This is a genomic window from Falsiroseomonas sp. E2-1-a20 (assembly GCF_051433195.1).
In the GTDB taxonomy this organism is placed as follows: domain Bacteria; phylum Pseudomonadota; class Alphaproteobacteria; order Acetobacterales; family Acetobacteraceae; genus Falsiroseomonas.
Genome location: NZ_JBHMFT010000004.1, coordinates 217,362 through 272,767 on the forward strand (window position 1 = coordinate 217,362; position 55,406 = coordinate 272,767).

At 71.7% G+C, this 55,406-nt stretch carries 51 protein-coding genes and 1 tRNA gene (2 of these 52 cut by a window edge); 20 read left to right on the plus strand and 32 right to left on the minus strand.

Annotated elements, in window-relative coordinates; genetic code table 11:
* Together ACFHPP_RS07595 and ACFHPP_RS07600 are read left to right on the plus strand one after the other, a co-directional pair.
* Positions 1-1,326: the 3' portion of a UdgX family uracil-DNA binding protein gene (locus ACFHPP_RS07595; protein ID WP_437162660.1), read on the plus strand. 153 nt of this gene lie to the left of the window's left edge; 1,326 of the gene's 1,479 nt are visible here — the last part of the coding sequence; the start codon falls outside the window, past its left edge; the stop codon is at positions 1,324-1,326.
* Positions 1,327-1,428: 102 nt separating this feature from the next.
* Entirely contained in the window at positions 1,429-1,830 is a 402-nt protein-coding gene (locus ACFHPP_RS07600; RefSeq protein ID WP_437162661.1) for a hypothetical protein, read from the plus strand.
* Positions 1,831-1,842: 12 nt separating this feature from the next.
* On the opposite strand, the gene ACFHPP_RS07605 is transcribed toward ACFHPP_RS07600, so the two are convergent.
* The 17 genes from ACFHPP_RS07605 to dnaK form a co-directional block, all read right to left on the minus strand.
* Positions 1,843-2,688, minus strand: coding sequence for a SirB1 family protein (locus ACFHPP_RS07605; protein WP_437162662.1), 846 nt, complete (start codon positions 2,686-2,688; stop codon positions 1,843-1,845).
* A gap of 3 nt (positions 2,689-2,691) precedes the next feature.
* A complete protein-coding gene (locus ACFHPP_RS07610; RefSeq protein WP_430668404.1) occupies positions 2,692-3,078 on the minus strand; it encodes a histidine triad nucleotide-binding protein in 387 nt (128 codons plus the stop codon).
* A gap of 82 nt (positions 3,079-3,160) precedes the next feature.
* A complete protein-coding gene (locus ACFHPP_RS07615) occupies positions 3,161-3,772 on the minus strand; it encodes a phosphoribosyl-ATP diphosphatase (protein WP_437162663.1) in 612 nt (203 codons plus the stop codon).
* Positions 3,773-4,543: an imidazole glycerol phosphate synthase subunit HisF gene (hisF, locus tag ACFHPP_RS07620; RefSeq protein ID WP_437162664.1), complete on the minus strand. Its 771-nt coding sequence runs from the start codon at positions 4,541-4,543 to the stop codon at positions 3,773-3,775. It lies immediately after the preceding gene.
* 59 nt (positions 4,544-4,602) lie between these two features.
* On the minus strand, positions 4,603-4,914 hold the full coding sequence (rpsO, locus tag ACFHPP_RS07625) for a 30S ribosomal protein S15 (protein WP_437162665.1): 312 nt from the start codon (positions 4,912-4,914) through the stop codon (positions 4,603-4,605).
* 22 nt (positions 4,915-4,936) lie between these two features.
* Positions 4,937-5,923 carry a tRNA pseudouridine(55) synthase TruB gene (gene truB, locus ACFHPP_RS07630; protein ID WP_437162666.1) on the minus strand — a complete coding sequence of 329 codons (987 nt, stop codon included), beginning with the start codon at positions 5,921-5,923 and terminating at the stop codon, positions 4,937-4,939.
* A complete protein-coding gene (rbfA, locus tag ACFHPP_RS07635) occupies positions 5,920-6,420 on the minus strand; it encodes a 30S ribosome-binding factor RbfA (protein WP_437162667.1) in 501 nt (166 codons plus the stop codon). The genes truB and rbfA overlap by 4 nt, the downstream gene beginning before the upstream one ends.
* 73 nt (positions 6,421-6,493) lie before the next feature.
* Entirely contained in the window at positions 6,494-9,451 is a 2,958-nt protein-coding gene (infB, locus tag ACFHPP_RS07640; protein WP_437162668.1) for a translation initiation factor IF-2, read from the minus strand.
* A 185-nt stretch (positions 9,452-9,636) separates the two neighbouring features.
* Positions 9,637-10,356: an RNA-binding protein gene (locus tag ACFHPP_RS07645; protein ID WP_437162669.1), complete on the minus strand. Its 720-nt coding sequence runs from the start codon at positions 10,354-10,356 to the stop codon at positions 9,637-9,639.
* The gene (gene nusA / locus ACFHPP_RS07650; RefSeq protein ID WP_437162738.1) at positions 10,301-11,992 is read right to left on the minus strand and encodes a transcription termination factor NusA; all 1,692 of its coding nucleotides are present in this window, start codon (positions 11,990-11,992) and stop codon (positions 10,301-10,303) included. Before nusA ends, ACFHPP_RS07645 begins: the two co-directional genes overlap by 56 nt.
* A 10-nt stretch (positions 11,993-12,002) precedes the next feature.
* Positions 12,003-12,638, minus strand: coding sequence for a ribosome maturation factor RimP (gene rimP, locus ACFHPP_RS07655; RefSeq protein WP_437162670.1), 636 nt, complete (start codon positions 12,636-12,638; stop codon positions 12,003-12,005).
* A 142-nt stretch (positions 12,639-12,780) separates the two neighbouring features.
* Complete coding sequence (gene trmB, locus ACFHPP_RS07660; RefSeq protein WP_437162671.1) at positions 12,781-13,491, minus strand: tRNA (guanine(46)-N(7))-methyltransferase TrmB; 711 nt, start codon at positions 13,489-13,491, stop codon at positions 12,781-12,783.
* Positions 13,492-13,563: 72 nt separating this feature from the next.
* Positions 13,564-14,751, minus strand: a complete 1,188-nt coding sequence (gene metK / locus ACFHPP_RS07665) for a methionine adenosyltransferase (protein ID WP_437162672.1) — start codon at positions 14,749-14,751, stop codon at positions 13,564-13,566.
* Between the two features lie 128 nt (positions 14,752-14,879).
* Entirely contained in the window at positions 14,880-15,497 is a 618-nt protein-coding gene (locus ACFHPP_RS07670) for a DUF7002 family protein (protein WP_437162673.1), read from the minus strand.
* Positions 15,497-16,270: a 4-hydroxy-tetrahydrodipicolinate reductase gene (gene dapB, locus ACFHPP_RS07675; protein WP_437162739.1), complete on the minus strand. Its 774-nt coding sequence runs from the start codon at positions 16,268-16,270 to the stop codon at positions 15,497-15,499. Before dapB ends, ACFHPP_RS07670 begins: the two co-directional genes overlap by 1 nt.
* A gap of 228 nt (positions 16,271-16,498) precedes the next feature.
* Positions 16,499-17,656: a molecular chaperone DnaJ gene (gene dnaJ / locus ACFHPP_RS07680; RefSeq protein ID WP_437162674.1), complete on the minus strand. Its 1,158-nt coding sequence runs from the start codon at positions 17,654-17,656 to the stop codon at positions 16,499-16,501.
* Positions 17,657-17,769: 113 nt separating this feature from the next.
* On the minus strand, positions 17,770-19,695 hold the full coding sequence (gene dnaK / locus ACFHPP_RS07685) for a molecular chaperone DnaK (RefSeq protein WP_437162675.1): 1,926 nt from the start codon (positions 19,693-19,695) through the stop codon (positions 17,770-17,772).
* 249 nt (positions 19,696-19,944) lie between these two features.
* On the opposite strand from dnaK, the gene ACFHPP_RS07690 reads away from it, so the two are divergent.
* Positions 19,945-21,225 carry a DUF3422 family protein gene (locus ACFHPP_RS07690; RefSeq protein ID WP_437162676.1) on the plus strand — a complete coding sequence of 427 codons (1,281 nt, stop codon included), beginning with the start codon at positions 19,945-19,947 and terminating at the stop codon, positions 21,223-21,225.
* A 4-nt stretch (positions 21,226-21,229) separates the two neighbouring features.
* On the opposite strand, the gene ACFHPP_RS07695 is transcribed toward ACFHPP_RS07690, so the two are convergent.
* Complete coding sequence (locus ACFHPP_RS07695) at positions 21,230-21,805, minus strand: nucleotide exchange factor GrpE (protein ID WP_437162677.1); 576 nt, start codon at positions 21,803-21,805, stop codon at positions 21,230-21,232.
* Between the two features lie 146 nt (positions 21,806-21,951).
* Between ACFHPP_RS07695 and murJ the strand changes: the two genes are divergently transcribed.
* Positions 21,952-23,493: a murein biosynthesis integral membrane protein MurJ gene (gene murJ, locus ACFHPP_RS07700; protein ID WP_437162678.1), complete on the plus strand. Its 1,542-nt coding sequence runs from the start codon at positions 21,952-21,954 to the stop codon at positions 23,491-23,493.
* Positions 23,494-23,627: 134 nt separating this feature from the next.
* Here murJ and ACFHPP_RS07705 read toward each other — a convergent pair whose 3' ends face one another.
* From ACFHPP_RS07705 to ACFHPP_RS07720, 4 genes are read right to left on the minus strand one after another with little or no spacing between them, the layout of a single operon-like run.
* Positions 23,628-25,265 (minus strand): FAD-dependent oxidoreductase, encoded by a 1,638-nt coding sequence (locus ACFHPP_RS07705; RefSeq protein ID WP_437162679.1) that lies wholly within the window; start codon positions 25,263-25,265, stop codon positions 23,628-23,630.
* A 51-nt stretch (positions 25,266-25,316) separates the two neighbouring features.
* Entirely contained in the window at positions 25,317-25,853 is a 537-nt protein-coding gene (locus ACFHPP_RS07710) for a demethoxyubiquinone hydroxylase family protein (protein WP_437162680.1), read from the minus strand.
* Positions 25,854-25,908: 55 nt separating this feature from the next.
* Positions 25,909-26,133 (minus strand): hypothetical protein, encoded by a 225-nt coding sequence (locus ACFHPP_RS07715; RefSeq protein WP_437162681.1) that lies wholly within the window; start codon positions 26,131-26,133, stop codon positions 25,909-25,911.
* A gap of 14 nt (positions 26,134-26,147) precedes the next feature.
* Positions 26,148-27,020, minus strand: a complete 873-nt coding sequence (locus tag ACFHPP_RS07720) for an SDR family oxidoreductase (RefSeq protein WP_437162682.1) — start codon at positions 27,018-27,020, stop codon at positions 26,148-26,150.
* Positions 27,021-27,212: 192 nt separating this feature from the next.
* Between ACFHPP_RS07720 and ACFHPP_RS07725 the strand changes: the two genes are divergently transcribed.
* The 7 genes from ACFHPP_RS07725 (at position 27,213) to ACFHPP_RS07755 (ending at position 35,642) form a co-directional block, all read left to right on the plus strand.
* On the plus strand, positions 27,213-27,710 hold the full coding sequence (locus tag ACFHPP_RS07725) for a ferritin-like domain-containing protein (RefSeq protein WP_437162683.1): 498 nt from the start codon (positions 27,213-27,215) through the stop codon (positions 27,708-27,710).
* 23 nt (positions 27,711-27,733) lie between these two features.
* Positions 27,734-28,627: a Ku protein gene (locus ACFHPP_RS07730; protein ID WP_437162684.1), complete on the plus strand. Its 894-nt coding sequence runs from the start codon at positions 27,734-27,736 to the stop codon at positions 28,625-28,627.
* Complete coding sequence (gene ligD, locus ACFHPP_RS07735) at positions 28,627-31,092, plus strand: DNA ligase D (protein WP_437162685.1); 2,466 nt, start codon at positions 28,627-28,629, stop codon at positions 31,090-31,092. Before ACFHPP_RS07730 ends, ligD begins: the two co-directional genes overlap by 1 nt.
* Positions 31,089-31,676, plus strand: a complete 588-nt coding sequence (locus ACFHPP_RS07740; protein WP_437162686.1) for a cytochrome c3 family protein — start codon at positions 31,089-31,091, stop codon at positions 31,674-31,676. The genes ligD and ACFHPP_RS07740 overlap by 4 nt, the downstream gene beginning before the upstream one ends.
* A 71-nt stretch (positions 31,677-31,747) precedes the next feature.
* Positions 31,748-32,728 carry a cytochrome c oxidase subunit II gene (coxB, locus tag ACFHPP_RS07745; RefSeq protein WP_437162687.1) on the plus strand — a complete coding sequence of 327 codons (981 nt, stop codon included), beginning with the start codon at positions 31,748-31,750 and terminating at the stop codon, positions 32,726-32,728.
* The gene (locus tag ACFHPP_RS07750; protein WP_437162688.1) at positions 32,728-35,271 is read left to right on the plus strand and encodes a cbb3-type cytochrome c oxidase subunit I; all 2,544 of its coding nucleotides are present in this window, start codon (positions 32,728-32,730) and stop codon (positions 35,269-35,271) included. Before coxB ends, ACFHPP_RS07750 begins: the two co-directional genes overlap by 1 nt.
* Positions 35,268-35,642 (plus strand): hypothetical protein, encoded by a 375-nt coding sequence (locus tag ACFHPP_RS07755; RefSeq protein ID WP_437162689.1) that lies wholly within the window; start codon positions 35,268-35,270, stop codon positions 35,640-35,642. Before ACFHPP_RS07750 ends, ACFHPP_RS07755 begins: the two co-directional genes overlap by 4 nt.
* Here ACFHPP_RS07755 and ACFHPP_RS07760 read toward each other — a convergent pair.
* Positions 35,636-36,106 (minus strand): c-type cytochrome, encoded by a 471-nt coding sequence (locus tag ACFHPP_RS07760; protein ID WP_437162690.1) that lies wholly within the window; start codon positions 36,104-36,106, stop codon positions 35,636-35,638. The two genes, ACFHPP_RS07755 and ACFHPP_RS07760, sit on opposite strands and share 7 nt — an antisense overlap.
* Positions 36,107-36,217: 111 nt before the next feature.
* Here ACFHPP_RS07760 and ACFHPP_RS07765 point away from each other — a divergent pair, with 111 nt between their 5' ends.
* Genes ACFHPP_RS07765 through ACFHPP_RS07785 form a run of 5 tightly spaced genes read left to right on the plus strand, consistent with a single transcriptional unit; the run spans position 36,218 to position 42,312 of the window.
* The gene (locus ACFHPP_RS07765) at positions 36,218-38,968 is read left to right on the plus strand and encodes a 4Fe-4S dicluster domain-containing protein (protein WP_437162691.1); all 2,751 of its coding nucleotides are present in this window, start codon (positions 36,218-36,220) and stop codon (positions 38,966-38,968) included.
* On the plus strand, positions 38,965-40,281 hold the full coding sequence (nrfD, locus tag ACFHPP_RS07770; protein ID WP_437162692.1) for an NrfD/PsrC family molybdoenzyme membrane anchor subunit: 1,317 nt from the start codon (positions 38,965-38,967) through the stop codon (positions 40,279-40,281). Before ACFHPP_RS07765 ends, nrfD (ACFHPP_RS07770) begins: the two co-directional genes overlap by 4 nt.
* The gene (locus ACFHPP_RS07775; protein WP_437162693.1) at positions 40,278-40,814 is read left to right on the plus strand and encodes a DUF3341 domain-containing protein; all 537 of its coding nucleotides are present in this window, start codon (positions 40,278-40,280) and stop codon (positions 40,812-40,814) included. Before nrfD (ACFHPP_RS07770) ends, ACFHPP_RS07775 begins: the two co-directional genes overlap by 4 nt.
* 38 nt (positions 40,815-40,852) lie before the next feature.
* A complete protein-coding gene (locus ACFHPP_RS07780) occupies positions 40,853-41,230 on the plus strand; it encodes a c-type cytochrome (protein WP_437162694.1) in 378 nt (125 codons plus the stop codon).
* Complete coding sequence (locus ACFHPP_RS07785) at positions 41,227-42,312, plus strand: hypothetical protein (protein WP_437162695.1); 1,086 nt, start codon at positions 41,227-41,229, stop codon at positions 42,310-42,312. The genes ACFHPP_RS07780 and ACFHPP_RS07785 overlap by 4 nt, the downstream gene beginning before the upstream one ends.
* 43 nt (positions 42,313-42,355) lie before the next feature.
* Here ACFHPP_RS07785 and ACFHPP_RS07790 read toward each other — a convergent pair whose 3' ends face one another.
* On the minus strand, positions 42,356-42,730 hold the full coding sequence (locus ACFHPP_RS07790) for a DUF1622 domain-containing protein (RefSeq protein ID WP_437162696.1): 375 nt from the start codon (positions 42,728-42,730) through the stop codon (positions 42,356-42,358).
* Between the two features lie 61 nt (positions 42,731-42,791).
* On the opposite strand from ACFHPP_RS07790, the gene selA reads away from it, so the two are divergent.
* From selA to ACFHPP_RS07810, 4 genes are all read left to right on the plus strand, one after another.
* A complete protein-coding gene (gene selA, locus ACFHPP_RS07795; protein WP_437162697.1) occupies positions 42,792-44,135 on the plus strand; it encodes an L-seryl-tRNA(Sec) selenium transferase in 1,344 nt (447 codons plus the stop codon).
* A complete protein-coding gene (gene selB / locus ACFHPP_RS07800) occupies positions 44,132-46,012 on the plus strand; it encodes a selenocysteine-specific translation elongation factor (RefSeq protein WP_437162698.1) in 1,881 nt (626 codons plus the stop codon). The genes selA and selB overlap by 4 nt, the downstream gene beginning before the upstream one ends.
* A gap of 6 nt (positions 46,013-46,018) precedes the next feature.
* Positions 46,019-46,112: transfer RNA gene (locus ACFHPP_RS07805), tRNA-Sec, on the plus strand.
* 75 nt (positions 46,113-46,187) lie between these two features.
* On the plus strand, positions 46,188-46,382 hold the full coding sequence (locus ACFHPP_RS07810) for a hypothetical protein (RefSeq protein ID WP_437162699.1): 195 nt from the start codon (positions 46,188-46,190) through the stop codon (positions 46,380-46,382).
* Positions 46,383-46,392: 10 nt separating this feature from the next.
* On the opposite strand, the gene ACFHPP_RS07815 is transcribed toward ACFHPP_RS07810, so the two are convergent.
* The 8 genes in view from ACFHPP_RS07815 to ACFHPP_RS07850 are tightly spaced (at most 48 nt apart) and all read right to left on the minus strand, a layout consistent with a single transcriptional unit that may run on beyond the window.
* The gene (locus tag ACFHPP_RS07815; RefSeq protein WP_437162700.1) at positions 46,393-47,199 is read right to left on the minus strand and encodes a formate/nitrite transporter family protein; all 807 of its coding nucleotides are present in this window, start codon (positions 47,197-47,199) and stop codon (positions 46,393-46,395) included.
* Complete coding sequence (locus ACFHPP_RS07820) at positions 47,196-47,495, minus strand: hypothetical protein (protein WP_437162701.1); 300 nt, start codon at positions 47,493-47,495, stop codon at positions 47,196-47,198. Before ACFHPP_RS07820 ends, ACFHPP_RS07815 begins: the two co-directional genes overlap by 4 nt.
* A complete protein-coding gene (gene nrfD, locus ACFHPP_RS07825) occupies positions 47,492-48,397 on the minus strand; it encodes an NrfD/PsrC family molybdoenzyme membrane anchor subunit (RefSeq protein ID WP_437162702.1) in 906 nt (301 codons plus the stop codon). The genes ACFHPP_RS07820 and nrfD (ACFHPP_RS07825) overlap by 4 nt, the downstream gene beginning before the upstream one ends.
* Positions 48,394-49,290, minus strand: coding sequence for a 4Fe-4S dicluster domain-containing protein (locus ACFHPP_RS07830; protein ID WP_437162703.1), 897 nt, complete (start codon positions 49,288-49,290; stop codon positions 48,394-48,396). The genes nrfD (ACFHPP_RS07825) and ACFHPP_RS07830 overlap by 4 nt, the downstream gene beginning before the upstream one ends.
* Positions 49,287-52,451: a formate dehydrogenase gene (fdh, locus tag ACFHPP_RS07835; protein ID WP_437162704.1), complete on the minus strand. Its 3,165-nt coding sequence runs from the start codon at positions 52,449-52,451 to the stop codon at positions 49,287-49,289. The genes ACFHPP_RS07830 and fdh overlap by 4 nt, the downstream gene beginning before the upstream one ends.
* Complete coding sequence (locus ACFHPP_RS07840) at positions 52,448-52,669, minus strand: hypothetical protein (protein WP_437162705.1); 222 nt, start codon at positions 52,667-52,669, stop codon at positions 52,448-52,450. Before ACFHPP_RS07840 ends, fdh begins: the two co-directional genes overlap by 4 nt.
* On the minus strand, positions 52,666-54,843 hold the full coding sequence (selD, locus tag ACFHPP_RS07845) for a selenide, water dikinase SelD (protein ID WP_437162706.1): 2,178 nt from the start codon (positions 54,841-54,843) through the stop codon (positions 52,666-52,668). The genes ACFHPP_RS07840 and selD overlap by 4 nt, the downstream gene beginning before the upstream one ends.
* A 48-nt stretch (positions 54,844-54,891) precedes the next feature.
* Positions 54,892-55,406: the 3' portion of a mandelate racemase/muconate lactonizing enzyme family protein gene (locus ACFHPP_RS07850; protein ID WP_437162707.1), read on the minus strand. The gene runs 682 nt beyond the window's last position; the window shows 515 of its 1,197 coding nt (coding positions 683-1,197); the start codon falls outside the window, past its right edge; the stop codon is at positions 54,892-54,894.

The window sequence follows — 55,406 nt, forward strand, 5'->3', positions numbered from 1 at the left end:
GTCTCCATGGCGCCGCTCGGCGTGCCGCGCGCCTTCGTGGAACAGGCCACCGTCGCCATCCGGCACAGCGATCGCGAACGCTTCGCGCTGTTGTATGGCCTGCTCTGGCGGCTTGTGCAGGGGGAGCGGCACCTGATGCAGATGGCGACCGACCCCGCCATCATCCGGCTTTCCACCCTGGTGAAGGCGGTGCGGCGCGACGCGCACAAGATGCATGCCTTCGTCCGCTTCCGGGAGGTGCAGGCCGAGGACGGCCCGCGCCACGTCGCCTGGTTCGAGCCCGACCACCACATCGAGGAAGCCGAGGCGGATTTCTTCGTCCGGCGCTTCGCCAGCCTGCGCTGGTCCATCGTCACGCCGCGCCGCAGCGTCGCCTGGGACGGGCAGGCGTTGGCCTTTGGCCCCGGTGGCCGCCGCGCCGACGTGCCGCCGGACGACGCCATGGAGCCGCTGTGGCGCGCCTACTACGTCTCCATCTTCAACCCGGCGCGCCTGAAGCCCGGCGCCATGCGGGCCGAGATGCCGCGCAAATACTGGCGCAACCTGCCGGAGGCGGCGGAGATCCCGCGCCTGATGGCGGAGGCCCCGCGCCGGGTGGCGGAGATGGTGGCGCGGGGTGCCTCCGCGCCGAACCCGCGGCCGCAGGACGCCCGGTACCTCGATGCGCATCTTTCGGCGCCGGCCCGCGTTCCGGCGGATATGAGCCTGTTCACCGCCCTCGACGCCCATCCGGACCCCGAGCGCGCCCTGGCCGATCTGCGCCAGGACCTGCTCTCCCGCCCCGACCTGCCGGACTTCGCCGCGCGCGCCACCCAGCCGGTGTTCGGCGAGGGTGCGGTCGGCGCGAAGCTGCTGTTCGTGGGGGAACAGCCTGGGGATGAGGAGGACATCGCCGGCCGTCCCTTCGTCGGCCCGGCCGGACGCCTGCTGGACCGCGCCCTGGAACAGGCCGGCGTGGCGCGGGCCGAGACCTACATGACCAATGCGGTGAAGCACTTCAAATACACGCCCACCGGCAAGCGCCGCCTGCACCAGTCGCCGGACGCCGGCGACATCACCTACTACCGGCCGTTCCTGGCCCGCGAGATCTCGGCGGTGGGGCCGCGCATGGTGGTCGCGCTGGGGGCTTCCGCGCTGCTCGCGGTGACGGGCAGGAAGCTGCCGGTGCTGAAGACGCGCGGGCAGGTGGTGACGGGGCTGACCGGGCATCCGGTGTTTGCCACCGTCCACCCCAGCTACCTGCTGCGGCTGCCCGACCCGGCCCTGCAGGCCGAGGGCTTCTCCGCCTTCGTCGCGGATCTGCGGTCGGCGCACGCCAAGGCCTGATCTATCGCCGGGATCGGCAGCGCCGCATCGACCTGAACGCCCTGCCGGTTCATTCTGCCCCTGCACCGGCAATCGCGCCGGATGAAGGGGAAGCTCTGAACCATGCGCAAGATCATCGCGGCCGCCCTGCTGTGCAGCGGCGTTGCCTCCCTGGCCCCGGCTCAGGCGGTGGCGCAGGCGGCGTATACCTGGAGCGGGCCGACCCTGCTGTCGACGGGCAATACGATGAATGGCTGCCGGCTGCGGACGCCGATGGCGACGCATAACGGCAGCCTCGGCCTCAACAACATTTTCCTGACCGTCCGCAACGACGGCACCGCCCCGGTGCGCATCACCGCCAATGTCGAGCTGTCGGGCAACAACAGCCGGAAATCCACCTCCATCAGCTCCGGCGTGCTGCCGGCCGGGGGGCAGGCCTCGATCCAGACGATGACGCCGGGCGGCTCGACGCGGAACAATACGGTGCTGCGCGTCACCTTCACCAGCTGCGCGCCGGCTGGCTGAGCGCGCGGCGGCTCAGTTCAGCCGCTGGCGCAGCTCCTCCAGCAGCCCGCGTACCCGCAGCGCCTGGACCCCCTCCGGTGCCAGGGTCAGGAAGGTCTCGAGCGCCGCGATGGCGGCGCCGATATGGTCCAGGCGCTGGTGCATCAGCCCGGCCTCCCGCCACAACGGCGCGGCATCCGGGGCGATGCGCAGCATGTCCTCGGTGCAGGCGACGGCGCCGGCCAGGTCGCCGTCGCGCAGGCGGCGCACCTTGATGTTGTTCTGCAGCCGCAGCAGCACGGCGCGGCGGTCCATCGGCGCCAGGCTGGCCGGGCCGAGTTCCGCCTGGTCGCCGGCGAAGCGCTTCAGCGTGGCACGCAGGTCGCGTGCATCCATGGCGGTGCCGCCGGCAAAGACATCCACCACCACCTTGCCGCGTCCGGCCAGGGCCACCAGGAAGTGGCCGGGAAAGTCCACGCCATGCGCCTCCCACCCCGCCGCCTCCGCCGCGTGCAGCCAGAGGATGCCGAGCGCCACCGGCAGGCCGCGGCGCCGTTCGATCACCCGCAGCAGGTTGGCGTTCGCCATGTCCTCATAGGTGTCGCCATCGCCGCCGTAGCCGAAGCGGCCATGGATCACCTCGGCCAGCACGGCGCGGCGGCGGGAGGGATCGCCGGCATCGGCGACCGGGTCGGCGGTCGCGGCCGCCACGGCCTCTCGCGCCAGGGCCGTCAGGTGCTCGGCGCCCGCCCGCCAGTCCAGCGCCGGCGCGTCGATGCGGGCGAGTTGCAGCGCCGCCTGGGCGATGTCGATCTCGGCGTCGGGCAGGCTGCCGATGGCGGCCAGCGCCGCCCGGGCCTCGGCCTCGGCGCCGATCATCCCTCAGCTCCCGGCTTGCGGAACCATGCGGCCGAGCCGGCGGCCGCCGAAGATATGAACATGGAAATGCGGCACCTCCTGCCCGGCATCCTCGCCCATGTTGGACAGGATGCGGTAGCCCTGCTCCTCCAGCCCCAACGCGCGAGCGACGCTGCCGACGGCACGCCAGAAGCCGGCGATTTCGGCGTCTGAGGCGTTCGCGGCAAAATCCGCCTGGCTGACATAGGCGCCCTTCGGGATCACCAGCACATGCACCGGTGCCTGCGGGTTGATGTCGCGGAAGGCCAGCGCGAAGGCATCGTCATGCAGCGTCTGCGCCGGAATCTCGCCGCGCAGGATGCGGGCGAAGATGTTGCCGGGGTCGTAGGGCGGCAGGCCGGTCACGCGCATCGTGGCTCTCCGGTGGATCGCCCCTGTTCTGGCGAGGCGGGGCCGAAGGCGCAAGCGGTACGCGCCACGCGGGCAGGACGGATCAGGGCAGCTTGGTCGTGTTCGCCGCGCGGACCAGTGCCTTCGGCCGGGCGGCCTTTTCCGCGATGCCGGAGATGCCCTGGCGACGGGCGAGTTCGGCCCAGACCTCGGAAGGATCGATGCCGGCATCCACCCAGACGACCACCAGATGATACAGCAGGTCGGCACTTTCCAGCACCGTGGCGGCGCGGTTGCCCAGCGTCGCCTCGATGACGCATTCCACCGCTTCCTCGCCCAGCTTCTGCGCCACCTTCGGCGTGCCGCGCGCCAGCAGGCGGGCGGAGTGGGAGGTGGCGATGTCGCCGGCGGCGCGACGCGCCTCCACCGTGCGCCACAGGATGTCGAGGATGCCGGCCTCGGCGCCGTCCACGGCGAAGGGCGCCAGGGCGCCGTTGCCGGCGGCCAGCGCGCGCGGGCGGGCCAGCCGCTCCGGCACCGGGATCGAGGCCGGGATGGGCAGGGCGGCGGCCACCTTGGCGGATTTGCGCTGCGCCTTGCCCGGCTTCGCCTTCACGGCCTTCACGGCCTTCGTGGGCTTCGCCTTGGCGGGCTTGGCCGCCGGACGCTTGGCAACAGGCGCCTTGCCGGTGCGGGTCTTCGCGGTCTTGGCCATTCAGGTGGACTCCGCCAGGGGCCGCACCGGCAGGCCGGCGGCGTCCAGCGCCGCCTTCGCCTCGCCGATCCGCATCTGGCCGTAGTGGAACACGCTCGCGGCGAGCAGCCCGGTGGCGCCGGCCTGCGCGCCTTCGACGAAGTGCCGCGCCTCCCCCACCCCGCCCGAGGCGACGATGGGCAGACGGACCGCGGCCCGCACAGCGCGCAGCAGGTCCAGGTCGAAGCCGGCGCGGGTGCCGTCGCGGTCCATCGAGGTCAGCAGGATCTCCCCCGCGCCGCGCGCCTCGGCCTGCCGGCACCAATCCACCGCGTCGATGCCGGTGCCGCGCCGGCCGCCATGGGTGAAGACCTCCCACCCACCCTGGCCATTGCCGCGTGCGTCGACGGCGACGACGATGGCCTGGCTGCCGAAGGCCTCCGCGCCACGCGTCACCAGCGCCGGATCGGCGACGGCGGAGGAGTTGATGGAGATCTTGTCGGCGCCGGCCAGCAATAGCCGGCGCATGTCGTCCACATGGCGCACGCCGCCGCCCACGGTCAGCGGGATGAAGACCTGCGATGCGGTGCGGGAGACGACGTCGAGGATGGTGTCGCGGCCCTCATGGCTCGCGCCGATGTCGAGGAAGGTGACCTCGTCCGCGCCTTCGCGGTCGTAGATGCGCGCCTGTTCGACCGGGTCGCCCGCATCGCGCAATTCGAGGAAGTTGACGCCCTTGACCACCCGTCCGTCCTTGACGTCCAGGCAGGGGATCACGCGCAAGGCGAGCACGGGCAGGAACTCCGCAGGTTCGGCGCGGCCGGGGGCGGAACCCCCGGCCGCCGCCGGGATCAGCGACGCAGGCCGAGGCGGCCGATCAGCGTCTCGTAGCGCTTCTGGTCCTTGCGCTTCACGTAGTCCAGCAGGCCACGGCGCTGGCCGACCAGCACGAGCAGGCCGCGCCGGCTGTGGAAATCCTTCGGGTGGGCCTTCAGGTGTTCCGTCAGCATGGTGACGCGGGCGGAGATCAGGGCGACCTGAACCTCCGGGCTACCCGTGTCGCCCGGCTTCGTGGCGTATTCCTTGATCAGCGCCGCGCGGGCGGCGACATCGGTCGCCGAGATGATCTTGGGGGCGGGCTTCGCTTCGGTCGTCGTCGACATCAGATATCCTTCCAGGTCAGGGTTAAGCCACGTTGCGCGACTGTTGCCCGGAATCGAGCTGGATCAGCCGTTCGGGCTGCATCCAACCGCTCTCCAGCCGGCACAGGCCGAGCAGACGCTCCCCCGCCATCGCGCGCAGCAGGCCCCCTTCGGGATCGGCGTTGCGAGGAATCCGTCCCATCAGTTCCACCAGGCTGATCGCCTGGCCCTGATCGAGACGCATGGCCTCCTCCGCCGTGACGGCCAGTGCCGGGATGTCGGCCAGCGCGGTCGTCACCGGGAGCAGGAGGTCCGGGGAAGGGGGAGGCGTATCGCCGGTTCCGACCAGCCTGTCCAGGGGAATTGCATGTTCCTCCCGGAAGGGTCCGACCCGCAGGCGGCGGAGCGCCGTGATGTGGCCGACGGAGCCGACGGCGCGCGCGATGTCGCGGCCGAGGCTGCGCATGTAGACGCCCTTGCCGGATTCGACGTGGAAGACGGCGGTATCGGCATCCGGGCGGGCGATCAGGTCGAAGCGATCGATCCGGGCCGGGCGCGCCGCGATCTCCACCACCTGGCCGTCGCGCGCCAGGTCGTAGGCGCGCTCGCCGCCGATCTTGATGGCGGAATAGGCCGGCGGCACCTGCATGATGTCGCCGCGGAAGGCGGGCAGCGCCGCCTCGATCTCGGCATCGGTCGGGCGGATTTCGCTGGTCGCGGTCACCGCGCCATCGGCATCGTCGGTGTCGCGCGCCTCGCCGAACTTCAGCGTGAAGTGGTAGGTCTTGGTGCCGTCCATGACGTAGGGCACGGTCTTGGTCGCGGCGCCGAAAGCGACCGGCAGCAGCCCGGTGGCCAGCGGGTCCAGCGTGCCGCCGTGGCCTGCCTTCTGCGCATCGAAGGCGCGCTTCACCTTGTTGACCACATCCGTGGAGCCGATGCCGGAGGGCTTGTCCACGATCAGCCAGCCATCGAGGGCGACCCCCTTGGGCTTCTTGCTGCGATGGCGGTGGCGGCTGGGCTGGTTCACGGTTCTTCGGAGTCCTGAGGCGGTTCGGCGGGCTTGCCGAGGTCCTGCTGGACCACCGGAAGCTGCATCACCTTGCTGATGTGCATGGCGTAGTCGAGCGCGGTGTCCGGCTGGAAATGCAGCTCCGGCGCCACCCGCAGGCGCACGGCCTTCGCGACCTGCGTGCGCAGGAAGGGCTGGATGCGCTTCAGCCCGGCGAATTGCGCCGGGGACAGATCCTTGCCCAGGCCGCTGACGAAGGCCGTCATGTGCTTGAGGTCGGGGGAGGCGCGAACCTCCGTCACCGTGACCTTGAGGTCGAACAGGTCGGGGTCGCGGAATTCCTCGCGCGTGAAGACGGCGGAGAGCGCGTGCCGGATTTCCTCCGCCACGCGCAGCTGCCGCTGGCTGGGCCCCTGCGCGCCGCCCTTCTTCGCGGCGGGGCGCGTGGCGCGGTCGATTGCGGAATTGGTATCGCGCCGCGGCGCATCCGCGGCATCGCGGGTCTTGCGAGCCATCTGGGTCAATCCTTCAACGGGAAAGGGCGCGGCGCTGGTGCGCCGCGCCCTTCATCCTGCGGCCAGTGAAGCGTCAGAGCGTGCCGGCGACCGTCTCGGTCTCGTAGCACTCGATCTGGTCGCCGACGCGGATGTCGTTGTAGTTCACGAAGGACATGCCGCACTCGTAGCCGTTGGTCACTTCCTTCACGTCGTCCTTGAAGCGACGCAGTGTCGAAAGCTCGCCCTGGTGGATGACGGTGCCATCCCGCAGCAGGCGCACGCCACAGCCGCGCTTCACGACGCCCTCGGTCACGCGGCAACCCGCCACGTTGCCGATGCGCTTGACCTCGAAGACCTGCAGGATCTGGGCGTAGCCCAGGAACTTCTCCCGCTGCACCGGCGCCAGCTTGCCGCGCACCAGCTCCTCGATGTCGTCCGCCACCTCGTAGATGATGGAGTAGTAGCGGATCTCGACACCGTCGCGCGTCGCCAGGTCGCGCGCCTGGGTGGTGGCGCGGACGTTGAAGGCGACGATGACGGCGCTGGAGGCCTTGGCCAGCTGGATGTCGCTCTCGGTGATCTGGCCGACCGCGCTGTGCAGCATGCGCACGCGGACTTCCTCGTTGCCGAGTTTTCCGAGCGTGACCGCGATCGCCTCGGCGCTGCCCTGCACGTCCGCCTTGACGACGACGGCCACTTCCTTCTGCGCGCCCGCCTGGATGCGGGCCAGCATGTCGGCCAGGCTGCCGCGACCGGCGGAAACCGCCGCCACCTGCTTCTCCCGCAGCTTGCGCGTGCGGAACTCGCTGATCTCGCGGGCCTTGGTCTCGTCCTCGACGGCGATGAAGTTCTCGCCGGCCGTCGGCACGCCCGAAAGCCCCAGGATTTCCACCGGCAGGGACGGCAGCGCCGTCTTCAGCTGGCGGCCCTTGTCGTCGAGCATGGCGCGAACCTTGCCCCACTCGGCGCCGGCCACGACGATGTCGCCGGTCTTCAGCGTGCCCTTCTGCACCAGCACGGTGGCCACCGGGCCGCGACCGCGGTCCAGCCGGCTCTCGATGACGGTGCCCTCGGCGGCGCGGTCCGGATTGGCCCGCAGGTCGAGGATCTCGGCCTGCAGCGCGATGGCTTCCAGCAGACGGTCGAGGTTCAGCTTCTTGGTCGCCGAGACCTCGATCTCCTGCGTCTCGCCGCCCAGGCTTTCGACCACGATCTCGTGCTGCAGCAGTTCCTGCTTCACGCGCTCCGGCCGCACGCCTTCCTTGTCGATCTTGTTGATCGCAACGATGATCGGCACGTTGGCGGCGCGGGCGTGGTTGATGGCCTCGATGGTCTGCGGCATCACGCCGTCATCGGCCGCCACCACCAGCACCACCATGTCCGTCACGCTGGCGCCACGGGCGCGCATGGCGGTGAAGGCGGCGTGGCCCGGCGTGTCGATGAACGTCACCTTCTGGCCACTCGGCACGGTCACCTGGTAGGCGCCGATGTGCTGGGTGATCCCGCCGGCTTCCCGCGCGGCCACGTCGGCCTGGCGCAGGGCATCGAGCAGGCTGGTCTTGCCGTGGTCGACGTGACCCATGATGGTGACGACCGGCGCGCGCGGCAGCATGTCGGCGTCGACATCCACCTCGCCCTCCAGCCCGATTTCCACGTCGCTTTCGGAGACGCGGCGAACACGGTGGCCGAATTCCTGCACCACCAGCTCCGCCGTGTCGGCGTCGATGGACTGGGTCAGGGTGGCCATCACGCCCATGCGGAACAGCGCCTTCACCACCTCGCCGCCACGGGCGGCCATGCGGTTGGCAAGTTCCTGCACGGTGATGGCTTCCGGCACGACCACGTCGCGCACCACCTTCTCGGCGCCCGAGCGCAGACGCTGCAACTCCTGCTGCCGGCGCTCGCGTTCGCGGGCACGGCGGACGGAGGCGATGGAGCGCGTGCGCTCATCCTCGCCCTCGATCGCGGCCGAGACGTCGATGCGGCCGTCGCGGCGCCGGTCGCCGCCGGGCACCAGGGACTTCTTCGCCGGCGGAAGCGCCGGCTTCTTCGCGGCACCCGCCGGCCCGGGCATGCCGGGGCGACGGATGACACCGCGCGGTGCCTCGTCCTCGTCGGCCAGCGGCGTGCGGGCCTTGAGCGTCAGCTTGGCGGCGGGCGTATCGCTGGCAGGCGCGGCCGGCTTCGCACCCGGCACGGCGCCGGGCGGCGCGGCCGGAGCCGGGGCGGCCGCGGCGGGACGCCGTGCGCCGAGCGCCGTCGGCACCGGGCCGGGACGGCCGGTGCGCAGCGGCTGCGCCATCGGACGGGCCAGGGACGGCATGCCGGGGCGACCGGACGGCGAGCGGGCCTGGGTGGGCTCCGCGGCACGCGGCGCCGGGCCACGGGACGCCGGCTGTACCGGCGGCTGCGGTGCGGCCGCTGGCGTCGGCCCAGATTCCACCGGGGTGGGTGCGGCGGCGACAGGCGGGGCCTGCGGCTCCTCCTCCGGCTCCGGCTCGACCACCGGCTGCTTCGGTGCGCGGCGCGCTTCCTCGGCGGCGCGACGCGCCTCCTCGGCGGCGAGGCGTTCCTCGTCCTCGGCGCGGCGACGCTCCTCCTCGGCGCGACGCTGCGCTTCCTCGGCGGCGGAGCGGACCTGAAGGGCCTGACGCTCACGCTCCTCCCGCTGGCGCTGCGCCTCGGCGCGGCGCTGCTCCTCGAGCACGCGCTGGCGCGTGGCGAGTTCCGATTGCGTCAGCGGGCGACCTGCGGCCGCCGGCGGCTTGCCGGCCGGCGCGGCGCTGCCGGATTTCGGCGGCCCGCCCACGGCCGGACGCGGGCCTGCCGCGCCTGGCGTTGGCGGCGAGACCCCGGGCCTGGCCTGCGCAGGTGCGGCGGCCGGGGCGGCGCGCTTCTTCAGCACCTCCACCTGCACCACCTTGCTGCGCCCATGGCTGAAGGACTGGCGCACGCTGCCAGCATCCACCGTCTTGCCCAGCTCCAGGCGTCCACCCGGCCGGAGTGAGAGCCGGCCCTTGGCCGCATCCTGGTCGTTCTGGTCGCTCATCCGCCGATCCGAACCTGATCTTTCGTCCGTCATATCCAGCCGCGCCGAAGCGCGACACCCTGTGCAGTCCGCGCAAGCGCGGGTGAAGTCTTAACCGCACCCCTGGAACACGGAGCGCGACGATCGAATCCCCGGCGATGGGCCGGGAACAAAACCCCGGCCTTCGGCCGAGGGGGGCAGTCCGCCTAGGGTGGCGCTTTTGGCGCGGCACCCCTGCTGTCGGCCGCGGCGGCGACGCCCGCGAGCCGTGCGGCTTCCGCCGCGATCGCCTGCGCCAGCTTTCCTGGCGCCACTGCAACATGCACTGCCCGGTCACGTCCGAACAGCACCCCAAGCTCCGTGCCGGTCAGCGGCGTCACCGCCGGGACCTGCCGGAGCCCCACCAACCGGGCCCGTTCCGCCGCACTGCCGTCCGAAGCCTGGACCAGCAGCGCCGCGCGCCCTGCCTGCAGCCATTCGAGGGCTGCCTGCCAACCGCTCACCGCCTGCCCGGCGCGCCGGGCGAGGCCGATGAGATCGCGGACCCGCCCCTGCAGGCCGGTCTCGATCCGCGCGCGAAGGTCGGGGGGCACGTGCACCGGACCACGCGCGGCCTTGGCAAAGGCCCCACGGGTCGCGGCACGTTCTAACACATCGGCCCGCGCGCTCAACCACATTCCCCGGCCGGGCAGCCTTGCGTTCAGGTCGGGGACCAACTGGCGGTCCGGCGACAGCACGAAACGCAGCATCGCCTCCTTCGGCAGCCGTTCCCGCGTTACCAGGCACCGCCGCAGCGGGCCGGTCTCCGGCTCGTCGGCGTCCGGCAGGTCGGGCGTCAAGTCGTCCGGCGTCAGGTCATCGGGCTGGGTGTCATGAGCGGGCTGCGTCGTCTTGTTCCCCATCGGTGGGCTCGCCGGCGGTTTCATCCGCGGGCTCCCCTTCGGCCGGCACGTCCGCGCCTTCGGCGCCTTCGTCTTCGCTCTCGGGGGCGTCCTCGCCCTCGGCATACTCATAGCCGCCATGCGCCGCGGCGTGGGCGCCGGCAACGTCCTCGTCTCCGAACCAGCCGGCGGATTGGCGCGCGGCCAGGATCACGGCGTTGGCGGTATCCTCGTCCACCGCATCGGTGCCGAGGATTTCCACCAGCTCGTCGCCCGCCAGATCCGCCAGGTCCTCCAGCGTCTTCACGCCCTTCTCGCCGAGCGCCACCAGCATGGCGGGGGAGAAGCCACCGACCTCGGCGACCGCGTCATCCACGCCCAGCTCGCGGCGCTTCTCGTCCATCTCACCTTCGATCTTGTCGAGGAAGGCCTGGGCGCGGCGCTTCAGCTCGGTGGCGACGTTCTCGTCGAAGCCCTCGATCTCTGCGAGTTCCTCATCGTCGACGTTGATGATGTCCTCGATCGAGCCGAAGCCCTCGGTCACCAGCAGGCCGGCGATGACGTCGTCGACATCCAGGCCCTCGACGAACAATCCGCTGCGCTTGCGGAAGTCCTCCTGCCGGCGTTCCGATTCCTCGGCCTCGGTCAGGATGTCTACATCGTAGCGCGTGAGCTGCGATGCAAGGCGCACATTCTGGCCGCGGCGGCCGATGGCCAGCGAAAGCTGGTCGTCCGGCACCACCACCTCGACCCGCCGCGCATCGTCGTCCAGCACCACCTTGGTGACCTCGGCCGGGGCCAGGGCGTTGACGATGAAGGTTGCTTGGTCGCCGGACCACGGAATGATGTCGATCTTCTCGCCCTGCAGCTCCTGCACCACGGCCTGCACGCGCGATCCGCGCATGCCGACGCAGGCGCCGACCGGATCGATGCTGCTGTCGCGGGAGATGACCGCCATCTTGGCACGGGAGCCGGGGTCGCGGGCCACCGCCTTGATCTCGATGATCCCGTCGTAGATCTCCGGCACTTCCTGCGCGAACAGCTTTGCCAGGAAGCCGGGATGGGTGCGGGAGAGAAAGATCTGGGGCCCGCGCGGTTCCTCCCGCACGTCGTAGATGTAGGCGCGGACCCGGTCGCCGTTCCGGAACGCCTCGCGCGGGATGGTCTCGTCGCGGCGCAGCAGGGCTTCCGCCTTGCCGAGCTCGACCATCAGGTTCCCGTATTCGGTGCGCTTGACGACGCCGTTGATGATCTCGCCGACGCGGTCCTTGTATTCCAGGTACTGCTTGTTGCGCTCGACCTCTCGCACCCGCTGCACGATCACCTGCTTGGCGGTCTGTGCGGCGATGCGGCCGAAATCGATCGGCGGCAGCGGGTCGATGATGAACTCGCCGGTCATGATGCCCGGCTTGATCTTCTGCGCGATGCGCAGCGAAAGCTGCGTCGCCTCGTTCTCCACCGGCTCGGCGTCCACCACCTCGGTCCAGCGGGAGAGCTTCACTTCGCCCGACTTGCGGTCGATGACGGCGCGGATGTCCTTCTCGTGGCCATACTTGGCGCGGCCGGCCTTCTGGATGGCCTGCTCCATCGCCTCCAGCACCTCGTCACGCTCGATCATCTTCTCGCGGGCGACGGCATCCGCCACCAGCAGCAGTTCCGGGCGCGCGATCGCGACATCCATCGCCATGGCGTCAGTTCCTCTTGGAATCGTCGGTTTCGTCGGAGACGTCTTCGGCTGGCAAGTTTTCGACTGGCAAGTTTTCGACTGGCAAGTTTTCGGCCGGCTGGCTCTCGGCGCGCCGTGCATTCGCGGCCGCGGCCAGCGCCGCGCTGGCCTCGATCAGCTCGTCGGTCAGCACCAGCTTGGCGCGGCGGATGTTGCCGCGGGGTACCACCAGCTCGGTGCCATCCTCCAGCCGCAGCCGCGCCTCCGCCGCATCGGCGCCCAGCGCGATGCCGCGGAAGCGCTTGCGGCCATCCTGCGGCACAGCGAGTTCCACCTGTGCCAGCTGGCCGGCATAGCGGTTCCAGTCCTTGGCGCGGGTCAGCGGGCGGTCGATGCCGGCGGAGGACACTTCCAGCTGCCATTCGCCGCGGATTGGATCTTCCACGTCCAGCACGGCGCCGACGGCGTGGCTGATCGCCTCGCAATCCTCAACGGTGAAGGTCGCCTCATCCGCGCGGTCGGCCATGATCTGGACCACCGGGCGTTCCTTGCCACTCACCTGCACGCGGACCAGCTCGTAGCCAAGCTGGCCGAGCGTGGGCAGGATGCTCGTGGCGATCCGGGCCTCGAGGCCCTCATGTTGTGGCTGGTCGTCGTCCATGCGTGCATTCCAGGCCGAAACGCCCGGGGCCAGGATCGGCCAACAAAAAAGGCGGCCCGGTTAGGGGCCACCTCCCGGACACATCGGAAAGCGAACTCGTGTCACAGGATATAGCGAAGCGGCGTGGCCGCTGCAAGCGGAGTCAGCTTCGCACGAACACCCACCAGACCGGCTGCCGCCCCTCCCGCATCGCCTTGGCCTCGTAGCGGGTGCCAGGGGTGCCTTCCGGGCGGGTGGTATGGCGCTCGGCCGGGGTGAACAGGCCGGTGCCGGCAAAGACCTCCGCCACCCAGGCCTGGTAGGTCGGGTCGTCGCTGGCGATGCGCCACTCGCCGCCCGGCCGCAGCACGCGGGCGACCAGCGGCAGCAGTTCCGGATGCACGAAGCGGCGCTTGGCATGGCGCGATTTCGGCCAGGGGTCGGGGAACATCAGCATCAGCCGGTCCAGCGCCCCCGCCGGCAGCAGGCCGAGCAGGTGGCGCGCATCCTGTGGCCACAGGCGCAGATTGGCCGGCAGCGGTGCCGTTGCTTCCCCGCCCTCCGGCACCAGCCGGGTGAGCAGGGAACACAGCCCGTTCTCGAAGACCTCGGAGGCGATGTAGGCGACCCGAGGATGCGCGCGGACCTGTTCCAGGGCGTGTTCGCCGCCACCGAAGCCCACCTCCAGCCACAGCGGCGCATCCGGCAGTCCGAAGGCCGCGTGCGGGTCGGCGGCCTGGTCCGGCGAAAGGCGCAGGCGCGGCAATGTCTCGTCCAGCAGGCGCTGCTGCCGCGGCCGCAGCTTGTGGCCGCGCTGGCGGCCATAGAGCCGGTCGGGAACGCCTTCGGCCAGGGGAGGACGGTCCGCTGTCATGCAGGCCTCGAAAAGAAAAGGGGCGGCGAGCCTGCGCCCGCCGCCCAACAGGTCAATGTGGGTTGGCGTGGACTACCGGTTGAAGGCCCGGCGGATTTCGTCCGCGAGGTCGGTCTTCTCCCAGGTGAAGGTGCCCTTCTCCGCATCCGGCGTGCGGCCGAAATGGCCGTAGGCGCTGGTCACGGCGTAGATCGGGCGGTTCAGGTGCAGATGCTCCCGGATGCCGCGCGGGGACAGGTTCATCAGCCCGTCCATCACCTTGGCGAGCTTGGTCTCGTCCACGTCCTGGCCGGTGCCGTGCAGGTCGAAATACACCGACAGCGGCTTGGAGACGCCGATCGCGTAGCTTACCTGGATCGTGCACTTGTCCGCGATGCCGGAGGCGACGACGTTCTTCGCCACGTAGCGCGCCGCGTAGGCCGCGGAACGGTCGACCTTGGTCGGGTCCTTGCCGCTGAACGCGCCGCCGCCATGCGGGGCGGCACCGCCATAGGTGTCGACGATGATCTTGCGCCCGGTCAGGCCGCAGTCACCGTCCGGTCCGCCGATGACGAAGGTGCCGGTCGGGTTCACGTACAGCTCGTTGTCCGGGCACATCCAGCCCTTCGGCAGGCTGGTTTCGATGATCGGGCGGATCATCCGCTTGATCTCGGCCTGGTCCAGGCGTTCCTCGTGCTGCGTCGAGACGACGATGCTGGTGGCGCCCACCGGCTTGCCGTCCACGTATTTCAGCGTCACCTGGGACTTGGCATCCGGCAGCAGGCCGGACACGGCCAGGTCGCCGGCGCGGCGCATCTCGCTGATGCGGCGCAGGATCAGGTGGGCGTAGTACAGCGGCGCGGGCATCAGCTCCGGCGTCTCGCGGCAGGCATAGCCGAACATGATGCCCTGGTCGCCGGCGCCTTCATCCTTGTTGCCGGCCGCATCGACGCCCTGCGCAATGTGCGCGGACTGCGCGTGCAGGTGGCACTCGACGCTGGCGTTCTGCCAGTGGAAGCCTTCCTGCTCATAGCCGATGTCGCGGATCGCCATGCGCGTCAGGTGCATCAGCAGTTCCGGCGTCACGTTGCCGGGGCCCCGGGTCTCGCCCGCCAGCACCACGCGGTTGGTGGTCACCAGCGTCTCGCAGGCCACGCGGGAATAGGGATCGGCCGAGAGGTAGGCGTCGAGCACGGTATCCGAAATGCGGTCCGCCACCTTGTCCGGATGGCCTTCGGAGACGCTTTCGGACGTGAAAAGGTATTCGCCTGTGTCGCGCATGGCGTGATTCGGCCTCTTGTCGCGGGAAGACCGGTTCGCCCCGGCCTGGCTGGATGGCCCGGGGGATCCGGGATGGGTGCGTATTGCAGTGCACTGTAGCGGGGTCAAGCCGAGGCGCAGACCTGGCCTCAGCCGGCTGGCCAGGGGTCCATCAGCAGGCCCTGCGCAAGGTCCGGCAGCGATCGTTTCAGGGCCAGCTCCACCGGCCGCCGGCCCTTTGCATCGGCATAGGCGCCGAGGCGGTGCCAGTCGGCCAGGCTGCGCCGGTGGCCGGGGTGGCGCACCGCGCCGGTGTTGATCGGGGTGAGCCAGGCCGCGTCGCCATGGCGGTCCAGCAGCCGCCGCGCATCGATCCGCAGCGCCACCTGGGGACGCCGTGGGTCCGCCCGGGCCAGGCCCTCGGCGCGATCACGATCCAGCCAGAAGAAGACATGGCCATTGATATGCCGGCGCCAGGCGGCGGGCGAGGTGCCGCTTCCGGCCAGGGCCGGGCCGAGCTTGCTGTCCCACATCTGCTGGCGGCGCAGCTCCACCTGGCCGTGCCGGGGATGGGCCAGGGTGACGAAGCGGCTGCGGTTCTGCTCCAGCAGCCGGGTCGCCTCGGGCTCCGGCACCTCGAACAGCGCGACGAGGTCCGACGCGGTCAGCAGGCCGTGGCGGCGCAGCATCGGCAGCGCGGCGATCGCGGCCACGTGCCAGACAACGCCGCCGGTCGCCGCGCAGATCGCCGCGGCATCCCAGCGCATCAGCGCATGCCGAGCACATCCATCATGGAATACAGCGCCGGCGGCCGGCCCCGCAGCCACAGCGCCGCCCGCACCGCGCCCACCGCATAGGACCGGCGGTCGAAGCTGCGATGGGTGAGGGAGATGTGCTCGGTCGCGGAGGCGAACAGCAGCGTGTGGTCGCCGACCACCTGGCCGCCGCGCAGCGCGGCGAAGCCGATGGTGCCGGTGCCGCGCGCGCCGGTGTGGCCATCCCGCCCGCTCTCGCTGCCAGCGTCCTCCAATGTCGTGCCACGGCCGGCGGCGACGGCGCGGCCGATGGCGATGGCGGTGCCGGAGGGGGCATCGACCTTCTGGCGGTGATGCATCTCGATGATCTCGGCGTCGTAGCTCTCGCCCGGCAGGGCGGCGGCAAGGCGTTCGGCCAGGGCCAGCACCAGGTTCACCCCGGGCGCGAAATTGGCGGCGTGAACGATGGGCGCCTGCGTCGCCGCCTCCGCCACCGCGCGTTCCTGCGCCGCCGACAGGCCGGAGGAGCCGAGGACCAGGTGCGTGCCGGTGCGGGCGGCGAGCGTCGCGTGCGGCACCGCCTCCTCCGCATGGGTGAAGTCGATGACGACGTCGCTGGCGAAGAACAGCGCGGCGGCGTCGGGCATCAGGGTGATGTTGGCGGGTACGGCGCGATCCGAGCCTGGGCGCACGGTGCCGCCGGACAGCGTGGCGCCGGCCGCGACGATCTCCTCCGCCAGCAGGCGCCCCATGCGGCCGGCCACGCCGGTTATGCCGATGCGGATCATGTGGTGGCGCCCCCGCGGTTTCGTGCCGCAGGCTGCGCGAAGGCTGTGTCGGGGGTCAAGGGAGGGGGGGCCGGCGGTGGCGCGGGTTGGGACCAGGGGAACCGCGCCACCGCCTGCCGGGGCCGCCGCAGGGGGGATACGGCGGTCGGAGTTCCCAACGTGGGCCTGCCCCGGCAGGTTCCATCCACATCGGAAAAAACTTGACAGTTGCAGCCAGGCCGCGGCCTAGCGGCCCAACCCGTCCCAGAACTCCTTGACCTTGGCGAAGAAGCCCTCGGTTTCCGGGCTGCTGCGGCCGGTCTTCTCGCAATCCGCCTCGAATTCGGCCAGCAGTTCCTGCTGCCGCTTCGAGAGGTTCTGCGGCGTCTCCACCGCCACCTGCACATACATGTCGCCGCGGGCGGCGGAGCGCAGCACGGAGAAGCCCTTGCCGCGCAGGCGGAACTGGTCGCCGGTCTGGGTGCCGGCCGGGATGGTGACGCGGGCGCGGCCGCCATCGATCACCGGAACCTCGACACCACCACCCAGCGCCGCCTGCGTCATCCGCAGCGGGACACGGACGAAGATGTTGGCGCCGTCGCGCTGGAACAGCGCGTGCTGCTTCACCGCCACGTCGACATACAGGTCGCCGGCCGGTGCGCCGCGCAGCCCGGCCTCGCCCTCGCCGGACAGGCGGATGCGGGTGCCGTCCTCGACGCCCGCCGGGATGGTGACGGACAGGGTGCGGTCGCGCTGGGTGCGACCCTGGCCGGCGCAGACCTTGCAGGGGTTCTTGATGATGCGGCCACTGCCCGAACAGGTCGGGCAGGTGCGCTCGATCAGGAAGAAGCCCTGCTGCGCCCGCACCTTGCCGGCGCCGTTGCAGGTGGTGCAGGTGGCCGCCGCCTGTGCCGCCGGGCCTTCGCTGCCGCTGCCCTTGCAGGCCTCGCAGACGACGGAGGACGGCACGCGGATGGTCTTCTTCACGCCGGAGAAGGCTTCCTCCAGCGTCACATCCACCTGCTGGCGCAAATCGTTGCCGCGCCCGGCGGCGGGCCTGCCGCCGCGGCCGCGGGCGCCGAGGCCGCCGAACATTTCCTCGAAGATGTCCTCGAAGGCGCCGCCGAAGGGGTTGCCGCCGCCGAAGCCGGCCCCGCCGCCGCCACCGCCGCCGCCCTGTTCGAAGGCGGCATGGCCGAAGCGGTCATAGGCGGCGCGTTTCTCGGCGTCCTTCAGCACGTCGTAGGCCTCGTTGGCCTCCTTGAACTTCGCTTCCGACCCCGTATCGCCCTTGTTGCGGTCCGGGTGGTGCTGCATGGCGAGCTTGCGGTAGGCCTTCTTCAGGTCCTCCTCGCTCGCGTCCCGGGCGACGCCCAGGACTTCGTAGTAGTCGCGTTTGGCCATGGTCCCGGGGGTCCTCGCGGGGCGGCGTGGTCGACAAGGCAGCGCCCGGCCCCGTACCCGGAAGGTACGGAAGCCGGGCGCGCCGGTTCAGGTGATCCGGAAGAAGCCGTGGTTTATGACGGCTTCTTCTTGTTCGGATCAACCTCCTCGAACTCGGCGTCCACCACCTTGTCGTTCGGGTTGCCGCCGGGGTTCCCCTGGGCGCCATCCGCGGGACCGGCTTCGGCCTGGGCGGCCTGCGCCTTGTACAGCGACTCGCCCATCTTCATCGCGGCCTGGGACAGGGTCTCGTTGGCCTTGGCGATGGCGTCGAGGTCCTGGCCCTCCATGGCGGTCCGCGCCGCCGCGATGGCGGATTCGACCTCGGCCTTCTCGCCGGCCGGGACCTTGTCGCCATTTTCCCGAATTGTCTTCTCGGTCGAATGGACCAGGGCATCCAGGCCGTTCCGTGCTTCCACGGCCGCGCGGCGCTGCTTGTCGGCGTCCGCATTGGCTTCCGCGTCGCGCACCATCCGCTCGATGTCAGCATCCGAGAGGCCGGACTTGGCCTGGATGCGCACCTGCTGTTCCTTGCCCGTCGCCTTGTCCTTGGCGGAGACCGACACGATGCCGTTGGCGTCGATGTCGAAGGTCACCTCCACCTGCGGCACGCCGCGCGGGGCGGGGGGCAGGCCGGTCAGGTCGAACTGGCCGAGCAGCTTGTTGTCGGCCGCCATCTCGCGCTCGCCCTGGAACACCTTGATGGTGACCGCGGACTGGTTGTCGTCGGCCGTCGAGAAGACCTGCGACTTCTTGGTCGGGATGGTGGTGTTGCGGTCGATCAGCCGGGTGAACACGCCGCCCAGCGTCTCGATGCCCAGGGACAGCGGGGTCACGTCGAGCAGCAGCACGTCCTTGACGTCGCCCTTCAGCACGCCGCCCTGGATGGCGGCGCCGATGGCCACGACCTCGTCCGGGTTGACGTTGCGCGCGGGCTCCTTGCCGAAGAACTGCTTCACCAGCTCGATGACCTTGGGCATGCGCGTCATGCCGCCGACCAGGATCACTTCGTCGATCTCGCCGGCGGTGACCTGCGCATCCTTCAGCGCCTGCTTGCAGGGCTCGAGCGTCTTGGTGATCAGGTCGTCGACCAGCGCTTCCAGCTTGGCGCGGCTGAGCTGCATCACCAGGTGCTTCGGCCCGGAGGCGTCGGCGCTGATGAAGGGCAGGTTCACCTCGGTCTGCTTGGAGGACGACAGCTCGATCTTGGCCTTCTCGGCGGCTTCCTTCAGCCGCTGCAGGGCGAGCTTGTCGCCGCGCAGGTCGATGCCCTGCTCCTTCTTGAACTCATCGGCCAGGTAGTCGATGACGCGGGCATCGAAATCCTCGCCGCCCAGGAAGGTGTCGCCGTTGGTGGACTTCACCTCGAAGACGCCGTCGCCGATCTCGAGGATCGAGACGTCGAAGGTGCCGCCGCCCAGGTCGTACACCGCGATGGTGCCGCCCTTCTTCTGGTCCATGCCGTAGGCCAGCGCGGCCGCCGTCGGCTCGTTGATGATGCGCAGCACCTCGAGGCCCGCGATCGAGCCGGCTTCCTTGGTCGCCTGGCGCTGGGCGTCGTTGAAGTAGGCGGGGACGGTGATGACGGCCTGCGTCACCTTCTCGCCCAGGTACGCCTCGGCGGTTTCCTTCATCTTGGTCAGGATATTGGCGCTGATCTGCTGCGGCGCGTAGGGCTTGCCGTCGGCTTCGACCCAGGCGTCGCCGTTGCTGGCGCGGACAATGTTGTAGGGCACCAGGCCCTTGTCCTTGTTCACCATCGGGTCGTCGAAGCGACGGCCGATGAGGCGCTTTACGGCGTACAGCGTGTTGGTCGGGTTGGTGACGGCCTGCCGCTTGGCGGATTGGCCGACCAGGCGTTCGCCATTCTTGGCGAAGGCGACCATGGAGGGGGTGGTGCGGGCGCCTTCCGCGTTCTCCAGGACCTTGACGTCCTTGCCTTCCATGATGGCGACGCAGGAATTGGTGGTGCCGAGGTCGATGCCGATGACCTTGCTCATCCGAGTCTATCTCCTGTGCGGCGGACGGGGGCGGCCCATGGGTGAAGAACCCTTCGGCACCGCGCCCGCCCCCAGATCCTTGACGGATGGTGGTGGGGTAGGGGGGTGGTTCACGGAAGCGGCGGACGGGTTTCGCACCCGCCGCCTCGCGTCCGTCATGTATTCAGGCAGGGGGCGGCGGACAAGACCCCGGACGCCAAGCAATCTGCTGTTCGCGGCGCGCCGCGATGCCTAAGGTGCGACCGCGACATGATCCAGAACCTCCCCCCCCACCCGCAGCGCGACGTGCTGACGGGCGAACTCCATGCCCGGCCCCCGCTCCCCCTGCACACGCCTGTGGCCATCAGCCGCCTGGCGCTGGCCGGTGAATCGGGGGCGGATCGCGGCGCCGCGGTGGCGCACCTGGCGGTGCTGTGCCGGCGCTACGGCGTCACGCCGCCGGCGCCGGGGGCCGATTTCGTGCTGGCGGATTTCGGCGCCTTCCGGCTGCGCTACGAACGCCATACCGAATTCGATGGCTGGACCTTCCTGCGCCCCGGCGTATCCGACCACCCGGACGACCCCTTCGCCTTCACGGCCATCGCCGCGGTGCCGACCGATTGGCTGGCGGGCCTGCCCGGCCACACGCTGGTCGCCGCCCATATCGCGGTGCTCCGGACGGACGGAGAGGATGAGGCGCCGCCGCCCGGCTGCTTCGCGCCGGATGGCCTGGCCGGAGCCTCCCTCGCCGGCGGCGCCGCCACCGCCTGGACCGATTTCCGGCTGGGGCCGGATGGCTTCACCCGCGTGCTGCTGCAGGACCACGGCCTGACCCCGGCGCTGACCGGCCGGCTGGCGCAGGCGCTGTGGGAGATCGAGACCTACCGGCTGTTCGCGCTGCTCGCCCTGCCGCAGGCCCGCGCCGCCTCCGGCGACCTCGCCCGGTCCTCCGACCGCCTCGCCTCGCTCTCCGCCCGGCTGACGGCGCTGGAGGAGCTGGAGGCGGAGCGCGAGGCGCTGGAGGAGCTGTCCGACCTCGCCACCGGCATCGAGCAACTGGCGAACGCCACCGCGGACCGGTTTTCCGCCGCCCACGCCTACCACGCTTTGGTCGGCCGCCGGCTGCAGGTGCTGCGGGAGGAACGGCTGCACGGGCTGCCGACGCTGACGGAATACCTGGAACGCCGGCTGGACCCGGCGCTGGCCACGGTGCAGGCCACGGGGGCGCGGATTTCCGCCCTGTCCGTCCGCTGCGGCCGGGCGGTGGACCTTCTGCGCGCCCGCGTCGCCGTGGCGCAGGAAGCGCAGACCCAGAAGCTGCTGGCCGCCATGGCCGAGACCGGCCGCGCCCAGCTTCGGCTGCAGGAGACGGTGGAAGGGCTCTCCGTCGCCGGCATCAGCTACTACGTGCTGTCGCTGGCCGGCTATGCGCTGAAGCCGGTGCCCTTCGGCACCACCGGGTTGCGGCTGGACATCATCCTGGCCGTGATGGTGCCGGTGGTGGCGGCGCTGGTCTGGGTGCGGATGCGCCGCCGGCGGCGCCGGGGCTAGGCCTTCAGGCCTTGCCGGCCACCACCACCATCGCCGGCTTCAAAAGGCGGCCGTGCAGGGTCCAGGCCGGGGTCCAGGCCTGGATGACGGTGCCGGGCTCGCTGCCTTCGGGCGCCGGCTGCTCGGCCATCGCCTGGTGCAGCTCCGGGTCGAAGGGCTGGCCCTGGGCCTCCACCTTGGCGATGCCGTGGCGCTCCAGCACGGAGACGAAGGCGCGTTCCACGCTTTCGAAGCCGCCGCGCAGCTTGCCGAGAAGCTCGGGCTCGTCCTCGGAGGCCGGCGGCAGGCTGTCGAGGCCGCGACGCAGGTTCTCCGCCGTCTCCACCACGTCGCGGGCGAATTTCTGCACGGCGTAGAGGCGGGCATCCTCGGCCTCCCGCTTCGTGCGGCTGCGCAGGTTCTGCATGTCGGCCTCGGCGCGCAGCCACTTGTCGCGCATCTGGCCGAGCTCCGCCTCCAGCATCTCGATGCGCTCGGCATCGGTGGGCGGCGGCGACTCGGCCTGGTGCCCGTTCGGCTGGGTTTCAGGCGCCGCGCTGGCCGTCTCGGCGGGGGTTGGCGTGTCCTGGGTATCGCTCATGATCGAGATTTCTGACTCGCAGAGGGGGGGGGCAGTATGTCACGCCTCACCTAAGCGGCCCGCTGCACCGCGGCAAGGACTTGCGCCGGCCCGCATGGGCCCTGCCCCCGGTTTCGGTGCGGGCGATTACCCCCTACACAGGGCGCATGCTTCGCAGTGTCTTCACCGTCGGCGGCTGGACCATGGCCAGCCGCATCCTCGGCTTTGCCCGGGACATGCTGATCGCCTCCCGGCTCGGCGCCGGGCCGGTGGCGGATGCCTTCTTCATTGCGCTGAAGCTGCCGAACCTGTTCCGGCGCCTGTTCGGGGAGGGCGCGTTCAATTCCGCCTTCGTGCCCGCCTTCGCCGGCAGCTTCGCGCTGGATGGCCCGGCCAAGGCGCGGGCGCTGGCGAATTCCCTGGCGGGGCTGATGAGCCTCTGGCTGTCCGGGCTGGTGATCCTCGGCATCGTCTTCATGCCGCAGGTGCTGTTCGTGCTGGCGCCCGGCTTCGTGGGGGAGGCGGAGCGGTTTCCGCTGGCCGTCGAGCTGACGCGGATCACGTTTCCCTACCTGCTGTTCATCTGCCTGGCGGCGCTGGTCTCCGGCGTGCTGAACGGCATGGACCGTTTCGCCGCCGCCGCCGCCACGCCGGTGCTGTTCAACCTGGTGATGATGGCGGCGCTGCTGGGGCTGACGCCCTATGTCGCGACGCCCGGCCACGCGCTGGCCTGGGGGGTCGCGGCCTCCGGCGTGGTGCAGCTCGCCTTGCTGCTGGTGGCGGTGCGGATGGCCGGCATGGCGATCAACCCGCTGACCCGGCCGCGCCTGACGCCGGATGTGCGCCTGGTGCTGAAGCGGATGCTGCCGGGGCTGCTGGGGGCCGGGGTGACGCAGCTGAACCTGGCCATCGACATCATCCTGGCCTCGCTGCTGCCGGCCGGCGCCGTCAGCTACCTGTACTATGCCGACCGCGTCGCGCAACTGCCGCTCGGCGTCATCGGCGCCGCGGTCGGCACGGCGCTGCTGCCGCTGCTGTCGCGGCAGTTGCGCACCGGCCGGGCGCTGGCGGCGCATCGCAGCCAGAACCGCGCCATCGAGCTGTCGCTGGCCTTCGCCCTGCCCTCCGCCCTGGCGATGATCGTCACGGCGGGGGCCATCGTCACCACCCTGTTCGAACGTGGCCAGTTCAGCGCCGCCGCCAGTTCGGCCACCGCGGCGGCGCTGATGGCGGGCGCGCTGGGCCTGCCGGCCTTCGTGCTGGTGAAGGCGCTGACGCCCGGCTTCTTCGCGCGCGGGGATACCGCCACGCCGGTCAAGATCGGCATCTTCGTGGTGGCGCTGAACCTGGCGCTGAACCTGGTGCTGATGCCGCTGCTGGCGCATGTCGGCGTGGCGCTGGCGACCTCGATCGCTGCCTGGGTGAATGTCGGCATCCTGGCGGTGCTGCTGGTGCGGCGTCGGCAGCTGGTGCTGGACCGAAGGCTGCGGCAACGCGTGCCGCGGCTGCTGCTGGCCGCAGTGGCGATGGGCGCGGTGCTGTGGGGGCTGGAGGCCGCGCTGTTCCCGGTGGTGGGCAGCCTCGCCCGCTTCGCGGCGCTGGCCCTGCTCGTCGGCTGCGGGATGGTGACCTATTTCGGCATGGCGCAGCTGCTGGGCGGGCTCGACCTGCGGGATGCGCTGCGGATGCTGAAGCGGCGGTCGGGCTAGAGCGTGATCGCCGAAGGCTGGAACGGCCGAAGGCGTGAATCTGCAAGCGTCTGAACGCGTTCACAACCTTCACGCCCCCCCCCTCACCCAACCCTCTCCCCCCTGCGGGTGGAGAGGGCTTTTTCCGCAGCCTGCTAGGGCTGGGTCGCATCCGGCGACGGCCCGGCATTGCGCTGCGCCAGGCGCAACCCGGCGACGTGACCCCAGGCCATGTACGGCCCGATCGTGGTGCCGGTGCCGACGCCGCGGGTGCCGAGCGGGTTGGCGGAGGAGGCGCCGGCGGCGAACAGCCCGGCGATGACGCTGCCATCCGGCCGCAGCACCTCCGCGTGTTCATTGGTGCGCGGGCCGCCCTTGGTGCCGAGGATCGAGCGGTTGAAGGGCATGGCGAGGAAGGGCGGGCGGAGGATCGGCGCCAGGCCGCCGCGCCGCCGCCGGTCGCCGCTGGCGGCGGCATCGGCGGCGGAGGGGCGGCCGAAATCCTCGTCCCGCTGCACCGCACAGGCGGCGTTGTAGCGGGCCACGGTGCCGGCCAGCGCGGCCGGGTCCAGGCCGACCTGGCTGGCCAGCGCCTCCAGGGTTTCGGCGCGGCGCATCCAGCCAGGGTCTGCGCGCGCGGCCCATTTCGCCGGCGGCAGGCGGTCCGGCAGCGTGGCGTCGCTGATCACCCAGCAGGGCAGGTGAACCGGCTGGCCGGTGGCGTCGCGCATGTCCACCGCCTCGCCGATGTTGAAGGTGAGTTCGTTGACGAAGCGGGCGGCGTGGCGGTTGACCAGGATGGCGTTGGGCTCGGTGTGGAACGGCACCGGGCGGGCCATGAGGTGGCCCGCATGGCGCACCGGCACGGCCGGGGTCAGCGTCGCCTGGTCCATATGCGCCAGGGCTGCGCCGGCGGCCTGCGCCATGCGGTGGCCGTCCCCGGCGTTGCCGTCGGGGCTGCCAAGATAATCCACCGGTCCGGGAAAATACCGCGCCCGCAGCGCCGCGTCCCATTCGAACCCGCCGGTGGCAATCACCACGCCGCGCCGGGCCAGGATTTTCGTGTGCGCGCCGTCCCGCTCGACCACGGCGCCGAGGACCGCGCCCGTGTCATCCATCAGCAATTCGACGGCACGGGCCGAAAGCTCGATCCGCACCCCGGCATCGAGGCAGCCGCGCAGCAGCCCCGTGATCAGCGCGGTGCCCTTGCCGCGGCTGTTCGCCAGCAGCCGCCAGGCCAGCCGCGGCAGCAGGCGGAGCGCGGTGCGGAAGGGGTGGTGGTAGAGGTCCGTCTCCACCGCCTCGTGGTAGGTGAAGATCTCCGGGATGGTGGAGCGCCGGATGCGGAAGGCGAAGCGGCCGGCCCGCCACCGGCTGAGAGGCAGCGGCGACAGCATGCGGCCGCGCGGCCTGGCGCCGGGCAGGTGGCGCAGCGGGTCGCCCTCCGGCGTCAGGCGGAAGCGCAGCGGCGAATGCGCCTCGACGAAGCGCAGCATGGCGGGTGCGGCGATGACCAGGCGCTGCCACAGCGCGTCCTCGGTCGCGGCCCAGCCTTCCGGCGCGGCGGCGCGGAGATAGGCCAGCGCCTCCGCCGGGCTGTCATCGAGGCCGGCCGCGGCGGCGTGGTGGTTGGCGGGGATCCAGGTGCCGGCGCCGGACATGGCGCTGGTGCCGCCCAGGCGGTCCGTCTTCTCCAGCACCGTCACGCGCAGGCCGGCGGCGGCGGCGGTCAGCGCCGCGGTCAGCCCGGCGGCGCCGCTGCCCAGCACCAGCGCATCCGTCTCCTCATCCATGCGCCGAACCCCTTGAGCCAGGGCTGCGGTAAAGCACGGAGGGCGGCAGGGCTAGATCCGGCGGGCGGCGTGGACGGCGGCGGCGGAGCCGGTGCCGACCAGCCAGGCCCAGCCGCGCAGCAGTGGGCCGGCCGGCGCGTCGGCGGCGTCGCGCGCCTCGTCGCGGTGATGCACCTCCTCCGCCTGGCAATGCGCCAGCATGGCGCGGAACTCGGGGTGGCTGCGTTCCGCGTCCAGGCGGTCGATCTGCGCCTGGTAGTGGTGGTCGACGAAGGTCTCGACGGCGTCGATGGTGGCGTAGACGGCGCGGTTGCCGGCCAGCGCCGGCAGTGCGCCGGTCAGCCAGCCGGCGACGCGCCAGATCGGCAGCAGGCGGGAGCGTTGGCCGGGCGGCAGCACCGCCTCCAGCAGGTCCAGGTGGCCCTGTTCGGTGGCGCCGTGGCGCTGCGCGAAGTCGCGGAGGGCGGGGTCGCGGCTGAAGGCCAGGATGCCGCGATAGATCATCACGGCGCCGGTTTCCCCGGCATGGTCGGACCGCAGTTCGCCGACCAGCCAGGCGGGCAGGTCGGCGGCGGCGGGGGGGCGCATCTGGTGGGTCATGGCTCGGCGGAGATGGGCCACCGGGCCGGTTGCGCAAGGTTCTTCAGGAATCCCCGGCCCAGCGCCGCCCGCCGCCGGCGCCGCCCTTGGCTTCCGGTGCCAGGTCGTCCGTGGGTTTGGAGGCCAGGTGCTCCTGCAGCTTCTTGCCGGATTTCTCGTCGCCGATATCCGGCCGGTTGTCGGTGCCCTGCTTCGCGGTGCCGGCGCGGATGCCGGTGCCGCTGGCGCCTTCGGGGATGTCCTTGGGCGGGTTGGTCTTGTCGGTCATGCAAAACTCCTGTGTCAGGCGTTCACCACCGTGCCGCCATTCGGGTGCAGGACCTGCCCGGTGATGTAGGAGGCGTCCTGTTCCGAGGCGAGGAAGATGTAGCTTGGCGCCACCTCGTCCGGCTGCCCGGCGCGTTCCATGGTGGCGCTGGCGCCGTGCTGCGCGGTGCGTTCCTCGTCGAAGGAGGCGGGGATCAGCGGCGTCCAGATCGGACCCGGCGCCACGGCGTTCACGCGGATCTTCCGCTGCTTCCACAGGGCCTGCGACAGGCTGCGGGTGAAGCCCACGATGGCGCCCTTGGTCGAGGCATAGTCCACCAGCTCCGCACTGCCGCGATAGGCGGTGATGGAGGTGGTATTGATGATCGCACCGCCCTCCGGCATGTGCGCCAGCGCCGCCTTGGTCAGCCAGAACATGCCGAGGATGTTGGTCTGGAAGGTGCGCTCGACCTGCGCCTCGGGGATCTCCGCGAAATCCTTGCAGGGGTGCTGTTCCGCCGCGTTGTTCACCAGGATGTCGATACGCCCGCCGAGGAACTGCGCGGCGATGCGTGCGGCTTCGCGCGCGAAGGCGGCGTCGCCGATGTCGCCGGCCATGACCTGGCAGCGGCGGCCGGTGCGCTCGACATGGGCGCGGGTTTCCTCGGCGTCCTGGTGCTCGTCCTTGTAGAGGATGAAGACGTCCGCGCCTTCCTTGGCGAAGCCGATGGCAACCGCGCGGCCGATGCCGGAATCGCCGCCGGTGATCAGCGCCGTCCTGCCGGTCAGCTTGCCGGCGGCGCGCCAGTTTTCCATGAAGGATTGCGGCTGCGGGTCCATCGCCGCCTCGGAGCCGGGCTGGTGGTCCTGGTGCTGCTTCGGCTGCAGGTCCTTGGTCTCGCTGGGCATCGGCGCATTCCGGCTGGCGGTTGTCCGACCTGAACCGGGCGGCGGGCGCGGGGTTTCTTACGCGGGCGGTGGGAAGGTGACGCGAATGTGGCGGGGCGCGGGAAACTCCCTCCAGGCCGGGCGGTTCTTCATCTGCCGCGGCGCGCCTGTGCCGCAGGGCTGCATGCCCTTACCCCTTCGCGGAGACCGGCCATGATGAAGACGATGGACGATTTGTTCCTGATGACCCTCAAGGACATCTACTACGCCGAGCGCCAGATCCTGAAGAACCTGCCGAAGATGGCCCGTGCCGCGCATAGCGAGGAACTGAAGGCCGCGTTCAAGGAGCACAAGGACCAGACCGAGGGCCAGATCGAGCGCCTGCAGCAGGTGTTCCAGATCCTCGGCAAGCGCGCCCAGGGCCAGACCTGCGAGGCGATCCAGGGCCTGATCGCGGAAGGCGAGGAATTGCTGGAGGAGGCGCCGGAGCCGAGCGCGGTGCGCGACGCCGGCCTGATCGCGACCGGCCAGGCGATCGAGCATTACGAGATGGCGCGCTACGGCACGCTGATGGCCTGGGCGCAGGCGCAGAAGCAGCCGGAGATCGTGGAGCTGCTGAAGGCGACGCTGGAGGAGGAAAAGGCGACGGACGCGCTGCTGACGCAGGTGGCGACGAAGTCGGTCCACAAGGATGCGCTGAAGGCGGCCTGATCCAGGGTCGGGAGGAGGGAGACATGGCGGCACGGCCGAGTTGGGGCGGGCATCTGCGGCTTTCGCTGGTGTCCTGCCCCGTCTCCCTGTTCCCGGCGACGACCAGCGCGCACGACATCCGCTTCCACCTGATCAACCCGGAAACCGGCAACCGCATCCGCACCCGCACCTTCGATGCGGAGGGCGACGAGGTGGAGCGGCGCGACCTGGTGCGCGGCTACGAGATCGAGAAGGACGAATACATCCTGCTGACCGACGAGGAGATCAAGTCGGTCCGCCTGGACTCCACCAAGACCATCGACATCGAGCGCTTCGTCGATGCCGCCGACATCGACCGCATCTACTGGGACAATCCCTACTACCTGGTGCCGGACGGCAAGGCGGGCGCGGATGCCTTCGTGGTGATCCGGACCGCCATGGAGAAATCCGCCAAGGTGGCGCTGGCACGGGTGGTGATGGGAACGCGGGAGCGTATCGTGGCGATCGAGCCGCGCGGCGCCGGAATGCTGGTGACGACTTTGCGCACGCATGACGAGGTGCGCGACTCCTCCGAGTATTTCGAGGATGTGCCGAAGGTCAAGGCCGATGCCGGGATGATCGAGATCGCCGAGCGGATCATCGCGCAGAAGGCCGGGCCGTTCGACCCCGCCGGGTTCAAGGACCGCTACGAGGACGCGTTGCGGGCACTGATCGAGAGCAAGCGGGATGGCGATGGCGGCGGCACCAAGGCGCCGGCGCCGCGCGAGGACAACGTGATCGACCTGATGGAGGCGCTGCGGCGCAGTCTTGAAGGGTCTTCGACCAAGGCGCCGGCCCGGGTGGCGGCGAAGGCCAAGCTGGCCGCCAAGGCGAAGGCGCCGCCCAAGACCAAGCCCAAGAGCAAGCCGGCGCCCCGCAAGCGCGCCGCGGCGAAGTGATGCCGGCCACGGACACCCTGCAGCGCTATCGCGCCAAGCGGAATTTTTCCCGAACTGCGGAGCCTCGGGGAGATGTCGCGGTGGCGGGGGCGCGCCTGGGCTTCGTGGTGCAGCGGCACGATGCACGTCGGCTGCACTACGACCTGCGTCTGGAATGGGGCGGGGTGCTGAAATCCTGGGCGGTGACACGCGGCCCCTCGCTCGACCCCGCCGACAAGCGGCTGGCGGTGGAGGTGGAGGATCATCCGCTGGACTATGCCGGCTTCGAGGGCAGCATCCCGAAGCCGGATTATGGTGGCGGCACGGTGCAGGTCTTCGACCGCGGGCTGTGGGCACCGCTGGACGCCGCGCGGGTGGACCAGGACCTGGCCAAGGGCGAGCTGAAATTCGTGCTGTCCGGCGAGAGGCTCAAGGGCGGCTTCGTGCTGGTGCGGATGAAGCCGCGCGGCGGCAACAAGGAAACCCGCAACAACTGGCTGCTGATCAAGGAAAAGGACAGCATGGCGACGCCCGGCAAGGGCGATGCGGTGCTGGCGGCGAAGACCTCCGTGCTCAGTGGACGCACGCTGGCGCAGATCGCGAAAGGCACGGCGGCACAGAAGACGAAGGCCGCGAGCCTGCCCAAATTCTTCGAGCCGCAGCTCTGCCGCCTGGTCGATACGCCACCGCGCGGCGAGGACTGGCTGCACGAGCTGAAGATCGACGGCTACCGGCTGCAGCTGCGCATCGTGGCGGGCGAGGCGACGCTGCGCACGCGCACGGGCCTCGACTGGACCGAGCGCTTCCCGGCGATCGCGGCGGCCGCGGCGCAGCTGCCGGATGGCATCATCGATGGGGAGGCGGCGGCGCTGGACGCGCAGGGCCAGCCGGATTTTCCGACATTGCAGGCGGTACTGTCCGGCACCAGCGAGGCGCCACTGGTGTTCTTCGGCTTCGACCTGCTGCATGACGGCCAGCGCGACCTGCGCGGGGAGCCGTTGGAGGCGCGCAAGCAGGCGCTGCGCAAGCGGCTTCCGGCGAAGCATCCGGTGCTGCGGTTCCTCGATCATTTCCCGGCGCCGGGTGCCGCGGTGCTGGCCTCGGCCTGCCGGCTGTCGATGGAGGGCATCGTCTCCAAGCAGCGCCACGCGGCCTATCGTGCCGGGCGTGGCGAGGCCTGGGCGAAGTCGAAATGTCGCGGCCGCGACGAATTCGTGGTGGGCGGCTTCACCCGCGGGTTGCGCGGCAACGGGCTCGGCGCGCTGCTCACGGGTGCGTGGCGTGGCGGCAAGCTCACCTATCTCGGCCGGGTGGGCACGGGGTTCCAGGCGGCGCCGGCGGCGGATCTGCTGCGGCGGCTGGCGAAGCTGGAGCGTGGCAACTCACCCTTCAGCGGGAAGCAGGCGGCGAAGCTGTCGGATGTGGTGTGGGTGGAGCCGGAGCTGGTTGTGGAGGTCGCGCATGGCGGCTGGACCGAGGACGGGCTGATGCGCCACGCCAGCTTCCAGGGCCTGCGTGAGGACAAGCCGGCAAAGCAGGTGACGCCACCGGCGGAGCAGCCGCCGGCGCCGCGGAAGGTGAAGCCGCCGCCCGGCATGAGCAACCCGGATCGCGTGCTGTGGCCGGCGACGGATGCGACGCCCGCGCTCACCAAGGCGGACCTTGCTGCCTACTACGCCCGCCATGCCGACCGGATCCTGGAGCATGTCGCGGGCCGGCCGCTGTCGCTGCTGCGGGCGCCCGATGGCATCGAGGGCGGGTTGTTCTTCCAGCGCCACGCGATGCCGGGCCAGTCGCCGCTGATCGGTGCGGTCCGGGTGGAGGGCCAGCCGAAGCCGTTCATGCGCATCGACGATGCGGCGGGGCTGGCGGCGCTGGCGCAGGTCTCGGCGGTGGAGCTGCACCCCTGGGGCGCGCGGGCCGATGCGCCCGGCGTGCCGGACCGGCTGGTCTTCGACCTCGATCCGGATGAGGGCGTGCCCTTCGAGCGGGTCATCCAGGCTGCGTTGGAACTGCGCGACCGGCTGAAGGCGCTGGGCCTCAAGCCCTTCGCCCGCGTCACCGGCGGCAAGGGCCTGCATGTGGTGGTGGGGCTGGCGCCACCGAGGCAGGGCGATGGGCCGGGATGGCCGGAGGCCAAGGCCTTCGCGCGCCTGGTGTGTGCGCTGATGGAGCGCGACCAGCCGAAGGCCTACACCACGACGCTGGCGAAGAAGGCGCGCAAGGGGCGCATCTTCCTCGACTATCTGCGCAACGACAGGCTCTCCACCGCCATCGCCTCCTGGTCCCCGCGCGGGCGGCCCGGCGCGCCGGTGGCGCGGCCTGTGGCCTGGTCCGCCGTGAAGCCCGGGCTGGACCCGGCCGGCTGGACGCTGGACACGTCGATGCAGGGGCGCATCGGCGCGGACCCCTGGGCCGGCTTCGGCAAATCCGCCGGCAGCCTGCGCGATGCGATGGAAGAACTGGCGCGCGAGGCGAAGGCATGAAGCAGCTGTTCTCGCCGCGCGCCGACAGCCGCCTGCGCGGCGTGCTGATCATCGGCGCCGCGGCGCTGGTGCTGCTGGCCACGGCGGCCTTTGCCTGGAGCCGGTCCGGTGGCGCCTGGAATCTCGGCGAGCCGGCGGCGCAGCCGATCCCGTTCAGCCACGCGATCCATGCCGGCCAGATCGGGCTGGACTGCCGCTACTGCCACGCCACGGTGGAAGACGCCGCCGGCGCCGGCATGCCGACGGCGGAAACCTGCCTCGGCTGCCACAGCCAGGTGTGGAATGTCGGCGCGCAGTTCGCCCCGCTGGAGACGGCATTGCGGCTGGGCACGCCGGTCACCTGGTCTTCCGTGCACCGGCTGCCGGAACATGTGCGCTTCAACCATGCCGCGCATATCGGCGCCGGCGTCACCTGCGCCACCTGCCACGGCGCGGTGCAGGAGATGCCACGCACGGTGAAGGCGGAGACGCTGTCCATGGGCTGGTGCCTGGACTGCCACCGCGATGCCCCCGCCGCGCGGCCGGTGCAGCACCATGGCACGGAGATTTCCGAACTGACCAACTGCTCCACCTGCCACCGGTGAGCGCGGAACCCCCATGCACGGAACCGGCGCAGTCACGACGCGTTGCCGAGGCTGGGAGCAGGGGGCGATGGATGCGCGACAAGGTGTGGCTGCCGCCGCTGCTGCTGCTGCTCGGCGCCTGCAGCGGCGTGCAGACGCCGCTCGACCCGCTGGGCGAACAGGCGGCGCGCATCGCCGTGCTCAGCTGGGTGCTGTTCATCGGCGGCACCGTGATCTTCGCGCTGGTGATGGGCCTGCTGGTCTTCGCGCTGATCGCCCCGGCACGCGTGCGCAACGCCATCGGCAACCGGCGCTTCGTGATCGGCGGCGGAATCGTGTTCCCGACCGTCACGCTGATCGCGCTGCTGGTGTATTCCCTCGGCGTCTCCCGCGCCCTGGTGGTGCCGCAGAGCGATGACCCTCTGCGCATCGAGATCATTGCGCGGCAATACTGGTGGGAAGTGCGCTACCCGGATGCGGGCGAGGGCGCCGTGACCGCCAATGAACTGCACCTGCCGGTGGGGCGGGAGGTGGAGCTGATCCTGACCTCGGGCGACGTGATCCACAGCGTCTGGATTCCGAACCTGCACGGCAAGATGGACATGATCCCCGGCAAGGCGAACCGGCAACGCCTGCGCGCCGACCGGCCGGGCGTGATGCGCGGGCAGTGCACCGAATTCTGCGGCACGCAGCACACGCTGATGGCCTTCTGGGCGGTGGCGCAGGAGCCGGCGGCTTTCGAGGCCTGGCTGGCGCGGCAGCGCGACCCGGTGCCGGAACCCGCCAATGCCGAACAGGCGCGCGGGCGCGAGGTTTTCGGCGAGGCCGGTTGCGGCGCCTGCCATGCGGTGCGCGGCACGGAATGGCAGGGGCGGCTCGGGCCGGACCTGTCCCGCATCGGCTCCCGCCTCACGATCGGCGCGGGCGCGCTGGAGAACAACCGCGGCACGCTGGCCGGCTGGGTCGCCGGGTCGCAGGACATCAAGCCGGGCAATGCGATGCCGTCCTTCGGGCGTTCGCTGAGCGGCGACGATCTGCGCGCGGTCGCGGCCTGGATGGAGGCGCTGCGCTGATGGACACGCAGCCGCACCAGGTCGAGACCCCGAACACGCTGCCACGGCCGGAGGCCGAGCTGGCCGAGCTGCAGCGCATCTGGCGGCAGCCACCCGGCTGGCGGGCGATCAGCGAGGTGAACAACGGGCTGGTCGGGCCGCTGTTCGTCGCCACCGCGCTGCTGTTCTTCCTGCTGGCCGGGCTGCTGGCGCTGGTGATGCGGGCGCAGCTGGCCTTCCCGGGCCTGACGCTGGTGAACCCCGACACCTACAACCAGCTTTTCACCATGCACGGCACGGTGATGATGTTCCTGTTCGCCGTGCCGGCGGTGGAAGCGGTGGCGATCACGCTGCTGCCGGCCATGATCGGGGCGCGGGAACTGCCGTTCCCGCGCCTCGGGGCCTACGCCTTCCTGATCTACCTGATCGGCGGGCTGTGCTTCTACAGCAGCATCTTCTTCGGCGTCGCACCCGATGGTGGCTGGTTCATGTACCCGCCGCTGACCAGCAAGGCCTATTCGCCCGGCATCAACACCGACATGTACCTGCTGGGCATCGGCTTCATCGAGATCTCGGCCATCGCCGGCGCCATCGAGCTGATCGTCGGCATCCTGCGCTGCCGGGCGCCCGGCATGACGCTGGGGCGCATGCCGGTCTATGCGTGGGGCATCCTGGTCTTCGCCGGCATGGTCATCTTCGCGTTTCCCGCCGTGATCATCGCCAGCACCCTGCTGGAGCTGGAACGCGCCTTCGACTGGCCGTTCTTCCTGCCGGAGCGTGGCGGCGACCCGATGCTGTGGCAGCACCTGTTCTGGTTCTTCGGCCACCCGGAAGTCTACGTCATCTTCCTGCCGGCGGCGGCGATGGTGTCCATGATCGTGCCGGCGATGGCGGGGGTGCCGCTGGTCGCGCATTCGCTGGTGGTGCTGGCGCTGGTGGGCACCGCCTTCATCAGCTTCGGGCTGTGGGTGCACCACATGTACGCCACCGGCATCCCGCCGCTGTCGCTGTCCTTCTTCGCCGCCGCCGGCTTCGCGGTCTCCATCCCCTCCGGCCTGCAGGTCTTCGCCTGGATCGCGACCTATGCCAGTGCCGGGCGGCGCGTGCAGTTCACCACGCCGTCGCTGTTCATCCTCGGCTTCCTGTTCATCTTCGTCATCGGCGGCCTGACCGGCGTGATGGTGTCCGTCACGCCGTTCGACTGGCAGGCGCACGACACCTACTTCATCGTGGCGCACCTGCACTACGTGCTGATCGGCGGCATGGTGTTCCCGCTGTTCGCGGCGCTGTACTACTGGGCGCCGGCGGTGGGTGCGCCGCTGTCGGGACGGCTCGGCAGATGGGCGTTCTGGCTGCTGTTCCTCGGCACCAACGTGACCTTCTTCCCGATGCACATCAGCGGCTTCATGGGCATGCCGCGTCGCATCTACACCTTTCCCACCGGCTTCGGGCTCGAGATCTGGAACCTGATCTCCTCGATCGGCGCGGCGATGTTCGCGGCCGGCGCGCTGGTGCTGCTGATCGACGTCGCGAAGAACTTCCGTTTCGGCCGGCAGGACCGGCAGGAGAACCACTGGAACGCCGGCACCCTGGAATGGATCGCCGGGCCGAACTACGGGATGCGCAGCCTGCCGCTGGTGCGGGACCGCTATCCGCTGTGGCATGACCCGGACCTGAAGCGCCAGGTCGAGGCCGGCGGCCACTTCCTGCCCTTCGCCGCGACCGGGCGGCGGGAGGCGCTGATCACCAGCCCGGCGGAGGCGACGCCGCAATACATCGCCTTCGTCGGCGGCCCGGGCTGGAGCCATGTGGTCGCGGCGGTGGGCACTGCGGTGTTCTTCCTGGCGCTGGTGTGGCCCTTCCCGATCCTGGCGGCGGTGGCGGGCCTGGTGGCGCTGGCCGCCTTCATCAGCTGGCTTTGGTTCGGCTCGGACCACGCGCCGCCGCGGACGCGCCAGGCCGATATCGGCGCCGGCATCATCCTGCCGACCCATGCCACCGGGCCGGTCACGGCGTCCTGGTGGGCGATGGTCTGTACGATGCTGGTCAGCGGCACCGCCTATGCGTGCCTGTGCGGCAGCTACCTGTTCCTGTGGCTGGTCAATGGCGACGCCCTGTGGCCACCGCCGGGCCAGGGGTTGCCGGTGACGGGCTGGGGCCTTGCGGCGCTCGGCCTGTACGTCACGGCCGCGGTGGCGGTCTCCGCCGCCGGACGGATGCTGGGCGGCGCTTCGCCCTGGCCGCACCGCATCGCGCTGCTGGCCGGGCTGGCACTGCTGGCGGGCGGTCTGCTGGCCGATGGCTGGTCCCTGTGGCAGGGCGTGATCCACCCGACGGTGCACGCCTATGGCGCCGCCTCCTGGGGGCTGTACGTCTGGCAGGCGGCGCATGTGCTGATCGCGCTGCTGATGGGCGGCTACACGCTGGCGCGGTCGCTGGCCGGGATGCTGGATGGCGAGCGGCGGCTGACCATGGACAACACCCGGCTGTTCTGGCTGTACACGGTGGGCCAGGGCCTGGTCGGGCTGGCGCTGCTGCACGGCTTCCCGAGGCTGCTGGCATGAGCCAGGCCCGCGCCCCGCGCTCCGCCTTCTCCGTGGTCGGGATCACCGCGGGGTTCGTGCTGTGGGCGCTGCACTTCACGATGATCTACGCCATCAACGCCTTCGCCTGCGAACGCGGCATGGAAGGTGCCACGTTGCTTGGCCTGCCCTGGGTGCCGGTGCTGGTGGTGGCCGCCACGCTGCTGGTGCTGCTGCCCCTGGCGGTGCTGCTGCGGCGCGCCATCGGCACATCGCGACTGGCGGAGGGCGGGCAGGCCGAACCCGGGTTCAGCCACTGGTTCACCGCCGCGGCGGCCGCCTACGCCATGCTCGCCGTCCTGTTCCAGGCGGCGCCGTCGCTGGTCCTGCCGCCCTGCGGAGTCGGCTACTGACCGGGGCCGGCCTCCGCCCTGGGGCGCATCCGTGGCTCCGGCCGGGTGCCGGCTTCGCCCTCCGCCAGCGGCATCCCGGCGGGCACGGCGGGCGCCTGCCCGATGGTGTAGAGGTAGGTCGCCGCATCGCGCGCCTCGGCTTCCGTCAGGCCGAGCGCAGGCATGGCGGAGCCGGGCGAGAGGGATTGCGGGTTGCGCAGGAAGGCCACGAGGTTCTCCGGGGTGTTGGATCGGCTGCCGCCGACATAGCCGCGCCGGGCCCATTCCATCAGCGGCGGGCCGACCCAGGCGACGGCGCCGGTGATGCCGGGAATCACGTGGCAGGCGCCGCAGCCATGTTCGGTGATGACGGTGCGGCCGCGCGCCGCGTCGCCGCCGACGATGCGCAGCTCCGCCGGAGGCGCAGCCTCCCCACAGCCTGCGAGCAGCAGCAGCAGCGCGAGGCCGCGTCGTGTCCGGTCCATGCCGCGCCAACGTCGATTGGCCCGCCGCGGTTGCATCGGCCGGGAACCAAGCGGCCCGCTGGCGCGTCACCGATGCAGCGCCGGCCTGGCGTGCCGACGGAGCCGCCCATCATGACGCCGCCCGATGCCCTGCCACCCGAAGCCTTGGAACCGCCTTCTGCGGACCGGCGCAGCGTGCTGCGCGCCGCCGGTGCCTCCCTGGCCCTGGCGGCTGCCGCGGGCTGCGATGCGGGCAGCGAGTTCGGCAGCCCGCTGTATGCGCCCGCGCGCGGGGTGGCGGAGGCGACGGGCCGCTACGCCACGGTGCTCGACCTCGACGGCATCGGCCGCGGCGTGCTGGTGCGGACCCGCGCCGGCCACGCCATCAAGGTGGAGGGCAATCCACGCCACCCGGGCAGCCTGGGCGCCACCGACATCTTCCTGGAAGCCGCCGTGCTGGGGCTGCACGACCCGGCGCGGTCGCGGCGCATCCGGCGGCAGGGCCGCGTGCTGCGGGATGCGGCGACGCTCGCGGCGTGGCTGGAGGAACAGCGCGGCGCGCTGGCGGCGCGCGGCGGGGAGGGCCTGCGCATCCTGACCGGGCCGGTCTCCTCGCCCACGCAGCGCCGGCTGATCGCGGCGGTGCTCCAGCGCTGGCCGGGCGCGCGCTGGCATGTGCATGCGCCGCTGGCCGATGCGGCGGCGGCGGAAGCCGCGCGGCTGGTATTCGGGGAGGCGCTGGTGCCGCTGCCGGACCTGGCGCGCGCCCGCTGCGTGCTGTCCCTCGGCGCGGACCTGCTGGGACCCGGCCCGGCGCAGATCGCGCAGGCGCGCGGCTGGGCGCTGGCACGCCAGGTGGGGCGCGAAGTGGGGCAGTTGCCGGTGCTGATCGTGGCGGAGCCGACGCCGACGCTGACAGGCTCGAAGGCGGATCGCCGCCTGGCGCTGCCACCGGCGCAGATCGAGGCGCTGGCGCGGGCCGTGGCCGCGGCGCTTGGCGTCACGGCGGTGCAGGGCGCGACACATCCGGACGCCGCCGGCATCGCCGCCGCCTTGCGCGCCGCAGGCCCGGATGCGTTGGTGGTGGCCGGGCGCGGGCAAGGCGTGGCGGTCCACGCGCTGGCGCATGCGATGAACGCGGCGCTGGGCGCGGAGGTCCGGCACATCGCCGATCCGGTGGCCGCCGAGGCCGGCACGCTGGCGGCGCTGGCGCGGGATGCCGGCGCGGTGACGCATCTGCTGGTGCTCGATGCCAACCCGATGCAGGACGCGCCTGCTGATTTCGACATGGCGGCGCTGCTGCGCCGCGTGCCGCACACGCTGCATGCCGGGCTGTATCCGGACGAGACCGCCTTGGCGTGCGACTGGCACCTTCCGCTGCGGCATCCGCTGGAAAGCTGGGGCGACAGCCTCGCCCATGACGGCACGGCGGCACTGCGCCAGCCGGTGACGGTGCCGCTGGTGGAGGGTGCGACGACGCCGGAGGAGATCCTGGCGCGGCTGGCCGGGTTGCCGGGCGATGGCCAGGCGCTGGTGCGGGACACCTGGCGCGCGGCCTGGGGGGATGCGGGCTTCGAGGAGCGCTGGCTGGCGGTGCTGGAGGCCGGGGTGGTGGAGGACAGCGCTTCGCCGCCGCGCCCATCGGCATTGCGCGCCGATTTCGCGTTGCCCGCCGCGACGCCTGGTGCCCCCGGGCCGGTCGCGGTCTTCGCGCCCGATCCGCACCTGCATGATGGCAGCTTCGCGCCGCTCGCCTGGTTGCAGGAATTGCCGCGGCCGCTCAGCCGCCTGGCCTGGGGCAACGCGGCGCTGATCGCGCCGGCGGATGCGGCGGCGCTGGGGCTGCGGGATGGCGCGGAGGTCGAGCTGGAACTGGCAGGGCGCAGGCTGCGCGCGCCGGTGCTGGTCATGCCGGGCCAGGCCGCCGGGGTGGTGACGCTGCCGCTCGGCGGCGGGCGACGCGCGGCCGGCGGGGTGCCCGGCGAGGTCGGCTTCGACGCCTACCGGCTGCGCTCCGCCGCGGCGCCGTGGGTTGCGCCGGGCCTGGCGTTGCGGCCCCTCGGCGAGGCCGTGGCGCTGCTCGACACCAGCTACGGCCAGGACCTCGCGGATGGCGCGCCGCGGGTGCGGCGCATCGGGGTGGAGGCGGGCATCCCGCCGCTGCCGCCGCCGCGATCGCTGTATCCGGATTGGGCGTACCCCGGCCATGCCTGGGGCATGTCGATCGACCTCGACACCTGCATCGGCTGCAACGCCTGCGCCATCGCCTGCCAGGCGGAGAACAACGTGCCGGTGGTCGGGCCGGAGGAGATGGCGCGCGGGCGGGCCATGCATTGGCTGCGCGTCGATCTCGTGCGGGCGGAGGACGCGGTGGATTTCCAGCCGGTCCCCTGCATGCATTGCGAGAAGGCGCCGTGCGAGGTGGTCTGCCCCGTCAACGCCACGGTGCATGACAATGAGGGCCTGAACGTCATGGTCTATCCGCGCTGCATCGGCACGCGGACCTGTTCCAACAACTGCCCCTACAAGGTGCGGCGCTTCAACTGGACGGATTACGGGCGGCAGGCGGATGCGGTGCCGGTGCGCAATCCGGATGTGCCGATCCGCCCGCGCGGCGTGATCGAGAAATGCACCTACTGCCAGCACCGCATCCAGGCGGCGCGCGACGTCGCGCGGCAGGAGGGTCGCCCGATCCGTGACGGCGAGGTGCGCACCGCCTGCCAGCAGGCCTGCCCGACGCGCGCCATCCATTTCGGCGACATCAACGATCCGGGCAGCGACGTCTCGCGTGCCAAGGCACAGCCGCGCAACTACGCGCTGCTCGGCAACCTGGATACGCGGCCGCGCACCACCTACCTCGCGCGCCTGGTGCCGGAGGCGTGAGTACCGGCTTCGACACGCGGCCGGTCTCCGACACGCCGCTGCGGCCGGATTTCGGCTGGCGGTTCGGGCTTTCGGTCGCGGCGGCGGCGCTCGCCACGCTGCTGCTGGCCTATGCGGTGGTGGCGCTGCTGCTGCGTGGCACGGCGCTGTGGGGCACCAACGTGCCCTTCGTCTGGGGCTTCGACCTGATCAACTACGTGTGGTGGATCGGCATCGCCAATGCCGCCAGCCTGTTCGCGGTGATCCTGGTGCTGCGCCGGCACGGGCTGCGCACCGCGGTGAACCGCTTCGCGGAAGCCGCGGCGCTGGCGGCGGTGGCGGCGGCGGCGCTGTATCCCATCCTGCATCTCGGGCGGCCCTGGCTGTTCTACTGGACCGTGCCCTATCCCGCGACCTACGCGGTGTGGCCCAACTTCCGAAGCACGCTGGTGTGGGATTTCTGGGGTATCATGTCGCATGTCGTGGTCACCGGGCTGTTCTGGTACACCGGCCTGATCCCGGACCTCGCCACCATGCGCGACCGCGCGGTGGCGAAGCGGCGCATGGTCTCGGCGCGGATCTATGGCGTGTTCGCGCTGGGCTGGCGTGGCTCCGTGGTGCATTGGGCGCGCCACCAGGCGGCCTACCGGCTTGTGGCGGCGCTGGTGCTGCCGATGCTGGTCTCGGCACAGACCATCGTCGCGCTGGAATTCGCCACGACCCTCGTGCCGGAATGGCACCAGGCCCGGCTGCCGCTGCATGTGGTGGCGACCGGCGTGCCCTCCGGCCTCGGCGTGGTGCTGGCGCTGGCGGCGCTGCTGCGCGGCGGGCTGCGGCTGGAACGCTTCATCGACGAGGGTGACATCGATCTGCTGGGCAAGCTGATGGCAGCGACCGCAGTGCTGTGCGGCTACGTCTATGCCGAGGCGCTGCTGGTCGCGGTGCTGGAGGATGCGGTGACGCGGGATGCCATGCTGGCGCGCGCCTTCGGCGCCTATGCCGGGCTGTACTGGGGCGGCTTCGCGCTGATCGTGCTGGTGCCGCAGCTGCTGTGGCTGCGCCGCTTCCGGCTGCAGGCGCGCTGGGCGGTGCCGATCGGGCTGGCGGCCGCCGCCGGCGTGTGGCTCGACCGTTTCTCCATCGTCGCCGGCGGGCTGCTGCGCGACCACCTGCCGCGCATCGGGCCGCTATACGTGCCGACGGTGCCGGAATGGACGCTGCTGGCCGGCACCGTCGGGCTGTTCGTGCTGCTGATGCTGGGCTTCGCCCGCTTCGTCCCGGTGGTGTCCATGTTCGAGACGCGGCACGAGGAAAGCGAGGCGGACGTGCCATGACCGAGGGTAGGACCACCGCCGTCGTCGCTGAATTCGCCGAACAGGATGCGATGGTGGACGCGCTGCGTGCGGCCCGGGACTTCGGCTGGCGCCGGATGGATGCGCATGCGCCGTTCCCGGTGCCGGATGCGGCGCGGCTGCTCGGCGTGCGAGGCGCTTCGGTGGCGTGGATCGCGATCGGCGCCGGGCTGTTCGGCGGGGTGCTGGCCTATGCGACGCAGTGGTGGCTCAGCGTGCAGGTCTATCCGATCAATGTCGGGGGCCGGCCGCTGCACGCGCTGCCGGCCTTCCTGCCGGCCACCACCATCGTCGCGATCCTGTGGGCGGCGGCCGGCGCGCTGGTCGGCATGCTGGCGCTGAACCGCCTGCCGCGGCTGAGCCACCCGGTCTTCGCCGCGCCCGGCTTCGGCCGCGCCAGCGAGGACCGCTTCTTCCTGTGCCTGTTCACCGGCGACCCCGGCCTCGACGCCGCCGAGGCGCGCCACCTGCTGCGCCCGCACAAGCCGCTGCGCATCAGCGAGGTGGCGGAATGAGGCGCCTGCTGCCCATCCTTCTTTTGCCGATAAGTCTGTTGGCAGCCTGCGATGGCTGGCCCGCCAGCACGCCGCCCGCGCCGCCCGCCCCGCCTCCGCCCGGCGCGGTGGCGCAGGGCGAGGCCGCGCGACGCCAGGCGCTGGCGCCGCCGGGGCCGGAGGTGACGCCGGCGCTGCTGGAGCGCGGCGCGGCGCGCTACGCCATCCACTGCACGCCCTGCCATGGCCCCTCCGGCGCCGGCGACGGCCCCGTCGTCGCGCGCGGCTTCCCGGCGCCGCCGCCACTGCCGGCGGAGGCGGCGGAGAGCATGGCGGTGATCGCGGAGAACCGCGCCCGCGCGCACCCCTTCGCGGACCGCATCGCCCCCGCCGACCGCTGGGCGATCGCGCGCTTCGTCGAGAGGCTGGCGCCGTGAAGCTTCTCGCCGCCCTGGCCGTGGCGCTGGCCGTCGCCCTGGCCATCGGCTTCGGCGGGCCGGTCCTGGCCGAGGCCTGGCTTGCCGGCTTCCTGCTGTGGACGCTGCTCGGCGTCGGGGCCATCGGCGTGCTGGCGCTCGGCCATCTGCTGCGGGAGGAATGGCTGGCGCCTATCCGCCCGCCGCTGGAAGCCGCCGCGCGCAGCCTGCCGCTGCTGGCGCTGATGGCGCTGCCGGTGCTGTGGAGCGTCGAGACGCTGTACCCTTGGGCGCCGGAAACGGGTGGCCCGGATGAGGGTCTCCGCGCCGCCATTCTGCAGCCCATGGGGTTCCGGCTGCGCGCGGCCGGTTATCTGCTGGTCTGGGCGGTGCTCGGCTGGCGGCTGGCGCGGCCGGGGCGGCACCAGGGCCTGTCGGCGCTGACGCTGACCCTGTTGCTGCCGACGATGACGCTGGCCGGCTTCGACTGGGTGCTGTCCCGCGACACCGCCTGGTACCCCAGCCTGCAAGGCTTTTCCCTGTGGGTGCAGGGGCTGGCGGCGGCGCTCGCGGCGGCCATCCTGGCTGGCCGCCCGCATCCGGATTCGGACGGGCTGCCGGGGCTGGAACGCGCCCTGCTGACGCTGGGGCTGGCGGTGCTGTGGCTGTGGTTCAGCCAGTTCATCGTGGTGTGGATGGCGGACCTGCCGGAGGAATCGGCCTGGTACCTGCGCCGGCTGGGGGATTGGGGCTGGGTGCAGCTCGGCCTCGCTTTGCCGGCGCTGCTGCTGGCCATCGCCCTGGCCGCGCCGCCGGACCACGGGCGCTGGCGCATGGTCGCGGTGTGCTGGCTGCTGCTGGTGCAGTTCGGCGCGCATCTGTGGTGGGTGCTGCGGCCGGACGCGCCGGTGGCGCGGCCCTCGCCCTGGCTGGATCTTATGGTGGCCGCGGGGCTGGGGGCGGCGTGGCTGCTGTGGTGCCTCGGAGACCGGTCGAGGATGCCGGCGGCTGAGGATCCGCGTGGTGTTCTGCGCACCTGGCCGAAGGTGGACGCCGCCGATGCTGGTCGCATCGGCAAGTCCGCCGACGCCCCAGGGGCGTAGAAGACCCGCGGAGCCGACCCGCCCGGCGTTCTCGGCCGGTCTCTCAGCCCTTCGGCCCCTGCCAGGGCCAGCGACCCTCGATCTCGACCTCCAGCGACAGGCTGAGCACGGTGCGGATCAGCACCACCAGGCCGAGGGCCGCGACCGTCGTCAGCGTCATCGGTGCGGCGACGGTGTGCACGATATCCGCCGCCACCAGCAGTTCCAGGCCGAGCAGGATCGCCCGCCCGAGATTGGCGCGGTAGGGCTTGAAGGAGTCGGACCAGCCGGGCTGTCCGCGGCTGAACCCGGCGCGCAGGTACAGCGCGCTGGTGGCGACGACGCCGACCAGCAGCACCAGAACCCCGGCGAGTTCCAGTCCGGCCGCCGCCCATTCGGCGAGGCCGCCGACCCAATCGCCCGGTCCATGGCTTGTCATGTCCGGGATAAAGCGCCGGCCGGGCCATGGTTGCGGGGAACCGTGGCGCGGCTGGATCGTCATGGCCGGAATGGATCAGTTCAACCCGCGCGCCCTGCCCGCCCTGCACCGGCTGCTTGCCGGGCCGGAGGCTGCGGCGCTGCTGGCGCGGCATCCGCGCCCGGCGGTGGCGGCGGCGCTGCGGGCGGAGCTGGCGGCGGTGCGACAGGGCGGCACCGGGTTTTCCGCACCGCGCGCCTTCGCCGCGGCCGAGGCGGCGCTGGAGGCTGCGGCACGGCCGGGCCTGCGCCGCGTCATCAACGCGACGGGCGTTGTGCTGCACACCAATCTCGGCCGCGCGCCACTGCCGCAGGCTGCGCTTGCGGCCCTGGCCGGCGGCTACTGCAACCTGGAGCTGGACCTCGGGACCGGCCGCCGCGGCCATCGCCACGCCGCCTGCGCCGCGCTGCTGGCCGAACTGACGGGCGCCGAGGCGGCACTGGTGGTGAACAACGGCGCCGCCGCCATGCTGCTGGCGATGACGGCGCTGGCGGCGGGCGGCGAGGCCGTGGTCTCCCGCGGCGAGCTGGTCGAGATCGGCGGCGGCTTCCGCATCCCGGACGTGATCCGCCAGGGCGGCGCCGCGCTGGCGGAGGTCGGCACCACCAACCGCACCCGCCTGTCCGACTACGCCGCGGCGATCGGCCCCGCGACGCGCCTGCTGCTGCGCGTCCACCAGAGCAACTTCGCCATGCGCGGCTTCACGGCGCTGCCGGATGCGGCGGCGATCGCGGCGCTGGCGCGGGAGAGGGGGCTGCTGTCGGTGGTCGATCTCGGCAGCGGCGCGATGGTCGATCTTTCGCGGTACGGCCTGCCGGCGGAGCCGACGCTGGCGCAGGCGGTGGCGCAAGGCTTCGACGTGGTGGTGGCGAGCGGCGACAAGCTGCTCGGCGGGCCGCAGGCCGGGCTGGTGCTCGGGCGGGCGGAGGTGGTGGCGCGGCTGGCGGCGCATCCGCTGATGCGCGCGCTGCGGCCGGACAAGCTGACGCTGGCGGCGCTGGAGGCGACTTTGCGCCTGTACCGCGACCCGGAGACGGTCGTGCGGACGATCCCGGCGTTGGCGATGCTGACGGCGCCGGTGGCGGAGGTTTCCGCACGCGCGGCGCAACTGCTGGCGCTGCTGCCGCAGGGCGAGATCGTAGCCGGCACCTCCCTGGTCGGTGGCGGATCGCTGCCCGCCGTCGAATTGCCGAGCTGCCTGCTGGCGCTGCCCGGGCCGGCCGAGGCGCTCGCCGCGCGGCTGCGCCAGGGCGAGACGGCGGTGATGGCGCGCATCGCGGGCGGCCGCCTGCTGCTGGACCTGCGCACGGTGACGGAGGACGAGGTGCCGGCACTCGCCGCCGCGATCCGCGCGGCGCTGGCATGAGAAGCGCGCTGGTCGGCGTGCTCGGCCATGTCGACCACGGCAAGAGCGCGCTGGTGCGGGCGCTGACGGGCACGGACACCGATCGGCTGCCGGAGGAGAAGGCGCGCGGCATCTCCATCGTGCTCGGCTTCGCCCGCCTGCTGCGGGACGGGGCGGAGATCGACCTGGTGGATGTGCCGGGGCATGAGCGCTTCCTGCGCACCATGATCGCCGGCGCCACCGCCATCGAGGCCGCCCTGCTGTGCGTCGATGCCGCGGAAGGCGTGCGGGCGCAGACGGTGGAACATGCGGAGGTCGCGGCGCTGCTCGGCGTTTCGCGCGGCGTGGTGGCGCTGACGCGCTGCGATCGCGTGCAGGATTCCAAGGCGGCGGAGGCTGAAGCGCGGGCGCTGCTTTCGCGGCTTGGCCTGGGCGATTGGCCGGTGGTCGCGACCGCCGCCGTGACCGGCGACGGCGTGCCGGGGCTGGCCGCGGCCTTGGCGGGGCTGGCGCGTCCGGATGTGCAGGCCGGCGAAGGCGCCTGGCTGCCGGTGGACCGTGCCTTCTCCCGCCCCGGCGCCGGCACCGTGGTGACCGGCGCGCTGCGCCGCGCGAAGCTGACCGTGGGGAATGAGGTGGAGATCTGGCCCGGCGGCGCCGTGGCGCGGCTGCGCGGCGTGCAGATGCATGGCGCGGCGGTGGAACAGGCCTCGCCCGGTCGCAGGGTCGCGGTGGCGTTGCGCGGGGTGACGGTGGACCAGGTGCCGCCGGGCAGTGCGCTGGCCGCGCCGGGGCTGCTGGTGGAGTCGCGGCGGCTGGATGCGCGTGTGGTGCTGCTCGCCTCCGCGCCGGCCGCGCTGCCGCGTGGGGCCGCGCTGCGCCTGCTGGCCGGAACGGCGGAAGTCGGCGCGCGGCTGCACCTGCTGGACCGGGCGGCGCTGGCGCCTGGTGAGGCCGCGGTGGCACAGCTTCGCCTGGATGCGCCGCTGGCGATGCCGGCGCGGGAGCGCTTCGTGCTGCGCCTGGCCAGCCCCGCGCGAACGGTCGGCGGCGGGTTGGTGCTGGACCCGGCGCCGCCGCGCCGGTCCGCGCGCGATGCGGCGCTGCTGGCGGCGATGGCGGCGGCGGGGCCGGAGGATGCCTCGGCGCTGCGCCTGCGCGCGGCGGGCGCCCGGGGCGCGACGGCGGCGGCGCTGGCACGTATCGCGGGTGTGCTGCCAGCTTCGCTCCTTCTGCCGGATGCGGTGCGGCTGTCGGGCGGGCTGTTGCTGCACCGGGAGGCCTGCACGGCCTTGGAGGCCGCGGCGGTGGCGGCGGTGGAGGCGGCGCAACTGCGCGACCCCGCCGCGCCGGGGCCGGGCCTGGCGGAGCTGCGCGCCGCCCTGCCGGCCGGAGCGCCGGTGGAGGGCGTGCTGGCGCGGCTGGTCGCGGCGCGCCGCCTGGATCTCGCCGCCGGCCGCTTCACCCGGCACGGCCTGGATCCGCTGGCGCTGCTGCCGCAGGCCGCGCGCAGCCTGCTGGACGCCACCGAGGCCAGCTTCCGGGACGCCGGCCTGGCGCCGCCCGATGCGGCGGTGGTGGTGGCGGGGCAGCGGGCACGGGCGCAGGCCGTGGCGCTGCTGGTCCGCACCGGCCGCCTGGTCCGGGCGCCGGACGCCGTGCAGAAGCGGGAGGTGCTGTTCCATCGTGTCGCGATGGCCGACGCACGGGCGGCGTTGCGGCAGGCCTATGGCGGACGCGCCGAGGGCTTCCTGGTGGGCGATTGCGGCCGGCTGCTCGGCATCTCCCGGAAATTCGCGGTACCGTTGCTGGAGCGGCTGGATGCGGAGGGGCTGACGCGGCGCTCCGGCGACCGGCGTCATATCGTCGCGGAACCGGATGTCGTGCCGGGCAGTTGAAGCCGCGGAGGCGACAGGTGGCCTGGTGGCCCCCACGGTCTTCAAAACCGGCGATCCGCTCAACCCGGATGGTGGGTTCGATTCCCATCCGCCTCCGCCAGCAACCCAGGGTTGATCTTCTGCTATAATCAACTTTGTGCTATACCGCCTCACGAAGCCGTGTATTCTTTGGCCCATGAGCGACGCACCCATCTCCCAAGCCTGCATCGTCACCTTCAGCCCACGGCCGGCTGCCGCCCCGGAAGCGACCCGTGCGCCGAAACCCGCACCGCCGCGTGCGCCCACCAACACCTTCGTCGTGGGCTTGCTGCGGCAGGGCTACTACAACGCGGTCGCCTACATGAACGCGCTGACCGCTCGCCAGACCTGAGCCGCGTCGTCTAATCGTCCTGCGGTCGCAGATAGGCGAACCAGTAGGCGAGGCCGATGGCGCCGCCGCCGATGACGTTGCCGATGGTGACGGGCACCAGGTTGCCGAGGAAGCTGCCAAGGCCGATCGGCCCCGCCTCGCCCTGCACCAGCCAGCCGAAGGGGATCAGCGACATGTTGGCCACCGAATGCTCCAGCCCCATGGCGACGAAGGCGGCGATGGGCGGGATGATGACCAGCACCTTGTCCGCCGCGCTGCGCGCCCCGAAGGCCAGCCACACTGCCAGGCAGACCAGCATGTTGGCCAGGATGCCGCTGGCCAGCGCCGCGCCGAAGCCGAGTTCCACCTTGCGCGTCGCGCCGGCCAAGGCCGCGGCGCCCACCGCGCCGTCGCCCGCCAGGTGCAGGTTGGCCGCGAAGGCGAGCAGCACGATGGCGATGGAGCCCACGAAGTTCGCGACATAGGCCAGCAGCAGCGCCCACAGGATCGGCGCGAAGCCGGCGCGGCCTTCCGCCCAGGCCACCACCAGCAGCGTGTTGCCGGTGAACAGTTCCGCCCCGCCGAGCAGCACCAGGATCAGGCCGAGCGAGAACACCACGCCCGCGAGCACCTGCGCCGGGCCGAAGGGCAGGGCATCGGAGGTGCCGGCCAGCGCCGTCATCGCGAACAGCCCGCCGAAGGCGATGTAGGCACCGGCCAGCAGCGCCAACATCAGCAGCACCGGCGCATCGAGTTCCGCCTTGGTCTTGCCCTTGGCGCGGGTGGCGATGGCGATCTTCTTCGGGGGGCGGATCTCGCCCGGGGAGGTCTCGCTCATGCGGCGTCGCACGCCGCAAGTGCGGCACGCGCCTCCTGCAGTCGTTCGGTGCGAAAACCCATGATGGGAACGGCGCCGGACCAGGTCAGGCTGAGCACCGCATTGGTGCAGGCGAGCCGCCGGTCGAGGTCCGCCGACGCGCCATCCGCGCGGCGCCGCGCCACCTGCAGGTCGCGCAGCGCGACCACGGATTTCAGGGCCTGCATCGCTTCCTCCACGGTGCTGGGGGGTGCCACGGCGATCAGGCGGTCGAGCGCCGCCAGCGCGGCCTGCCGGGCGGAGGCCTCCGCGTTCATCGCTGCGTCGTCCGGAACACGTCGCCGGGACGCCGGGCGCTGGCATTGCCGGCGGTCAGCACGCCATGGCGCATCGCGGCGCCGCCGAGCAGCATGGCGATGGATGCGGCCTCCGGGAGCAGCTTCTCCGCCCGGCCACCCAGCGCACGGCCCAGCACGTGAGCGGCGAAGGGCAGCACCGCGCCGGCGACGGTGCCGCCGCCGTTGATGAGCGTGTTGGGCGTGCCGCGCGGCGCGACGCCGGCGCGCTGCCATTGCGCCTTGGCCGCCTGGCTCGCCAGCATCTCCGTGCCGCCGGCCAGCAGCGCCAGGCGCTCCAGCCGCTGCGCGATCTCGTCCTCGCCGTCCCGGCGCTGCATCAGGGCGAGGGCGGAAGCCGCGCCCGCCATCGCGGCGCTGCCGAACTGCACGGCGAGCGGCGCCGGCGCGGCAGCCCAGAGCGGCGTGCTGGTCGAGGACAGCAGCGAGGCGGTGTAGACGCTCATCCCCGCGCCGGCGATGGCGGCCGGGCCCTGCGTCGCCTCGGAGACGCGCCGCGCGAAGGGCCAGCGGCGGCCGAAGACGCTGCCGAGCGCGGTCAGCGCGCTGAGCCCGCCGAAGGCCGTCAGCAGCCACGACCCCAGCGACATCGGCGAGGTCGGCCGAACGATGCGCAGCATGTTGAACCAGCGCGACGGCGTCTTAAGGTGCCGGACCAGCACGAGCGGGCCCAGGATGCTGCCGCCGAGTGCCAGCAGCCGCGCCTGGCGCACCAGGCTGCGGTTCGGCCGCGCCACCGCGGCGATGATCTGCGCCGAGCCGGCGACGCCGAGGATGAAGATGTAGGCGGAGACTTTCCAGTCGAAGCTGCTCGGCTTGGTGACCTGGCGGCCGTGGTAGGTCTCGCCGTTCCAATGCGTCATCTGCGCCCCACTCCCACCAGCGCCGCCGCGATTGCCAGCCCCGCCATCGTCGCAAGACCCGCGAGGAACGAAGGCCGCGCGTTGCGCGCGGGGCGGGTCGGCCTCGGCGGCAGGTTGTACAGCTCCGGCTGCGCGGTCAGCAGGAAGAAGGCGTTGAGGTGGTGCAGGCCCGCGCCGGTGCCGGGGCCGTCCGGCGTGCCGTACAGATACGCCTTCGGCTGGCCCTGTTCGTGCAATTGATCAACGCGCAGTTCGGCACGCGCGATGAGGTCCGACAGCTCGCCGAACTGGATGCTGTCCGTCGGGCAGGATTTGGCGCAGGCGGGCTCCAGCCCGCCCTTCAGGCGATCGTAGCACAGCGTGCATTTGTGCGCCTTGCCATCCTCCTTCGCCAGTTCCACCACGCCGAAGGGACAGGCCGGCACGCAATAGCCGCAGCCGTTGCAGATATCCTGCTGCACCACGACGGTGTCGAATTCCGTGCGGAACAGGGCGCCGGTGGGGCAGGCCTCCAGGCAGGGGGCGGGGCTGCAATGCTTGCAGACGTCCGACATCATCAGCCAGTTGGACTGGTAGGGCGGCATGGTCGTCGCGCCCTCCAGCTTTTCCAGGAAGGTAACGTGGCGCCAGGTGTGGGCGCCCAGCTCGCCGGTATTGTCGTAGCTGTGGCCGGTCATCGGGCCCTTTTCGGAGGGCAGGTTGTTCCATTCCTTGCAGGCCACCTCGCAGGCCTTGCAGCCGATGCACAGCGTGGTGTCGGTGAAGAAGCCGTAGCTTCGGCCCGGCTCGATGACGCAGCCGGCGGTGACCTCGGCCTCCTGCGGGATCGGCTTCTGCGGGTCGAGGTCGGTGTGCTCCAGCACGCGCCGATGCGCCAGGCCGCCATCCATCATCGCTCTCCCCGATGCAGCCGGCCCGGACGCAGCGCGCAGGTCAGCGCCTTGTTCTCGTGCATCGCCGTGTTCACGTCGCCGACGACGGCGGTCAGCACATTGGCGATGTCGCCGGTCGCCATGCCTTCCCAGCCGAAATGCCACGGCATGCCGAGCTGCCAGATAAGCTGGTTGCCGATGCGGAAGGGCCGCAGCCGATCCGTCACCAGCGCCCGCGTCTCGACCTCGCCGCGCAGGGTGGACAGCACCACGAAGTCCTTGCTGCGGATGCCGAGCGCGTGCGCGAGTTCGGTCGGGATTTCGCAGAAGCCCTCCGGCATCAGCTCCGCCAATGTGGCGACGCTGCGGGTGGGCGTGCCGCCGGCGTGGTGTTCGGTCAGCCGGTAGGTGGTCAGCACATGCGGGAAACGCGGGTCGCCGGTTTCATGCAGCCGGTTGTCGGCATGTTCCCAGCGCTTCGCGGCCGGGTTCGCGTCCTGCGCGTAGAGCAGGTTCGGCACCGGGCTCTCGATCGGCTCGTAATGCACGGGCAGCGGGCCGTCCTTCAGGCCGGAGGGCACGAACAGGCCGGCGACGCCGTCGGGGATCATGATGAAGGGCTGGTGGCCCGAGATCGCGTCCATGCCGGCGGGCTTGCTGGCCCAGTCGGGCTCGAAATCGGGCCGCTTGGTCGGCGGGAAATCGACCTTGTCGGGGCTGTCCCACTTCCCCGCATCCTCGTCCCACCAGACCAGCCGCTTGCGCGCGGACCACGGCTGTCCGGCCGGGTCGGCGGAGGCGCGGTTGTTCAGCGTGCGGCGGTTGTCGGGCCAGGCGTAGCCCCAGCCGAGATGCGTGCCGGGTCCATCCGGCCCATCCGGCTTGCGCGCGCGCGCCAGGTTGCGGCCCGGTTCCGGGAACACGCCGCTGTAGATCCAGCAGCCGCAGGCGGTCGAGCCATCATCCTTCAGGTCGGAGAACCCGCAGACCTGCACCTTCTCCGGCCAGGTGTAGCCGTTGATCTCGCGCAGCACCGCTTCCGCATCCGGCTCGCCTTCCGTATCCACCGGGTAGTCCCAGGTGAGCGCCTGGATCGGCCGGTCCTCCTCCCGCGTGCTGTCCGCGTACATCTCCTTCAGCAGGCGGCCGAGGTGGTAGGCGAACCACAGCTCGGACCGGCTGTCGCCCGGCGCCTGCACGACCTTGTCGTGCCACTGGATCAGCCGGTGGGTGTTGGTGAAGCTGCCGGCCTTCTCGCCGGCCAGTGACGCCGGCATCAGGAAGACCTCGGTGCCGATGTCCTCCGTCCGCATCTCCCCGTCGCGGATGATGTGGCCGTCGCGCCAGAAATTCGCGGTTTCCGTCTCGGCGAAGTCGCGCACCACCATCCAGTCGAGCTGCGCCAGGCCGCGCTGCACCAGGCGGCTGTTGCTGCCTCCGACGACCGGGTTCTGGCCCATCACGAACAGGCCCTTGAGGATGCCGTCGCGCATGGCAACCGTCATCGGCAGCTGCGAATGGTCGCCGGTCATGCGTTGCAGCATGTCGAAGCCGAAGCCGTTCTCCGCATTGCCGGCGGCGCCGTACCAGGCGCGCAGCAGGCTGACGGCATACTTCGGAAAATTGTGCCACCAGCCGGTCGGGTTGGTTTCGCTTTCCAGGTAGTCCGCCAGCGTGCCGTGCGGCTTCATCGCGTGCGGCTGCGGCAGGTAGCCCGGCAGCATGTCGTACAGCGTCGGGATATCTGTGCTGCCCTGGATGCTGGTGTGGCCGCGCAGCGCCAGGATGCCGCCGCCGGGCCGGCCGACATTGCCGAGCAGCGCCTGCAGGATCGCGGCGGCGCGGATCATCTGCACGCCGGTGCTGTGATGCGTCCAGCCGACGGCGTAGCAGATGGTGCCGGTGCGCTCCCGCCCGCTGTTGCGTGCCATCTCGCCTGCCACCTTCAGGAAGACGTCGCGCGGGCAGCCGGTGACGCGTTCCACCATCTCCGGCGTGTAGCGGGCGTAGTGGCGCTTCAGGATCTGGTAGACGCAGCGCGGATGCTGCAGCGTCTCGTCCTTCGGCGTCGGGCCATCATGCAGCCGCTTCACCGCCTCGCAGAAGCCTTCCGCCTCGATGAAGGATTCGGCCAGCGAGGACGGCATCATCATGCCATCGTACTGCCAGCTCGCCGGGCTGTAGCGCTTGCTGTCCTCGGACCAGCCCGAGAAGAGGCCATCGAGTTCCTCCGGCCCCCGAAAATCCTCGTCGATGATGGTGGACAGGTTGGTGTAGGGCAGGGCGAAGTCGCGGAACCACAGGTCGTTCTCCAGCACGTGCCGGATGATGCCGCCGAGGAAGGCGATGTCGCTGCCGGCGCGCAGCGGCGCGTAGATGTCCGCCATGGCGCTGGTGCGGGTGAAGCGCGGGTCGGCATGGATCACCGTGGCGCCCTTCTGCTTCGCCTGCAGGACGAAGCGGAACGCGATCGGGTGGTTCTCGGCCATGTTGGAGCCCATGACGAGCACGCAATCCGCGCGCGCCAGGTCCCACTGGGGCAGCGTCGCCGCGCCCCGGCCGTAGGAGGCACCCAGACTGGGCACCGAGGAGGAGTGTCAGACCCTCGCCTGGTTCTCGACGAAGGCCATGCCGAGGCCGCCGGAGAACAATTTCTTCAGAAGGTAGTTTTCCTCGTTGTCCAGCGTGGCGCCGCCGAGCGAGCCCATGTTCAGCGTCTGGTTCAGCCGCGTCCCGTCCGGCAGCCGGCCGACAAACCCCTCGTCGCGCGTGCGCTTCGCGAGATGCGCGATGCGCCGCATGGCCCAGTCCAGATCGACGCGCGTCCATTCGGTGGCGCCGGGCGCACGGTGCAGGCAGGTGTCGATGCGCTCGGGGCTGGTCAGCAGGGACAGGGTGGCGGCGCCCTTCGGGCAGAGCGTGCCCTGGTTGATCGGGCTGCGCGGATCACCCTCGATGTGGATCGGCTTGTCGTCCTTCGCATAGACCAGCTGCGCGCAGCCGACGGCGCAGTAGGGGCAGATGGAGGTGCCGACCTTGTCCGCCTGTTCCAGCCGTGGCCGCAGCGTGCGGGAGGATTCGCTCTCGGCGGCCGTGGTCTTGTGCGGCGCGCCGCGGAGCTGGCGCGGCACGGACCAGTCGCGCAGGGCGCGCGCAGCACGGCGTAGCGGCGGCTTGCTCATGGCGTGGCCTCCAGGGCGTGGGCGATGTGGGCGCGCAGGCCGGGCGCGGGCTCGTAATCCACCCGCACGCGGCGATGCGCCAGCGCCGGCAGGTCCTGCGGTTCGAGATTCGCGTTGTGCGCGAGCAGGAAGTGCAGCCCGCGGCCGGCCGCGGTCAGCAGGCGGAACCGGCTTTCCTGGACGACGAGGATTGTACCCGCGATGGACCGCATGGTCATGAAACCCCGTTCATGCGCAAGGGTTGCAGGCGAATCGTCGGAGCATGATCTTCAACCTTTCCGATGGCTGCGGCGCCGTATCCTTCGGCGCGCAATGCGGCAACGCAGTCCGCGCACCGGCTAGCCGGGACGCCGGCCAGCAGGCCGCCAGCGGTCTGCGGGTCCAGCAGCAGCGAAAGTCGCGCGGGTGCCGTGTCGCCGCTCAGGAAAGGCAGCGCGGCGGCACGGTTGCCGGGGTCGAGCGTGCTGCGGTGGCCCGCCGCCAGCATCGCCTCCGCCCCCGCCAGCGCCGGCACGGCATCGGGGTCCAGCACCGCGCCGGCGGCGGAGGCGCGCAGCAGTTCCAGCAGGTGGCCAAGCAGCCCGAAGCCGGTGACGTCGGCGCAGGCGGTGGCGCCATGGGCGCGCAGGATGCGGCTGGCGGGGAAGGGGCTTTGCTGCATGCCGGCCAGCGCGCCCTCCACCCAGGCGGCACGGCCGGCGCCCTGCATGGCGGCGGCGAGCAGCGCGCCGGTGCCGAGCGGCTTGGTCAGCACCAGCACGTCGCCCGGACGCAGGCCGGCGCGCAGGATCGGTTGCGCGACCTCTCCGGTCACCGCGAAGCCGAGCATGGCCTCCGTCGCCTCCGCCGTGTGGCCGCCGACCAGTCGCGCACCGGCGGCTTCCAGCACAAGCTGGCCGCCACGCAGCATCGCCAGCAGGTCCGATTCCTGCACGGCCTCCGCCGCCGGCGGCAGCGCCGCGATGGCGAGGGCGACGCGCGGTTCGGCCCCCATCGCGGCGATGTCGCCGAGCGCGTGGTTGGCGGCGATGCGGCCGAACAGGAAGGGGTCGTCGATCGGCGCGCGGAACATGTCCACGGTCTGCACCAGGGTGCGGCCGGGTACCTCCGGCAGGTGCAGCAATGCGGCGTCGTCCGGCGGTGGCAGGCCGGGCAGCGCGGCGAGGACGCGGGACAGCACCGGCGCGGCCAGCTTGGCGCCGCAGCCGCCACAGCGCATCGGCGCGGGCGGGTCCGTGGGTTGGTCCAGCCGGGGCGCCATCGGCGGCATCTCCGCGTGCATGCGGATCCAGCGCCGGTCGATGCGGTCCTTCAGCCGCAGCGCCCAGCGTCCCATGCGCGCTGCGCCACCCCAGGTGGCGATGGCCTGCGAGCCGGTGGAGACCAGCGCGAGGTAGCGGCGCTGCGGCGTGAAGGGGCGGGGCGCCTCGCCCGCCAGGGCACGGCGCAGATTCTCCGCCAGCGGCGCGCCCTGCCGCACGGCGAAGACCCCGGCGCGCGGCCTCGGGTGGGCCGCGACGGTGGCGAGGTCGCCGGCGGCGAAGACGCGGGGATGCGACAGGCTGCGCAGCGTGGCATCCACGGCGATGAAGCCGGCCGGGCACAGCGCCAGCCCGGTGCCGTGCAGCCAGGCGGGCGGCGCGGCGCCGGCAGCCCAGATGGCGCGGTCACAGGGCAGGCTGCGGCCATCGGCCAGCATCAGCGAGTCCGCCCTCACCTGCGCCACGGTGGCGGCGCCATGCCAGGCGACATCGCCTGCCGCCAGGGCTGCCCGTGCCGCGTCGCGCGCCGCTTGTGCCATGCCGGGCAGCGGTGCATCGCCACGGCCGACCAGGCCAATGCGGGCCGCGGCGCCGAGGCCCTGGCGCAGTGCCAGCGCCACCTCCACCCCGGCGGCGCCCTCGCCCACCACCAGCAGGCGCAGCGCGCCATTCGTGTCGCGCAAGGCCCGCCACCCGGCGAGGAAGCGGTCGAAGGGCCGCAGCACCAGCGCATGCTCGGCGGCGCCTGGCACCAGCGCGGGGGCGGCGCCGGTGTTCAGAGACAGCAGGTCGAACCGCAGCGGCGGCCGGTTGCCGGTGCACAGGACATGGCCGGCTGCGAGGTCCAGTCCGGCAACCTCAGCCCGCAGGAAGCGCGCACCGGCTGCGCGGGTCAGGCGCGGCAGATGCACCACGCAATCCTTGGCGGCGAAGCGGCCCGCGACCAGGCCGGGCAGCATCCCGGAATACAGCGCCTCCGCCTCGCGCGCGACCAGCGTGACGCGGAGGCCGGCGGGCAGGGGGCGCCGCGCCAGGTGGCGCAGCACGCCGAGATGCGCATGCCCGCCACCGACCAGCAGCAATTCCCGCTCGATCTCCACCATGGCCAGCGCGGCGCTCCCCCGTTGCACCCGGCGAGGTTGCGGGGTCCAGGGACAACGCGGGCCGCGCCGCCGCGTTCAGTCCGGCAGGATGCCGGCGCGTGGCGTGCGCGGCTGGCTGTACAGCGTCGCCGCCTCCGTCCCCTTCGGCCAGCCGCCGGAGGGCAGGCCGACATTGCGCAGCGACGGGTTGGCGGCGACGAAGGCCTCGTCCAGCGTCACGCCGAGGCCCGGCGCATCCGGCACCACCACATGCCCATCCACCATCCGCGGCGCCGCGCCGTTGATCACCTGGCTGCGCCCCGGCCAATCCGGATCCATGCGTTCCAGGATCAGTGCGTTCGGGATCGCCGCCAAAAGGTGGATCGCAGCGAATTCCGCGACCGGGCCGAGCGAACCGGAATGCGGCGCCACCGTCGCGAAGCGCGCCTCCGCGATCGCCGCCAGCTTGCGCATCCCGGTCAGCCCGCCGGCACGGCCGGAATCGGGCTGGATCACGTCCACCAGGTTCTCGAACAGCAGCGGCGCCACGCCGTGCAGCCCGCCATGGCGCTCGCCGGCCGCCAGCGGCACGTCCACGGCACGCCGCAGCG

What these genes read in the sequence shown, in the direction of transcription:
- ACFHPP_RS07730 (WP_437162684.1), top strand. Translation starts at nt 27,734, where the DNA reads ATGGCGGCACGGCCGAGTTGGGGCGGGCATCTGCGGCTTTCGCTGGTG.
- ACFHPP_RS07775 (WP_437162693.1), top strand. Translation starts at nt 40,278, where the DNA reads ATGACCGAGGGTAGGACCACCGCCGTCGTCGCTGAATTCGCCGAACAG.
- ACFHPP_RS07645 (WP_437162669.1), bottom strand. Translation starts at nt 10,356, where the DNA reads ATGAAACCGCCGGCGAGCCCACCGATGGGGAACAAGACGACGCAGCCC.
- ACFHPP_RS07705 (WP_437162679.1), bottom strand. Translation starts at nt 25,265, where the DNA reads ATGGATGAGGAGACGGATGCGCTGGTGCTGGGCAGCGGCGCCGCCGGG.
- ACFHPP_RS07725 (WP_437162683.1), top strand. Translation starts at nt 27,213, where the DNA reads ATGATGAAGACGATGGACGATTTGTTCCTGATGACCCTCAAGGACATC.
- ligD (WP_437162685.1), top strand. Translation starts at nt 28,627, where the DNA reads ATGCCGGCCACGGACACCCTGCAGCGCTATCGCGCCAAGCGGAATTTT.
- infB (WP_437162668.1), bottom strand. Translation starts at nt 9,451, where the DNA reads ATGAGCGACCAGAACGACCAGGATGCGGCCAAGGGCCGGCTCTCACTC.
- dnaJ (WP_437162674.1), bottom strand. Translation starts at nt 17,656, where the DNA reads ATGGCCAAACGCGACTACTACGAAGTCCTGGGCGTCGCCCGGGACGCG.
- ACFHPP_RS07755 (WP_437162689.1), top strand. Translation starts at nt 35,268, where the DNA reads ATGAGCCAGGCCCGCGCCCCGCGCTCCGCCTTCTCCGTGGTCGGGATC.
- trmB (WP_437162671.1), bottom strand. Translation starts at nt 13,491, where the DNA reads ATGACAGCGGACCGTCCTCCCCTGGCCGAAGGCGTTCCCGACCGGCTC.
- ACFHPP_RS07690 (WP_437162676.1), top strand. Translation starts at nt 19,945, where the DNA reads ATGATCCAGAACCTCCCCCCCCACCCGCAGCGCGACGTGCTGACGGGC.
- rpsO (WP_437162665.1), bottom strand. Translation starts at nt 4,914, where the DNA reads ATGTCGACGACGACCGAAGCGAAGCCCGCCCCCAAGATCATCTCGGCG.
- ACFHPP_RS07610 (WP_430668404.1), bottom strand. Translation starts at nt 3,078, where the DNA reads ATGCGCGTGACCGGCCTGCCGCCCTACGACCCCGGCAACATCTTCGCC.
- ACFHPP_RS07790 (WP_437162696.1), bottom strand. Translation starts at nt 42,730, where the DNA reads ATGACAAGCCATGGACCGGGCGATTGGGTCGGCGGCCTCGCCGAATGG.
- ACFHPP_RS07765 (WP_437162691.1), top strand. Translation starts at nt 36,218, where the DNA reads ATGACGCCGCCCGATGCCCTGCCACCCGAAGCCTTGGAACCGCCTTCT.
- ACFHPP_RS07840 (WP_437162705.1), bottom strand. Translation starts at nt 52,669, where the DNA reads ATGACCATGCGGTCCATCGCGGGTACAATCCTCGTCGTCCAGGAAAGC.
- nrfD (WP_437162702.1), bottom strand. Translation starts at nt 48,397, where the DNA reads ATGACGCATTGGAACGGCGAGACCTACCACGGCCGCCAGGTCACCAAG.
- ACFHPP_RS07760 (WP_437162690.1), bottom strand. Translation starts at nt 36,106, where the DNA reads ATGGACCGGACACGACGCGGCCTCGCGCTGCTGCTGCTGCTCGCAGGC.
- ACFHPP_RS07710 (WP_437162680.1), bottom strand. Translation starts at nt 25,853, where the DNA reads ATGCGCCCCCCCGCCGCCGCCGACCTGCCCGCCTGGCTGGTCGGCGAA.
- ACFHPP_RS07750 (WP_437162688.1), top strand. Translation starts at nt 32,728, where the DNA reads ATGGACACGCAGCCGCACCAGGTCGAGACCCCGAACACGCTGCCACGG.
- rimP (WP_437162670.1), bottom strand. Translation starts at nt 12,638, where the DNA reads ATGGACGACGACCAGCCACAACATGAGGGCCTCGAGGCCCGGATCGCC.
- ACFHPP_RS07600 (WP_437162661.1), top strand. Translation starts at nt 1,429, where the DNA reads ATGCGCAAGATCATCGCGGCCGCCCTGCTGTGCAGCGGCGTTGCCTCC.
- ACFHPP_RS07740 (WP_437162686.1), top strand. Translation starts at nt 31,089, where the DNA reads ATGAAGCAGCTGTTCTCGCCGCGCGCCGACAGCCGCCTGCGCGGCGTG.
- ACFHPP_RS07695 (WP_437162677.1), bottom strand. Translation starts at nt 21,805, where the DNA reads ATGAGCGATACCCAGGACACGCCAACCCCCGCCGAGACGGCCAGCGCG.
- selB (WP_437162698.1), top strand. Translation starts at nt 44,132, where the DNA reads ATGAGAAGCGCGCTGGTCGGCGTGCTCGGCCATGTCGACCACGGCAAG.
- selA (WP_437162697.1), top strand. Translation starts at nt 42,792, where the DNA reads ATGGCCGGAATGGATCAGTTCAACCCGCGCGCCCTGCCCGCCCTGCAC.
- rbfA (WP_437162667.1), bottom strand. Translation starts at nt 6,420, where the DNA reads ATGGCTCGCAAGACCCGCGATGCCGCGGATGCGCCGCGGCGCGATACC.
- murJ (WP_437162678.1), top strand. Translation starts at nt 21,952, where the DNA reads ATGCTTCGCAGTGTCTTCACCGTCGGCGGCTGGACCATGGCCAGCCGC.
- dnaK (WP_437162675.1), bottom strand. Translation starts at nt 19,695, where the DNA reads ATGAGCAAGGTCATCGGCATCGACCTCGGCACCACCAATTCCTGCGTC.
- ACFHPP_RS07605 (WP_437162662.1), bottom strand. Translation starts at nt 2,688, where the DNA reads ATGATCGGCGCCGAGGCCGAGGCCCGGGCGGCGCTGGCCGCCATCGGC.
- ACFHPP_RS07720 (WP_437162682.1), bottom strand. Translation starts at nt 27,020, where the DNA reads ATGCCCAGCGAGACCAAGGACCTGCAGCCGAAGCAGCACCAGGACCAC.
- coxB (WP_437162687.1), top strand. Translation starts at nt 31,748, where the DNA reads ATGCGCGACAAGGTGTGGCTGCCGCCGCTGCTGCTGCTGCTCGGCGCC.
- ACFHPP_RS07815 (WP_437162700.1), bottom strand. Translation starts at nt 47,199, where the DNA reads ATGAGCGAGACCTCCCCGGGCGAGATCCGCCCCCCGAAGAAGATCGCC.
- ACFHPP_RS07615 (WP_437162663.1), bottom strand. Translation starts at nt 3,772, where the DNA reads ATGGCCAAGACCGCGAAGACCCGCACCGGCAAGGCGCCTGTTGCCAAG.
- nusA (WP_437162738.1), bottom strand. Translation starts at nt 11,992, where the DNA reads ATGGATGTCGCGATCGCGCGCCCGGAACTGCTGCTGGTGGCGGATGCC.
- metK (WP_437162672.1), bottom strand. Translation starts at nt 14,751, where the DNA reads ATGCGCGACACAGGCGAATACCTTTTCACGTCCGAAAGCGTCTCCGAA.
- ACFHPP_RS07670 (WP_437162673.1), bottom strand. Translation starts at nt 15,497, where the DNA reads ATGCGCTGGGATGCCGCGGCGATCTGCGCGGCGACCGGCGGCGTTGTC.
- ACFHPP_RS07715 (WP_437162681.1), bottom strand. Translation starts at nt 26,133, where the DNA reads ATGACCGACAAGACCAACCCGCCCAAGGACATCCCCGAAGGCGCCAGC.
- ACFHPP_RS07810 (WP_437162699.1), top strand. Translation starts at nt 46,188, where the DNA reads ATGAGCGACGCACCCATCTCCCAAGCCTGCATCGTCACCTTCAGCCCA.
- ACFHPP_RS07830 (WP_437162703.1), bottom strand. Translation starts at nt 49,290, where the DNA reads ATGATGGATGGCGGCCTGGCGCATCGGCGCGTGCTGGAGCACACCGAC.
- ACFHPP_RS07820 (WP_437162701.1), bottom strand. Translation starts at nt 47,495, where the DNA reads ATGAACGCGGAGGCCTCCGCCCGGCAGGCCGCGCTGGCGGCGCTCGAC.